The organism is Streptomyces sp. NPDC001728 (genome assembly GCF_040297565.1).
GTDB lineage: Bacteria > Actinomycetota > Actinomycetes > Streptomycetales > Streptomycetaceae > Streptomyces.
The window spans coordinates 55,173-110,019 of record NZ_JBEOZK010000009.1; the positions used below are offsets into that span (position 1 = coordinate 55,173).

The 54,847-nt window shown below is 72.7% G+C and carries 59 protein-coding genes (2 of these 59 only partly in view); 33 read left to right on the forward strand and 26 right to left on the reverse strand.

What is annotated here, in order from left to right:
• The 4 genes in view from ABT154_RS15770 to ABT154_RS15785 are tightly spaced (at most 56 nt apart) and all read left to right on the forward strand, a layout consistent with a single transcriptional unit that may run on beyond the window.
• Positions 1–27: the 3' end of an ABC transporter ATP-binding protein gene (locus ABT154_RS15770; RefSeq protein ID WP_351857402.1), read on the forward strand. It extends 900 nt beyond the left edge of the window; 27 of the gene's 927 nt are visible here — the last part of the coding sequence; the start codon falls outside the window, past its left edge; it ends in the stop codon at positions 25–27.
• A 56-nt stretch (positions 28–83) separates the two neighbouring features.
• The gene (locus tag ABT154_RS15775) at positions 84–803 is read left to right on the forward strand and encodes an ABC transporter permease (RefSeq protein ID WP_502969521.1); all 720 of its coding nucleotides are present in this window, start codon (positions 84–86) and stop codon (positions 801–803) included.
• A 9-nt stretch (positions 804–812) separates the two neighbouring features.
• Entirely contained in the window at positions 813–1,973 is a 1,161-nt protein-coding gene (locus ABT154_RS15780; RefSeq protein ID WP_351857403.1) for a sensor histidine kinase, read from the forward strand.
• Positions 1,970–2,575, forward strand: a complete 606-nt coding sequence (locus ABT154_RS15785; RefSeq protein ID WP_351857404.1) for a response regulator — start codon at positions 1,970–1,972, stop codon at positions 2,573–2,575. Before ABT154_RS15780 ends, ABT154_RS15785 begins: the two co-directional genes overlap by 4 nt.
• A gap of 51 nt (positions 2,576–2,626) precedes the next feature.
• Here ABT154_RS15785 and ABT154_RS15790 read toward each other — a convergent pair whose 3' ends face one another.
• The 4 genes from ABT154_RS15790 to ABT154_RS15805 are packed head-to-tail and all read right to left on the reverse strand — an operon-like array spanning position 2,627 to position 8,220.
• Positions 2,627–4,087 carry an MFS transporter gene (locus tag ABT154_RS15790; protein WP_502969511.1) on the reverse strand — a complete coding sequence of 487 codons (1,461 nt, stop codon included), beginning with the start codon at positions 4,085–4,087 and terminating at the stop codon, positions 2,627–2,629.
• A gap of 40 nt (positions 4,088–4,127) precedes the next feature.
• Entirely contained in the window at positions 4,128–5,327 is a 1,200-nt protein-coding gene (locus ABT154_RS15795; protein ID WP_351857406.1) for a lipid-transfer protein, read from the reverse strand.
• A gap of 13 nt (positions 5,328–5,340) precedes the next feature.
• Positions 5,341–7,623 carry an acyl-CoA dehydrogenase family protein gene (locus ABT154_RS15800; RefSeq protein WP_351857407.1) on the reverse strand — a complete coding sequence of 761 codons (2,283 nt, stop codon included), beginning with the start codon at positions 7,621–7,623 and terminating at the stop codon, positions 5,341–5,343.
• A gap of 54 nt (positions 7,624–7,677) precedes the next feature.
• Complete coding sequence (locus ABT154_RS15805; protein ID WP_351857408.1) at positions 7,678–8,220, reverse strand: hypothetical protein; 543 nt, start codon at positions 8,218–8,220, stop codon at positions 7,678–7,680.
• 107 nt (positions 8,221–8,327) lie between these two features.
• Here ABT154_RS15805 and ABT154_RS15810 point away from each other — a divergent pair, with 107 nt between their 5' ends.
• Positions 8,328–8,732 (forward strand): DUF4259 domain-containing protein, encoded by a 405-nt coding sequence (locus tag ABT154_RS15810; protein WP_351857409.1) that lies wholly within the window; start codon positions 8,328–8,330, stop codon positions 8,730–8,732.
• Between the two features lie 79 nt (positions 8,733–8,811).
• Here ABT154_RS15810 and ABT154_RS15815 read toward each other — a convergent pair whose 3' ends face one another.
• Genes ABT154_RS15815 through ABT154_RS15825 form a run of 3 tightly spaced genes read right to left on the reverse strand, consistent with a single transcriptional unit; the run spans position 8,812 to position 10,326 of the window.
• Positions 8,812–9,243 (reverse strand): hypothetical protein, encoded by a 432-nt coding sequence (locus tag ABT154_RS15815; protein WP_351857410.1) that lies wholly within the window; start codon positions 9,241–9,243, stop codon positions 8,812–8,814.
• 2 nt (positions 9,244–9,245) lie between these two features.
• Positions 9,246–9,518, reverse strand: a complete 273-nt coding sequence (locus tag ABT154_RS15820) for a DUF397 domain-containing protein (protein WP_351857411.1) — start codon at positions 9,516–9,518, stop codon at positions 9,246–9,248.
• Positions 9,487–10,326, reverse strand: a complete 840-nt coding sequence (locus ABT154_RS15825) for a helix-turn-helix domain-containing protein (RefSeq protein ID WP_351857412.1) — start codon at positions 10,324–10,326, stop codon at positions 9,487–9,489. Before ABT154_RS15825 ends, ABT154_RS15820 begins: the two co-directional genes overlap by 32 nt.
• An 85-nt stretch (positions 10,327–10,411) precedes the next feature.
• Here ABT154_RS15825 and ABT154_RS15830 point away from each other — a divergent pair, with 85 nt between their 5' ends.
• Entirely contained in the window at positions 10,412–10,819 is a 408-nt protein-coding gene (locus ABT154_RS15830; protein WP_351857413.1) for an ATP-binding protein, read from the forward strand.
• Between the two features lie 46 nt (positions 10,820–10,865).
• Positions 10,866–11,495, forward strand: coding sequence for a class I SAM-dependent methyltransferase (locus ABT154_RS15835; protein WP_351857414.1), 630 nt, complete (start codon positions 10,866–10,868; stop codon positions 11,493–11,495).
• 30 nt (positions 11,496–11,525) lie between these two features.
• Here ABT154_RS15835 and ABT154_RS15840 read toward each other — a convergent pair whose 3' ends face one another.
• The gene (locus ABT154_RS15840; RefSeq protein WP_351857415.1) at positions 11,526–12,992 is read right to left on the reverse strand and encodes a hypothetical protein; all 1,467 of its coding nucleotides are present in this window, start codon (positions 12,990–12,992) and stop codon (positions 11,526–11,528) included.
• A 668-nt stretch (positions 12,993–13,660) separates the two neighbouring features.
• Between ABT154_RS15840 and ABT154_RS15845 the strand changes: the two genes are divergently transcribed.
• From ABT154_RS15845 to ABT154_RS15855, 3 genes are all read left to right on the forward strand, one after another.
• Positions 13,661–14,620 carry an N-acetylmuramoyl-L-alanine amidase gene (locus ABT154_RS15845; protein WP_351857416.1) on the forward strand — a complete coding sequence of 320 codons (960 nt, stop codon included), beginning with the start codon at positions 13,661–13,663 and terminating at the stop codon, positions 14,618–14,620.
• Positions 14,621–14,743: 123 nt separating this feature from the next.
• Positions 14,744–15,610: a DUF5336 domain-containing protein gene (locus ABT154_RS15850; RefSeq protein WP_351857417.1), complete on the forward strand. Its 867-nt coding sequence runs from the start codon at positions 14,744–14,746 to the stop codon at positions 15,608–15,610.
• A 132-nt stretch (positions 15,611–15,742) separates the two neighbouring features.
• Positions 15,743–16,753: an LLM class F420-dependent oxidoreductase gene (locus ABT154_RS15855; protein ID WP_351857418.1), complete on the forward strand. Its 1,011-nt coding sequence runs from the start codon at positions 15,743–15,745 to the stop codon at positions 16,751–16,753.
• A gap of 18 nt (positions 16,754–16,771) precedes the next feature.
• On the opposite strand, the gene ABT154_RS15860 is transcribed toward ABT154_RS15855, so the two are convergent.
• The 4 genes from ABT154_RS15860 to ABT154_RS15875 form a co-directional block, all read right to left on the reverse strand.
• A complete protein-coding gene (locus ABT154_RS15860; RefSeq protein WP_502969512.1) occupies positions 16,772–17,317 on the reverse strand; it encodes a hypothetical protein in 546 nt (181 codons plus the stop codon).
• Positions 17,318–17,437: 120 nt separating this feature from the next.
• On the reverse strand, positions 17,438–18,529 hold the full coding sequence (locus tag ABT154_RS15865; RefSeq protein WP_351857419.1) for a prenyltransferase: 1,092 nt from the start codon (positions 18,527–18,529) through the stop codon (positions 17,438–17,440).
• On the reverse strand, positions 18,526–19,272 hold the full coding sequence (locus tag ABT154_RS15870; protein ID WP_317875246.1) for a class I SAM-dependent methyltransferase: 747 nt from the start codon (positions 19,270–19,272) through the stop codon (positions 18,526–18,528). Before ABT154_RS15870 ends, ABT154_RS15865 begins: the two co-directional genes overlap by 4 nt.
• Positions 19,273–19,405: 133 nt before the next feature.
• Positions 19,406–20,740: a glycosyltransferase family 4 protein gene (locus ABT154_RS15875; RefSeq protein WP_351857420.1), complete on the reverse strand. Its 1,335-nt coding sequence runs from the start codon at positions 20,738–20,740 to the stop codon at positions 19,406–19,408.
• A gap of 238 nt (positions 20,741–20,978) precedes the next feature.
• Here ABT154_RS15875 and ABT154_RS15880 point away from each other — a divergent pair, with 238 nt between their 5' ends.
• On the forward strand, positions 20,979–21,641 hold the full coding sequence (locus ABT154_RS15880; RefSeq protein WP_351857421.1) for a TetR family transcriptional regulator: 663 nt from the start codon (positions 20,979–20,981) through the stop codon (positions 21,639–21,641).
• A gap of 65 nt (positions 21,642–21,706) precedes the next feature.
• Here the strand turns inward: ABT154_RS15880 and ABT154_RS15885 are convergent, their stop codons facing one another.
• From ABT154_RS15885 to ABT154_RS15900, 4 genes are all read right to left on the reverse strand, one after another.
• Positions 21,707–22,249, reverse strand: coding sequence for a hypothetical protein (locus ABT154_RS15885; protein ID WP_351857422.1), 543 nt, complete (start codon positions 22,247–22,249; stop codon positions 21,707–21,709).
• Positions 22,250–22,348: 99 nt separating this feature from the next.
• Entirely contained in the window at positions 22,349–22,879 is a 531-nt protein-coding gene (locus ABT154_RS15890; RefSeq protein WP_351857423.1) for a hypothetical protein, read from the reverse strand.
• 200 nt (positions 22,880–23,079) lie between these two features.
• Positions 23,080–23,313 (reverse strand): ferredoxin, encoded by a 234-nt coding sequence (locus ABT154_RS15895; RefSeq protein WP_317875241.1) that lies wholly within the window; start codon positions 23,311–23,313, stop codon positions 23,080–23,082.
• A complete protein-coding gene (locus ABT154_RS15900; protein ID WP_351857424.1) occupies positions 23,313–24,773 on the reverse strand; it encodes an aldehyde dehydrogenase in 1,461 nt (486 codons plus the stop codon). Before ABT154_RS15900 ends, ABT154_RS15895 begins: the two co-directional genes overlap by 1 nt.
• A gap of 119 nt (positions 24,774–24,892) precedes the next feature.
• Here ABT154_RS15900 and ABT154_RS15905 point away from each other — a divergent pair, with 119 nt between their 5' ends.
• From ABT154_RS15905 to ABT154_RS15935, 7 genes are all read left to right on the forward strand, one after another.
• Positions 24,893–25,930: a Strvi_7410 family MBL fold metallo-hydrolase gene (locus ABT154_RS15905; protein ID WP_351857425.1), complete on the forward strand. Its 1,038-nt coding sequence runs from the start codon at positions 24,893–24,895 to the stop codon at positions 25,928–25,930.
• A 305-nt stretch (positions 25,931–26,235) separates the two neighbouring features.
• On the forward strand, positions 26,236–27,486 hold the full coding sequence (locus ABT154_RS15910; protein WP_351857426.1) for an SCO2321 family membrane protein: 1,251 nt from the start codon (positions 26,236–26,238) through the stop codon (positions 27,484–27,486).
• A complete protein-coding gene (locus tag ABT154_RS15915; RefSeq protein WP_351857427.1) occupies positions 27,483–28,166 on the forward strand; it encodes an SCO2322 family protein in 684 nt (227 codons plus the stop codon). The genes ABT154_RS15910 and ABT154_RS15915 overlap by 4 nt, the downstream gene beginning before the upstream one ends.
• A 200-nt stretch (positions 28,167–28,366) precedes the next feature.
• A complete protein-coding gene (locus ABT154_RS15920) occupies positions 28,367–29,530 on the forward strand; it encodes an energy-coupling factor transporter transmembrane component T (protein ID WP_502969513.1) in 1,164 nt (387 codons plus the stop codon).
• Positions 29,527–31,287, forward strand: a complete 1,761-nt coding sequence (locus ABT154_RS15925; RefSeq protein ID WP_351857429.1) for an ABC transporter ATP-binding protein — start codon at positions 29,527–29,529, stop codon at positions 31,285–31,287. The genes ABT154_RS15920 and ABT154_RS15925 overlap by 4 nt, the downstream gene beginning before the upstream one ends.
• 11 nt (positions 31,288–31,298) lie before the next feature.
• Positions 31,299–32,198, forward strand: a complete 900-nt coding sequence (locus ABT154_RS15930) for an ECF transporter S component (RefSeq protein ID WP_351857589.1) — start codon at positions 31,299–31,301, stop codon at positions 32,196–32,198.
• A gap of 286 nt (positions 32,199–32,484) precedes the next feature.
• Positions 32,485–32,886: an aggregation-promoting factor C-terminal-like domain-containing protein gene (locus tag ABT154_RS15935; RefSeq protein WP_351857430.1), complete on the forward strand. Its 402-nt coding sequence runs from the start codon at positions 32,485–32,487 to the stop codon at positions 32,884–32,886.
• A 136-nt stretch (positions 32,887–33,022) separates the two neighbouring features.
• Here ABT154_RS15935 and ABT154_RS15940 read toward each other — a convergent pair whose 3' ends face one another.
• Entirely contained in the window at positions 33,023–34,201 is a 1,179-nt protein-coding gene (locus ABT154_RS15940; RefSeq protein WP_351857431.1) for a steroid 3-ketoacyl-CoA thiolase, read from the reverse strand.
• 228 nt (positions 34,202–34,429) lie between these two features.
• Between ABT154_RS15940 and ABT154_RS15945 the strand changes: the two genes are divergently transcribed.
• The 3 genes from ABT154_RS15945 to ABT154_RS15955 all read left to right on the forward strand — a co-directional run bounded on the left by ABT154_RS15945 (position 34,430) and on the right by ABT154_RS15955 (position 37,601).
• Positions 34,430–35,677 carry a cytochrome P450 gene (locus tag ABT154_RS15945; RefSeq protein WP_351857432.1) on the forward strand — a complete coding sequence of 416 codons (1,248 nt, stop codon included), beginning with the start codon at positions 34,430–34,432 and terminating at the stop codon, positions 35,675–35,677.
• 92 nt (positions 35,678–35,769) lie between these two features.
• A complete protein-coding gene (locus ABT154_RS15950; protein WP_351857590.1) occupies positions 35,770–36,924 on the forward strand; it encodes a DUF2330 domain-containing protein in 1,155 nt (384 codons plus the stop codon).
• Positions 36,921–37,601: an O-methyltransferase gene (locus tag ABT154_RS15955; protein ID WP_351857433.1), complete on the forward strand. Its 681-nt coding sequence runs from the start codon at positions 36,921–36,923 to the stop codon at positions 37,599–37,601. The genes ABT154_RS15950 and ABT154_RS15955 overlap by 4 nt, the downstream gene beginning before the upstream one ends.
• A gap of 124 nt (positions 37,602–37,725) precedes the next feature.
• Here ABT154_RS15955 and ABT154_RS15960 read toward each other — a convergent pair whose 3' ends face one another.
• A complete protein-coding gene (locus ABT154_RS15960) occupies positions 37,726–38,859 on the reverse strand; it encodes a serpin family protein (protein WP_351857434.1) in 1,134 nt (377 codons plus the stop codon).
• A 199-nt stretch (positions 38,860–39,058) separates the two neighbouring features.
• Here ABT154_RS15960 and ABT154_RS15965 point away from each other — a divergent pair, with 199 nt between their 5' ends.
• Positions 39,059–39,388, forward strand: a complete 330-nt coding sequence (locus tag ABT154_RS15965; RefSeq protein WP_351857435.1) for an antibiotic biosynthesis monooxygenase family protein — start codon at positions 39,059–39,061, stop codon at positions 39,386–39,388.
• 209 nt (positions 39,389–39,597) lie between these two features.
• Complete coding sequence (locus ABT154_RS15970; RefSeq protein WP_351857436.1) at positions 39,598–40,083, forward strand: GNAT family N-acetyltransferase; 486 nt, start codon at positions 39,598–39,600, stop codon at positions 40,081–40,083.
• Between the two features lie 43 nt (positions 40,084–40,126).
• On the opposite strand, the gene ABT154_RS15975 is transcribed toward ABT154_RS15970, so the two are convergent.
• Entirely contained in the window at positions 40,127–42,202 is a 2,076-nt protein-coding gene (locus ABT154_RS15975) for an MDR family MFS transporter (RefSeq protein WP_351857437.1), read from the reverse strand.
• A gap of 270 nt (positions 42,203–42,472) precedes the next feature.
• Here ABT154_RS15975 and ABT154_RS15980 point away from each other — a divergent pair, with 270 nt between their 5' ends.
• Positions 42,473–43,657 (forward strand): peptidoglycan-binding domain-containing protein, encoded by a 1,185-nt coding sequence (locus tag ABT154_RS15980; protein WP_351857438.1) that lies wholly within the window; start codon positions 42,473–42,475, stop codon positions 43,655–43,657.
• 184 nt (positions 43,658–43,841) lie between these two features.
• Positions 43,842–44,516: an HAD-IA family hydrolase gene (locus tag ABT154_RS15985; RefSeq protein WP_351857439.1), complete on the forward strand. Its 675-nt coding sequence runs from the start codon at positions 43,842–43,844 to the stop codon at positions 44,514–44,516.
• An 18-nt stretch (positions 44,517–44,534) separates the two neighbouring features.
• Here the strand turns inward: ABT154_RS15985 and ABT154_RS15990 are convergent, their stop codons facing one another.
• Genes ABT154_RS15990 through ABT154_RS16000 form a run of 3 tightly spaced genes read right to left on the reverse strand, consistent with a single transcriptional unit; the run spans position 44,535 to position 47,241 of the window.
• Positions 44,535–45,728, reverse strand: coding sequence for a sensor histidine kinase (locus ABT154_RS15990; protein WP_351857440.1), 1,194 nt, complete (start codon positions 45,726–45,728; stop codon positions 44,535–44,537).
• Positions 45,721–46,419, reverse strand: coding sequence for a response regulator transcription factor (locus tag ABT154_RS15995; RefSeq protein WP_351857441.1), 699 nt, complete (start codon positions 46,417–46,419; stop codon positions 45,721–45,723). Before ABT154_RS15995 ends, ABT154_RS15990 begins: the two co-directional genes overlap by 8 nt.
• Before the next feature lie 9 nt (positions 46,420–46,428).
• Positions 46,429–47,241, reverse strand: coding sequence for a VanZ family protein (locus ABT154_RS16000; RefSeq protein ID WP_351857442.1), 813 nt, complete (start codon positions 47,239–47,241; stop codon positions 46,429–46,431).
• A 449-nt stretch (positions 47,242–47,690) separates the two neighbouring features.
• On the opposite strand from ABT154_RS16000, the gene ABT154_RS16005 reads away from it, so the two are divergent.
• The 3 genes from ABT154_RS16005 to ABT154_RS16015 all read left to right on the forward strand — a co-directional run bounded on the left by ABT154_RS16005 (position 47,691) and on the right by ABT154_RS16015 (position 50,109).
• Positions 47,691–48,341 (forward strand): HNH endonuclease family protein, encoded by a 651-nt coding sequence (locus ABT154_RS16005; protein ID WP_351857443.1) that lies wholly within the window; start codon positions 47,691–47,693, stop codon positions 48,339–48,341.
• A 293-nt stretch (positions 48,342–48,634) separates the two neighbouring features.
• Positions 48,635–49,135 carry a DoxX family protein gene (locus ABT154_RS16010; protein ID WP_351857591.1) on the forward strand — a complete coding sequence of 167 codons (501 nt, stop codon included), beginning with the start codon at positions 48,635–48,637 and terminating at the stop codon, positions 49,133–49,135.
• Between the two features lie 344 nt (positions 49,136–49,479).
• Positions 49,480–50,109, forward strand: coding sequence for a DedA family protein (locus tag ABT154_RS16015; protein WP_502969514.1), 630 nt, complete (start codon positions 49,480–49,482; stop codon positions 50,107–50,109).
• Here the strand turns inward: ABT154_RS16015 and ABT154_RS16020 are convergent.
• On the reverse strand, positions 50,069–50,329 hold the full coding sequence (locus ABT154_RS16020; RefSeq protein WP_317876519.1) for a DUF2277 domain-containing protein: 261 nt from the start codon (positions 50,327–50,329) through the stop codon (positions 50,069–50,071). The two genes, ABT154_RS16015 and ABT154_RS16020, sit on opposite strands and share 41 nt — an antisense overlap.
• A gap of 248 nt (positions 50,330–50,577) precedes the next feature.
• Positions 50,578–50,808: a hypothetical protein gene (locus tag ABT154_RS16025; RefSeq protein WP_351857444.1), complete on the reverse strand. Its 231-nt coding sequence runs from the start codon at positions 50,806–50,808 to the stop codon at positions 50,578–50,580.
• Between the two features lie 266 nt (positions 50,809–51,074).
• Between ABT154_RS16025 and ABT154_RS16030 the strand changes: the two genes are divergently transcribed.
• Together ABT154_RS16030 and ABT154_RS16035 are read left to right on the forward strand one after the other, a co-directional pair.
• Positions 51,075–51,836 carry a GntR family transcriptional regulator gene (locus tag ABT154_RS16030; RefSeq protein ID WP_351857445.1) on the forward strand — a complete coding sequence of 254 codons (762 nt, stop codon included), beginning with the start codon at positions 51,075–51,077 and terminating at the stop codon, positions 51,834–51,836.
• A gap of 147 nt (positions 51,837–51,983) precedes the next feature.
• Entirely contained in the window at positions 51,984–52,433 is a 450-nt protein-coding gene (locus ABT154_RS16035; protein ID WP_351857446.1) for a lamin tail domain-containing protein, read from the forward strand.
• Positions 52,434–52,472: 39 nt separating this feature from the next.
• On the opposite strand, the gene ABT154_RS16040 is transcribed toward ABT154_RS16035, so the two are convergent.
• On the reverse strand, positions 52,473–53,177 hold the full coding sequence (locus ABT154_RS16040; RefSeq protein WP_351857447.1) for a DUF4231 domain-containing protein: 705 nt from the start codon (positions 53,175–53,177) through the stop codon (positions 52,473–52,475).
• A 115-nt stretch (positions 53,178–53,292) separates the two neighbouring features.
• Here ABT154_RS16040 and ABT154_RS16045 point away from each other — a divergent pair, with 115 nt between their 5' ends.
• A complete protein-coding gene (locus tag ABT154_RS16045) occupies positions 53,293–53,493 on the forward strand; it encodes a hypothetical protein (protein WP_351857448.1) in 201 nt (66 codons plus the stop codon).
• Positions 53,494–53,611: 118 nt separating this feature from the next.
• Here the strand turns inward: ABT154_RS16045 and kilB are convergent, their stop codons facing one another.
• The gene (gene kilB, locus ABT154_RS16050; protein WP_351857449.1) at positions 53,612–54,076 is read right to left on the reverse strand and encodes a plasmid transfer protein KilB; all 465 of its coding nucleotides are present in this window, start codon (positions 54,074–54,076) and stop codon (positions 53,612–53,614) included.
• Here kilB and ABT154_RS16055 point away from each other — a divergent pair.
• Positions 54,063–54,524, forward strand: coding sequence for a UTRA domain-containing protein (locus tag ABT154_RS16055; protein ID WP_351857450.1), 462 nt, complete (start codon positions 54,063–54,065; stop codon positions 54,522–54,524). The genes kilB and ABT154_RS16055 overlap by 14 nt on opposite strands.
• A 207-nt stretch (positions 54,525–54,731) precedes the next feature.
• Positions 54,732–54,847, forward strand: the 5' portion of a protein-coding gene (locus ABT154_RS16060) for a hypothetical protein (protein WP_351857451.1). 43 nt of this gene lie beyond the right edge of the window; 116 of the gene's 159 nt are visible here — the first part of the coding sequence; its start codon is at positions 54,732–54,734; the stop codon falls past the right edge of the window.

Below are 54,847 nucleotides of genomic sequence, written 5' to 3' on the forward strand. Positions count from 1 at the left end.
CTCGGCACCCTGGAGACGGCCCGATGAACACCACGAGCACGATCACCCCGAGCCCCTCGTACGCGCGGAACACCGCGATCCCGATGATCACCGCGTACGTCGGCCTCGAAGTGCGCCGCACGCTGCGCGACATCGGTTTCGTGATCTCCACGATCGGTGTGCCGGTGATGATGTACCTCCTCTTCACCAACCTCGGCGCGGACGACAGCGGGTACAAGAAGGCCGCGATGGTCGGCATGGCCGCGTACGGAGCGCTCGGCGCCGCCCTGTCCCTCGGCACGGGAGTGGCGGAGGACAAGTCCACCGGCTGGCTGCGGCAGCTGCGGATCACACCCATGACGTCCCGGCAGGTGGTCACCGGCCGGGCCCTGACCGGGTCGATCGTCGTCCTGCCCGCCATCACGGGGGTCCTGCTCGCGGGCGGCCTCGCCAACGGCGTGCGGATGGAGCCCTGGCAGTGGGCCGCGGTCGCCGTCACGCTCTGGCTCGGCTCGCTGCCCTTCACCCTGCTCGGCATCGGCAACGGCTACCGGTTCACCGCCCAGACCACCGGCGTCGTCAACGTCGCCTGCAATCTCGGGCTCGCCGTCGTCGGCGGCCTCTGGTTCCCGGTCGTCCTCTTCCCCGACTGGCTGCGGACGATCTCCCGGCTCACCCCGACGAACCGCTTCGCGGAGCTGGGCGTGGCGATGGCGGAGGGCAGGGCCCCGGGCACGGCGACCCTCGCGGTACTGGGCGGCTGGGCGGCCCTGTTCGGCGCGTACGCGGCGGTCTCGTACCGCCGTTCCGGGCGGACGGTGTAGGACATGAGCATGGCGGACACCAGGTGGGGCCGGACGGTGGCGGTGCTGAGGCGGCGGCAGGAGGACCGGGGACCGAGCGGGCTGAGCCTGCTCCCCTGGCTCCTGATGGGCCTCGGCGCGCTCTCCCATCTGATCAGCGGCGACGCCGCGAACCCGTGGATCGGCGGCCTCGGCCTGCTCGCGTTCAACTCCCTCTACATCGCGATCGTCATGCGCGCCTTCCACGAACGCACCCGGGAGGCCCCGCTCACCTGGGGACTCCTCGCCGCGCTCGCCGCGCTCACCTTCGGGCTCGCCGCCGGCTACGGCAGGGAATGGCTGCTGCTCTTCCCGCTCCTCGGCCTGGCAGTCGGGGCGGTGGTGCGGCGCGGACGGCTCCTGCGGCGGATCAGCCTCCCGCTGGTCGTCGCGGTCGCCGCGGTGACGTTCTGGCGGGACGGCTGGAACTCCTTCGGCATCGTCTACGGCACCTTCATCTCGGTGATGGTGACGGCGACGATCCTCGCCCTGGACGAGACGGTCCGGCAGCTGCGGGCCACCCGGGAGGAGCTGGCCAGGACGGCCGTCGAGAAGGAACGGCTGCGGTTCTCCCGCGACCTGCACGACCTGCTCGGCCACACCCTGTCGGTGATCGTGGTGAAGTCGGAGGTCGTACGGCGGCTGGCGCCGCACGACCTGGACGCGGCCCTGGCGCAGGTCGCGGACATCGAGTCGGTGGGCCGTCAGGCGCTGACCGAGATCAGGGAGGCGGTGACCGGCTACCGCGAGGGCAGCCTCACCACCGAGCTGGACCGGGCACGCGACGCGCTCTCCACCGCGGGCATCGAGCCGGTCGTACGCCGCTCGGGCCCACTGCTCCAACCGCAGACCGAGGCCCTGCTGAGCTGGGTCGTACGGGAGTCCACGACGAACGCGGTACGGCACAGCGGCGCCTCCCGCTGTGTCATCGACCTCACCGGCGGCGCCGACCGCGTCCGCCTCACCGTCACCGACGACGGGCGCGGCCCGGCCGACGGCGTCCCCGGCAGCGGACTGCGGGGCCTGCGCGAGCGGGTCGCGGCGGCAGGCGGCACCCTTGAGTCGGGACCGGCACCGCAGGGCGGGTTCCGGGTCGCGGCGGAGCTCCCCACCGAGACCCCCGACCCGCACGAGGGGGAAGCGCCGGAATGATCAGAGTCCTGCTGGCGGAGGACCAGGGCATGATGCGCGGGGCGCTGGCCCTGCTGCTCGGCATGGAGCACGACATGGAGGTCGTCGCCCAGGTGGGGCGGGGGGACGAGATCGTGGACGCGGCGCTGGTCGCGCGCCCCGACGTGGCCCTCCTCGACATCGAACTGCCGGGCCGCTCGGGCCTGGACGCGGCGGCGGACCTGCGTACGGAGGCCCCGGACTGCCGGGTCCTGATCCTCACCACCTTCGGCCGCCCCGGCTACCTCCGGCGGGCGATGGAGGCGGGCGCGGCGGGCTTCCTGGTGAAGGACGGTCCGGTGGAGGAGCTGGCCGAGGCGATCCGCAAGGCCCTCAGGGGCGAGACGGTGATCGACCCGGCCCTCGCGGCGGCGGCCCTCGGCGCGGGCCCGAACCCGCTGACCGCCCGCGAACGCGACGCGCTGGCGGCTGCGGTGGACGGCGCGACGGTCGCGGACATCGCGACGGCCCTGCACCTGTCGGAGTCCACGGTCCGCAACTACCTGTCGTCGGCGATCGGGAAGACGGGCACGCGGAACAGGATGGAGGCGGTACGCGCGGCGCGGCGGCAGGGGTGGTTGTAGGCCCCTCGGGGAGCCGCCTGAACGCGCGCTAGGCCTTGGGGAGCCGGGGCTCTAGGCCTTGGGGGTCCGCTTCGGGAGCCAGAAGTACATCAGCGCCGCCGCTCCGATCAGTACCGCCGTCGAGACCCGGAAGGCCGTCGCGTAGCCCGGGACCAGGTAGGAGCCGTCCGGGGTGCCGAGGACGGCGAAGTCGGCGACCGCCGGGGTGGCCGCCGCCGCGACCGTCGAGAGGATCGCGAGGCCGAGGGCGCCGCCCATCGTGCGGGAGGTGTTGACGAGGCCCGAGACGAGACCCGCGTCGGACCGGGAGGCGCTGGACGTGGCGAGGGCGGCCAGCGGGGTGGTGGCCAGGCCGATGCCTCCCATCATCAGGATGCCGGGGCCCAGGATCGTGCCGAGGAAGGTGCCGTCGGCCGTCAGGGTCGACTGCCAGGCGAAGCCGGCCGCGGCGATGAGGGCGCCGAGGACGGCGAGGTTCCGGGAGCCGACCGCCGGCATCAGCCGGGGGGCGAGCTTGGAGCCCAGGACGACGCTGAGGGAGCTGGGGACCAGGGCCAGGCCCGCCTGGAGCGGGGTGAAGCCGAGCACGCTCTGCGCGTAGTTCGTCATGAAGAACCACATGCCGAAGGAGCTCGAACCGCACAGCAGGATCGCCACGTTGGCCGCCGTCACCGCCCGGTTGCGGAAGATCTTCAGCGGCATGAGCGGGGCCGCCGTGCGCGCCTCGACGGCGACGAACCCGCCGAGCAGCGCGAGACCGCCGAGCAGCGGGAGGAGGGTGGCCGGGGCGGTCCAGCCCGCCTGTTCGGTCTGGACGATGCCGTACGCGAGGACGGCGAGCCCGGCGGTGACGAGGACGGCGCCCGGCAGGTCGAGGCGCCGGTGGGTGCCGGGGCGGGACTCGCGGAGCCAGAGCAGGGCGGCGACGAGGACGAGGGCGCCGACGGGGATGTTGATGAGGAGGACCCAGCGCCAGGACAGCAGGTCGACGAGGAGGCCGCCGACGAAGCCGCCCGCCGCGCCGCCGGCCGCGCCGACCGCCGTCCAGGTGCCGATGGCCCGGGTGCGGGCGGCCCCGGCCGGGACGGCTGCGGTGACCAGGGTCAGGGTGGCGGGCGCGAGGACGGCGGCGCCGAGGCCCTGCACGGCGCGGGCGCCGATCAGGTACGCGCCCTCCGGGGCCAGGCCGCCGACCGCCGAGGCGGCGGTGAAGAGGCCGAGACCGAGGAGGAACATCGCCTTCCGCCCGTAGAGGTCGGAGGCCCGCCCGCCGAACAGCATGAAGCCGGCGAAGGCGATGGCGTAGGCGTTGAGGACCCATTGGAGCCCGACCTCCGAGAGCCCGAGGTCGGTCCGCATCGACGGCAGCGCCACATTGACGACGGAGACGTCGAGGACGACGAGGAACTGGCCCGCGCAGGCGGTCGCGACGACCGCCCACGAACGGACCGACGGTGGGGAAGAGGTCGGGGAGGTGCTCGTGGCGGAGTCGGTCTGCGGCATGAATGTCATGGTCGCAGACCGACTCCGCCCCGTACATGGGGATTCGGTCCTACGACTTGCGCAGCAGGGTCACCACCGCCGCACCGCCCAGCCCGATGTTGTGCGCGAGCCCGACGCGCGCCCCCGAGACCTGTCGCGCGCCCGCCTCGCCCCGTAGCTGCCAGACGAGTTCGGCGGCCTGCGCGAGGCCTGTCGCGCCCAGCGGGTGACCCTTGGAGATGAGGCCGCCGGAGGGGTTCACCACCCAGCGCCCGCCGTACGTGGTGGCGCCGGACTCGACGAGTTTGCCGGAGGCGCCCTCCTCGCACATGCCGAGCGCCTCGTAGGTGAGGAGTTCGTTGATGGAGAAGCAGTCGTGGAGCTCGATCACGTCGACGTCCTCGATGCCGAGCCCGGAGCGCTCGTAGACCTGCCGGGCGGCGGCCCGCGACATCGGGCGGCCGACGGCGTCGATGCAGGAGCCGGAGGCGAAGGACTCCTCGGTGTCGGTGGTCATCGCCTGCGCGGCGATCTCCACCGCCCGGTCCCGCAGACCGTGCTCGTCGACGAAACGCTCGGAGACGACGAGGGCCGCCGCCGCGCCGTCGGAGGTGGGCGAGCACTGGAGCTTGGTGAGCGGCCGGTGGACGGTCTTCGCGGCGAGGATCTCGTCGACCGTGTAGACGTCCTGGAACTGGGCGTTGGGGTTGTTCGCGGAGTGCTGGTGGTTCTTGGCGCCGACGGCCGCGAGCTGCACCTCGGTCGTCCCGTACCGCTCCATGTGCTCGCGGGCGGCGTTGCCGAAGATCTGCGCGGTGGGCGGGGACATCTCGAAGCCGTGGGTCGCGGCCATGATCCCGTAGTGCCGGGCGACCGGCGAGGTCGCGAAGTCCCCCGCGCCCGCCGAGCCGCCGCCGCCGAGCGAGCCCCGCGCCATCTTCTCGAAGCCGACGGCGAGGACGCAGTCCGCGATGCCGCCCTCGACGAACTGGCGGGCGGTCATGAGGGCGGTGGAGCCGGTGGCGCAGTTGTTGTTGAGGTTGTAGACGGGGATGCCGGTCAGCCCGAGTTCGTACACGGCGCGCTGTCCCGCGGTGGAGGCCTGGAAGCAGTAGCCGACGGCGGCCTGCTCCACACGCGCGTAGGGCACGCCCGCGTCGGCGAGGGCCGCGGTGCCGGCCTCCCGGACCATGTCCCAGTACTGCCAGTCCCGGGTCTCCGGCTTCTCGAACTTGGTCATCCCGACGCCGACCACGTACGCCTTGCTCATCTTCTGTTCCCCCTCAGTCTCGCGGCAGGCCGAGCAGCCGCTCGGCGACGACATTGAGCTGTACCTGTGTGGTGCCGCCCGCGATGGTGAGGCAGCGCGACATCAGCATTCCGTGGACGGCGCGCTCGCCGGGGCCCTCGCGCACGGCGCCCTCGGGGCCGAGGAGTTCGAGGCTGAGTTCGGCAAGGCGCTGCTGGTGGAGGGTCTGGACGAGCTTGCGGACGCTGGCACCCGCGCCCGGTTCGAGCCCGGACACCTGGAGCAGGGTGGTGCGCAGGCCGATGCACGCGAGCGCGTGCGCCTCCGCGAGCAGGGCGCCGATCCGTACGCGTACGGAACTGTCCTGCGGGGCGGCCCGTTCGATGAGCGCTTCGAGGCCGGTGTCGAAGGCGACCTGGTCGGCCATGTGGACGCGTTCGTTGCCGAGGGTGTTGCGGGCGACCCGCCAGCCGTCGTTCACCTCGCCCACGACGGCGTCGGCGGGGAGGAGCGCGTCGTCGAACCAGACCTCGTTGAAGAGGGAGTCCCCGGTGATCTCCTTGAGCGGCCGGATGTCGATGCCCGGGGTGTTCCGCATGTCGACGAGGAAGTAGGTGAGGCCCTGGTGCTTGGGGGCGGTGGGGTCGGTGCGGGCCAGCAGGATGCCGTGATGGGCCCACTGGGCGGCGCTCGTCCAGACCTTCTGGCCGTTGATCCGCCAGCGCCCGTCCTCGGTGCGTTCGGCGCGGGTGCGGAGGGAGGCCAGGTCGGAGCCGGCGCCGGGTTCGGAGAAGAGCTGGCACCAGAGGCGTTCGCCGCGCAGGGTCGGGGCGAGGTGCTCCTCCTGCTGGGCGGGGGTGCCGTGGGCGAGCAGCGAGGGTACGACCCAGGTGGCGATGCCGAGCCCGGAGACCTTGATCCCGGCCTCGTCCAGTTCCCGCTGGACGGCCAGCTGCTGGAGCGGCCCGGCGCCGAGTCCGTACGGCTCCGGGAGGTGCGGGGCGGCGTAGCCGGTGGGGACGAGGGCGCGGCGCGCGGCGGCCGGGTCGAGTCCGGCGGCGGGGGCGACGGCCTCGCGGGCCGCCCTCCGGTACGCGTCGGCCTCGGGCGGCAGGTCGAGACGGAGACCGCGCCGGACCCCCGCGACGGCGTGCCGGAGCCCGGCGAGCCGGTGGTGGTCGCCGGTGCCGAGGAGCTGCCGGGCCACGAGGGCGCGCCGGAGCAGCAGGTGGGCGTCGTGCTCCCAGGTGAAGCCGGTGCCGCCGAGGATCTGGATGCAGTCCTTGGCGCAGCTGTAGGAGGTGTCGAGGGCGGTGGCGGCGGCGAGGGCGGCGGTGAGGGAGCGGGGTCCTTCGTGGTCGGCGCCGCTGCCGGGGCCGATGTCGCCGCCCTGGCTGCCGGGCCCGTCGTGGTCGTCTTCCTCGCCGGGGTTCGCGGCGCGGGCGGCGTCCCAGGTGAGGGCGCGGGCCTGTTCGAGCCGGACGAGCATGTCGGCGCAGAGGTGCTTGACGCCCTGGAACTGCCCGATGGGCCGTCCGAACTGTTCGCGGGTACGGGCGTGTTCGGCGGCGGTGTCGACGGCGCGGGCGGCGGTGCCGCAGGCGTCGGCGGCGAAGAGGACGGCGGCGAGGTCCTGGACGAGCGCGGTGACGGCGGCGGTGTCGGTGACGTGGCCGGGGGCGCTTTCGGCGCCCCCGAGGGTGAGTTCACGGGCGGCGGGGACGTGCGCGGCGCGGGCGGTGACCTCGGCGGTGGGCCGGGTCGGGTCGGCGCTCTCGTGGGGCCGGACGGTGAGGCCGTCGGTGTCGACGGCGAGCCAGACGCTGCCGTCGGCGGTGGCGGCCCGCAGGATCACGAGGTCGGCCTGTGCGCCGCCGAGGACGGGGGGCGCGGCACCTTCGAGGAGGTGGCCACTCGCGGTACGGACGGCGGTGAGGGTGCCGGTGCCGCCGAAGGCGACGGCGCCGACGCGTTCCCCGCTCGCGAGGGCGGCGGCCAGTTCCCCCTGTCCGGCACGGTGCAGCAGCGCGGCGGCGAGCGTGGAGGAGAGGAAGGGCCCGGGGAGCAGGGCCCGCGCGGCCTCCTCGACGACGACGGCGAGGTCGACGAGATCGCCGCCCCCTCCCCCGCACTCCTCGGGCAGATGGATCCCGAGGAGCCCCTGCCCGGCGGCGGCGTCCCAGTACGCCGGCCGCCCGAGCCCGGCGTCGGGAACGTCCAGGTGCTTGCGCACCTCCTCGGGAGGTACGGCCCGAGCGAGCCAGCCCCGAACGGCTCGGGCGAGCTCCCGCTGTTCATGCGTGATGGCGATGCCCATGCGCGGCAGACTAGAACACGTTCCATTCTGACGGAAGGTCAGATACGGGGTGGGTTACGGGAGGAGGCCGGCGTTCACGACGGCGAGGGCGGCTTCGCCTTCGTCGAAGAGGGTGGTCAGGTCCCGTGGGGTGGCGTGCGGGGCTGCGGCGTGTTCGAGGAGCAGGACCGGCTGGTGTTCGCCGTCCTGCTCGGCCGGGTGGAAGTCCGTGGTCAGCTCCCGGGTCAGCAGGACGAGGCGGTCGGCGTCGAGCGGGTCGGACGGCAGCGCGTCCAGGGAGGCCCGTACGTCGTCCGGGGACGAGTGGAGGTCGTGGGCCAGCACGTCCCGGCGGGCGAGCAGCGTCACGGAGAGCCGGTCGGCGGTCCGTCTGTAGCGGGCGACCAGGTCCTCCCGCAGCAGATAGAAGACGCCCTCCTCGCCTTCGTGCCCCCGGTTCAGGAGGAGACGGACCAGGCGCTCGCCGGGCTCGGTGGAGTTCTGGTCGAGACCGAGGATCACCTCCCGCCCCTCGGGATCGAGGGAGGGGACCGCACCGATCCACATGTGCGTCAAGTCGGCCTGGGCGGCCGGGTCCTGCGTGTCGTCCGTCGTCATGGCCAGGATCCAAGCACACGGCTCCGGCACCGGAGCGGCGTTGTCAGTGGTGCATGCCACGCTGTGGGTGCAGCTGATCGACCGAACACGGAGAGAGTGAGCACGCCATGGGTACCTGGGACATCGGCCCCTTCGACAACGACACCGCCGCCGACTTCTCCTACCGGGTGGACGAGGCCCCGGCGGAGAAGAAGGCGGAGGTGCTGGGCGCGTGCTTCCGCGAGGTGAGGGCGAGCGGCGACGAGGACGTGGACGCGGACGTCGCCGTGGAGGCGATCGCCTCGGCCGCCCTGGTCGCGGCCCAGTGCCCGGGCGGCGACCCGGTCACCACCGCGTACGGCCCGAAGGAACCCCTGCCGCCCCTCCCGGCCGAACTCCGCCCGGAGGCCGTCGCGGCCCTGGACCGGATCCTCACCGAACCCTCCGAACTCCTCGAACTCTGGGAGGAGTCGGACGGGGAGGAGTGGAAGGCGGGCATACGGAAGCTGCGGGCGGTGCTGACGGGGGCGTGACCCTTCAGTACACGGGCCGGGGCTGATGGTCGCCGATGTGGTCCGGGTGCGGGCCGGAACGGGTTCCGGCCTGCACCCATCAACGGGTACCGGCCGGACGCCGCAGGGCCAGGAGCACGCTCGTGGCGGTCGCGACGACGGCCGTGGTCCCCAGGATCAGGAGGCCCGGGTTGACCCACCACGGGACGACCTCGATGCCGTGGCACACCAGGCTCACCGGCAGTGCGCTGCTGGAGTCCGGGGAGGCCTTGATCCCCACGCCGAACCAGCACGCGTCCTCCGGGAACAGGAACGGCATGTACGACAGGCCGTACAGGTGCACCGCCCCGCCCGCGACGTACGCCATCGCCGCGACGTAGGCGGCCTTCCTCGCGCGCGAGCGCGGGGGGCGGGGCGGGGCGGGCCGCGGAAGCCCGTCGCCCCTTCGCGCCCTGACCAGCCCCACGTACGTGATCCCCGCCCAGGCCGGCAGCCCGATGGCGAGGATCAACGTCCCTATCAGGGTCGCCACGGTCAGCCGCCGATACGGCCCTCGGCTGCGGCGCTCACGAACTCCGCGAAGACGGCCGGGGCGGCGAGGAAGGCGGGGCCTTCGGGGTTCTTGGAGTCCCGGACGGCGACGTGAGCGGCGAGGTCGGCGATTTCGATGCACTCGCCGCCGTTGGGACCGCTGAAGGAGGACTTGCGCCAGGCGGCGGTGCCGAGCGGGGCGCACTCGATGCAGTCACCGCCGTTGGGGCCGCTGTAGGACGACTTACGCCACCGCAGGTCCTGGCTGGTGCCCATACCGCTCCTTCATCACACGTTCGATCAGCGCAGCCGAGTCCTCCCGGGAGAGGGCCGAGGCCTGCAGTCGAGCGTAGCTGACGGACACCTCCCGGATCACTTGGGAATTGGCGGTCATATGGCCCGAGTCGTAGCTCTCGGTGTAGAAGATGTCAGGGTCGTCCTCGAAGCGCAGGAGGTTGAACGAACCCAGCAACCCCGGGTGCTGGCCCACCTCGAAGGGAAGCACCTGCACCTGCACCCACGGGTGGTGACGGAAGCTCAACAGGTGGGCCAGTTGGTTCCGCATGACCTCCGCCCCGCCGATCTCCCGGCACAGCACCGCCTCATCGAGCACGACGCACAGCACCGGCGGATGTTCCCGCTCCAGGATGCGCTGGCGTTCCATCCGCGCCGCCACCATCTCGTCCAGCCGTCCCGGGTTCTCGACGCTCAGCACCGCCCCGGCGTACTCCGCCGTCTGGAGCAGGCCGTAGACCAGCTGCGACTGGTACGTCGAGATGTACGTCGCCTTCGCCTCCATCTCCGCGTACGGCTGGAACCACGTCGGCAACTGACTCTTCAGCACCAGGCCCACCAGCCGCGAGAACAGCCCGCCCGTCATCAGCGCCGCGTCGAGTTGTTCCGAGAACCGTCTCGTCGGGACCTTCTTCGCCGTCTCGATCTGGCCGATCAGCGAGCCCGTGCAGTAGACGATCTTGCCGAGCTGCGGCTGGTTGAGTCCGGCCTCCTCTCTCAGACGGCGGAGTTCCGATCCGAAGTAGTCCAGCGGCGACGCGCTCGGATCCAGGCTGCGGATGTTGACCAAGGTGTGGTCACCCCTCAAGCTCACGCGGTGAGGCGTTGTGTTCAGGCCGTAGCCGAGCGTAACGAAGACCGACCACTCTGGTGGCATGAATCAGGCAACAGACCTCTACCCTGCGGCCCTTGCCACGAGCTACCGCATGGCCTTCACCGTCGGTGACCACTCTGCCGGTCACATGCGCCGCATCCTGCACATGTTCCTCACGCGTTGGGAACTCGGCCACCTGTCCGACCCCGCAACCCTCGCCCTCACCGAACTCGTCGCCAACGTCGTCCGGCACGTGCCCGGCCGCCGCTGCTCCGTGCTCATCCTGCGCGAGCCGTACGGGCTCCGGGTCGAGGTCTCGGACGAGGTACCCGGGGCCGTGTACGCGAAGGTTCCCGCGCCGCTGGACGAGGGCGGGCGGGGGCTCGTCCTCGTGGAGGCCGTGACGGACCGGTGGGGGGTCGACGAACGGGCCGACGGGAAGAGGGTGTGGTTCGAGTGCGACGCGTAGGGCACGATGGGCGCCCGTACCCCCGTACCCGCCAGTAGGAGTCACCATGTCCGTGCCCGCGCCCGAGATCCTTGCCGCCTTCGAGGCCGCGAAGGGCTTCATGCCCGCCGGGGAGGGGATCGCCCTGTACGAGGCGGCCTCCGAGGCCGCGAAGCTCGGGCTGCCGCTCCTTGAGGTCGGGACGTACTGCGGACGCTCCACGATCCTGCTCGCCGACGTGGCCCGGCAGGCCGGGACCGTCGCGGTGACCGTGGACCACCACCGGGGCAGCGAGGAGCAGCAGCCGGGCTGGGAGTACCACGACGAGACCGTGGTCGACCCCGAGGTGGGTCTCATGGACACCCTGCCGACCTTCCGCCGGACGCTGCGCAAGGCGGGTCTGGAGGAGTGCGTGATCGCCGTGGTCGGGCGGTCCCCGCAGGTCGCGAAGGTGTGGGGCGGGCAGCTCGGCCTCGTCTTCGTCGACGGCGGTCACACCGACGAGCACGCCACCAACGACTACGAGGGCTGGGCCCCCAAGGTCGCCCCCGGGGGCCTGCTCGTCATCCACGACGTGTTCCCCGACCCGGCGGACGGCGGCCAGGCGCCGTACCGGATCTACCTCCGCGCCCTGGAGTCCGGTGACTTCGAGGAGATCTCCGTCACCGACTCCCTGCGGGTGCTGCGCCGCCGCTGACCGCCACGGGGGCGGGGCGGCGGCGCGGGCTCAGAACAGCGAGGTCACGTACAGGCAGTTCGTGTAGCTGTAGCCCGATTCGATCTTCGCCTTGCTCGACTTGGTGTCCCCGGCCGTGGACGTGCCCGTCGCCGCCCGCTTCTGGAGGAAGTGGTAGTCACCGGCGGGCAGCAGCAGGGTCGCCTTCGGGTACTTCGAGGACGGCCCCGTGCAGGCCTTCACCTTGCCGCCGCGCGGGATCAGGCTGGAGTACTTGGTGCAGGTCCCGCACGCCTTGAGGGTGACCTTGCCGGTCATCGGGCCGGTGTAGAGCAGCTCGACCGAGCCGGGCCCGTCGTTGCTCACCACCATCACCATCCGGCCCCCGCCGGGCACCTCGGCCGGCGGGAGCTTCTTGCCCGCCTCCGGCTCCTCCTCCGCGATCTCGGCGGCGATGGCGATGGAACGGGCGTGCGCGGCCTGCGGGCTGTTCGGGTAGTCCTTGGCGTACTGGGTCATGGTCTTGCCCGCGTCACCGAAGTCCTTGCTCCTGAACTGGAAGGTCCCGCAGGAGAAGTCGCCCTTCTGGACCGCCGACGCGGCCTCCTTCGTGGCGCCTTCGACGGCGGGGTCCGTCATGTTGTCCAGGGAGGAGCGGAGCGCGCGCAGCTCGTTGGTGGTGTCGCAGGGGGCGGCCCCGCCGGTGAGCGCGGTCGTCCTGGTCTTGATCGCCGCCCGCACCGCGGGCTCGACGCGGGTCGCGTGGACCGACTTCGGGAAGGTGTCGTACAGCGCGTTCAGGCTCTCGGAGGCGGGCGGGTTCGCCGTCTGCACGCCGAGCGCGGCCGTCCCGCACTCGTAGAGCGAGTGCGCCAGCGGCTCGTCGGTCTTCGCCGGCCGGGCGCCGAGCAGGTCCTTGTCGAAGGTGCCGGGCAGCTCGCGCAGGTGCTTGAGCGGTGCGATGGCCGCGCAGTACTCCTTCTTCTCGTACGGCCCTGAGACTGTCGTGTAGTACGCGTCGAGCCGGGCCGGAACCAGCTTCCCGGCCCGCGAACCCGCGTGCCCGATGCCGAGGTCCTGGTAGTCGGCCAGCGCCCTGCGGTAGATCGGCTCCGCCTTGTCGAAGGCCAGGCCGTCGGCGGACTTCACCAGCTCGTCGGCTGCGGCCAGGCGTTCGAGCAGGGCCTGCTCCTTCGCCTCGTCGCGGGCCGCCCCGTACGCGAGCGAACCGCCCGCGGGCACGGCGAGCAGCACGAGGGCCAGCGGCAGCGCGAGCCGACGGAAGGAGTCACCGATCCGGAGGGTCGCGCGCAGTCCGCGCCGGGCGCCGTCGGCGGCGGCGAGGAGCAGGAAGACGCCGTAGCCGGCGAGGAGGCCGAGGGGCACGCCGTCGACATCGGCCGGGAGGGCCATGACGAGCAGGACGGCGGTGGCGATCCAGCAGACGGCGGCGCCGATCCAGTTGCGCAGGAGGACGTAGCCGAGGCCCAGGCAGGAGAGGTTGAGCAGGCCGACCATGGCGGCCTGGGCGGGGTTCGCGTCCCCGCGCGGCGGCGTGGGCGGCTGCCCGCCGTACCCGGGAGGCGGGCCGTATCCGGGCGGGCCGTAGCCCGGCGGCGGCCCGTAGCCGGGCGGGGCCCCGGGGGGCGGCGGCGCGGCACCGGCTCCCGCTCCCGCTCCTGCTTCCGCTCCGGACCAGCCGGGAGCGGGAGCGGCGGAAGCGGAGGCAGCCGCAGGAGCGGCACCCGCAGCGGGCGGCGCCTCCCACGGCGCGGCGGGCGGCTGTCCCGGCGCCCCGGCGGGCGGCTGCCCTAAGGCTCCGGCGGGCGGCTGCCCCGGGCCCCCGTACCCTCCCTGTCCCGGCACCCCGCCGGTCGTCTGCCCGGGCGCCCCGGCAAGCGTCTCCCCCGGGCCCCCGCCCTGCCGCGGGTCGTACCCGCTCGATCGTGGGTCGTTCCCGCCGCTTCCGACAGGTCGGTCGGACGGTTCGGGACGTGCGTCGTTCGGTTCTTCCCCCACCACGGTTCCCCCTCGTGGGTCCATGCGCGGTGGCACCCCACCGTCGCCTCTGGACACCTACCCTTCACGGTCCCGGCACACGCGTCCACCGTTATCCGGAGCCGGTGACCAACCTGGGATCTGGCCGCTACGGGATTTCGCCGCGCGCAGGGCCTAGAGTCGCCCGGGTGCCGTACGACCACCGGAAGACCTCCCGCCGCACCCCCACCCCCACACCCCGCCCCACGCGCAGCTCCGTGCTCACCCGTGCGCTCGCCCTCGCGGGCTGCTGCGCCGCGCTCGTCGGCTGCGGGGCCTCGCAGGCCGCGCCGCCCAGCGGGAAGGCCCAGGAGACCCGGCAGGAGAGCGCGACGCAGTCCCTGCCGCCGGTCGCCTCCGGCGGACAGCCGAGCCGCTCCCCCCAGGCGGCCCCGCAGTCCAGCCGCTCCCCGCAGCCCGTCTCGCAGGGCAACCGTCCGCTCGCCGGGCGGACCGTCGTCATCGACCCCGGTCACAACTCCGGCAATTTCCGCCATTCCCGGGAGATCAACCAGAAGGTGAACATCGGGACGACCCGTAAGGAATGCGACACCACGGGCACCTCGACCGACGCCGGGTACACCGAGGCCTCGTTCACCCTCGACGTCTCCCACCGCCTGCGGGACCTCCTCACCGCGCGTGGCGCGAAGGTGGTCCTCACCCACGACGCCGACCGCCCCTGGGGCCCCTGCATCGACGAGCGGGCCCGGATCGGCAACGCGGCCCGCGCCGACGCCGTCGTCTCCGTCCACGCGGACGGTTCCGCCGTCGGCCACCGCGGATTCCATGTGATCCTGCCCGCACGCGTGCGCGGCGGCTCCGCCGACACCGCGAGGATCGTCGGCCCCTCGCGCGACCTGGGCGAGGACATCGTCGACCGCTTCGCCCGCGCCACCGGAACCTCGCCCGCCAACTACCTGGGTTCCGGCACGGGGTTGGACGTACGGGACGATCTCGGCGGACTCAATCTCTCAACCGTGCCCAAGGTCTTCGTCGAATGCGGCAATATGCGTGATCCGAAGGACGCCCAGCTGCTCACGTCGGCGGCGTGGCGGCAGAAGGCGGCCCAGGGCCTCGCGGACGGCATCGCCACCTACCTCAAGGGGTAGGACCGGCGGGCGATAGATTCGCTCCGTACGATGGGGCGCCGCCCCCGTGCCATGAGGCCCTGCCCATGAGGCCCCGAGTACCACCCCCGACGCGACGACCGACGAACGACGAAGGACTCTTACGTGAATATCCGCTCCCTCACCCGAGGCGATGGCGTGCTGATCGGTGCAGCGGTGGTGCTGTTCATCGCCTCGTTCCTCGGCTACGCCAGCTGCAACGGCCCCGCGACCGTCTGCGACCAGGTCGACCTCCCGAACTCGTGGGAGGCGTCGCCCCTCGGCTGGGGCTCCTTCTTCCTCGGCATCGCCGGAGCCGCCCTCGTCGTCGTCTCCCACGGCCTGCCGCAGCAGCGCAAGATCGCCGGCCTGGAGCTCGGCCAGGTCGGTGCGGCCTTCACCATCGCCTCCGCCTGGACCCTGCTCATGTGGGTCTTCGAGTCGACCAGCGCCGGTGCCGGCCTGATCCTCGGCCTGATCGCCTCCCTGGTCCTGGCCGCCGCCGCCGTCGCCGGTCCGCTGGTCCCCGCCCTCAAGGCCCCGCTGATGAGCGCGCCCGGCCCGCAGGCCCCGCAGCCGTACGGCATGCAGCCGGGTCAGCCCGGCCAGCAGGGCGTCCCCGGTGCCGGCTACGGCTACCCGGGCGCGCAGCACCCGCAGTACGGCGGGCCGCAGGACCCCTCGCAGGGTGCGGGCCAGCCGTTCGGCGCGCAGGCGCCCGCCCCGCAGCCGCAGGCCGCGCACCAGCCCGAGCCGCAGGCCCAGGCCCCGGCCGCGCAGGCGCAGCCGGCCTCGGACTTCACCCCGTTCTGGTTCGCCGTCCCGGTCGCCCGTCCGCTGTACGCGGAGGACGGCTCGCAGGCGCCGATCGCCGAACTGGCCCCGGGTACCTGGTACCTGGCGGTCGAGCAGCGCGGTCCGGGCCTGGTGGCCCAGACGCAGGACGGCCGTCGCGGCGTCCTCCAGGACACCACGGGCATCCAGCGCGGCTAGGAAGCCCCCGAGCCCTGACCGTACGGCCCTCACTCCACGGCCCCTCGTCCGGAATCCCTTCCGGGCGGGGGGCCGTTGGCGTACAGTCCCCGCATCGCACGAACTGACGGATCGTCAGAAAGGATGCGGGGCATGCGACTCGGACTCGCCCTCGGCTACTGGGGCCGCGGCCCCTCCCCCGCCCACCTCGACCTCGCCCGCGAGGCCGAGCGGCTCGGCTACGACTCCGTGTGGACGGCGGAGGCCTGGGGCTCCGACGCGTTCACCGCGCTGACCTGGATCGCCGCCCACACCAGCCGTATCAAGCTGGGGACGGCCGTCGCGCAGATGGCCGCCCGCGCCCCCACCACCACCGCCATGCACGCGCTCACCCTCGACCACCTCTCCGGCGGGCGGGTCCTGCTCGGGCTCGGCCTGTCCGGGCCGCAGGTCGTCGAGGGCTGGTACGGGCGCCCCTTCCCCCGCTCCCCGCTGACCGCGACCCGCGAGTACGTGGACGTGGTCCGTCAGGTGCTGCGCCGCGAGGCCCCGGTCCGGCTCGAAGGACGGCACCACTCCCACCCGTACACCGGCCCCGACGGAACCGGCCTCGGCAAGGCGCTCAAGCCGATCACCCACCCGCTGCGGGCCGGGCTGCCGATCCTGCTGGGCGCCGAGGGGCCGAAGAACATCGCGCAGACGCTGACGATCGCCGACGGCTGGCTGCCGCTGTACTGGACCCCCGAACGCTGGTCCGAGGTGTACGCGCTCCCCGAGCGCCTCCCCGAGGGCTTCCTCGTCGCCCCCATGGTCCGCGCCCAGGTCTGCCCGGACGTGGCGGCCGGACTCCTCCCGGTCAAGGCGATGCTCGGCTTCTACATCGGCGGCATGGGCCACGCGGCCCGCAACTTCCACGCCGACCTGATGGGACGCATGGGGTACGAGAAGGAGGCCCGGCGCGTCCAGGAGCTGTTCGCGGCCGGCCGGCGCGAGGAGGCGGTGCTCGCCGTGCCGGACGACTTCGCGGACGAGATCTCCCTCGTGGGACCCCGGGCACGGATCGCCGAACGGCTGGAGACATGGCGCCGGGGCCCGGTGACGGACCTCCTCGTCACCTCACCGGACCCCGAGACCCTACGCCTGCTCGCCGAGCTCAACTCCTAGTGCGCGGCGGGGAGTCGGTCACCCGCCGCTGAGCTGGGACGCGCTGGGCACCTTGTCGACGACCTCGGCGCCGGCGCTCTTGCCCGCGTCCTTGACGCTGTTGATGACGCTCTCGAAGGAGCTGACGTCCGCGGCGCCCGCCTCGCCCTTGCGGAGCTTCGTACCGAGGTCCTTGAGCGAGTCGATGCCCGCCGAGAGCGGTGCGACCGCCTTGGAGAGCAACGGGTCGCCCTTGGCGTTGTTCACGGCGGCCTTGAGCCGGTTGTACGCGAACGCGCCCGCGAGGCCCGCCTTCACCAGGGCGAAGGTCCGGCCGTCCGCGCCCTTGGTGAACTTGCCCGCGCGGTACGGCTTCACGATCCACTGGTACGCGGCGCCCGCCGCCAGCCCCGCGTTGGCCACGAACCGGGTCTTCGCCAGCTTCTGCTGCTCGAAGCTGCTGGAGGCCGACGGGGTCACGGCGGCGCTCGTGCCCTGCGTGTCGCCGCCGCAGGCGGCGGTGGTCATGAGCAGGGTGCTCGCAAGCAGCAGCGCCACGACTCCGCGCGAAGGACTTCTGGGCACGACGGGACCTCCCTGGGGACTGTGGCGCCAGCCTCACCCGGGGCCGGGGCGTCCGCTACCCGGGCGACTCCGTCCGGGTAGCGTCCGGGCCCGGGAGGTCCTGCCCGGCGCCCCGCCCCTCTACGCCCGGCAGCAGTCCGGTTCGAGGCCGCCGGGAAGGCGCTCGCCGCCGAAGACGGCCACCGTGGCCTCCTCGCCGCCGAGGGCCGCCACCGCGAGCAGCAGGGAGCCGGCGGTCCAGGCGGTCTGCTCCTCGGGCCACATGGCCTTGTCGACCTCCGCCTCACCCTCGAAGACGTACCCGGTCCAGTACATGCCGTTCCCGGCGCGCAGGTGCTGGATGTCCTGGAGGATGGTGAGCGCCCGGTCCGACTCGCCCATCGCCCAGAGGGCGAGGGCGAGTTCGCAGCTCTCACCGCCGGTGACCCAGGGGTTGGGGACCACACAGCGCACCCCGAGGCCGGGCACGACGAACGTGTCCCAGTCGGCCTCGACCCGCGTCTTCGCGTCGGCTCCCGTCACCGCGCCGCCGAGCACCGGGTAGTACCAGTCCATCGAATAGCGGGACTTGTCGAGGAAGCGCTCGGGGTGGCGGCGTATCGCGTGTCCCAGCGCCCCGGTCGCCAACTCCCAGTCGGGCTGCGGCTCTTCGCGGACCTCGGCGATGGCGAGGGCACAGCGGAGCGCCTGGTGGATCGAGGAACTGCCGGTGAGCAGCGCGTCGTTCACCGGGGCGCCGTCGGGCTCGCGCTTCCAGCCGATCTGGCCGCCCGGCTGCTGGAGCCCGAGGACGAACTCGACGGCCGCGTAGACGACGGGCCACATCCGGTCGAGGAAGGCGTCGTCGCCGGTCGAGAGGTAGTGGTGCCAGACGCCGACCGCGATGTACGCGACGAAGTTGGACTCGCGGCCGCGGTCGGTGACCTGCTCCGGGTCGCCGTCCTGGTAGGCGGCGTACCAGGAGCCGTCGGTGTTCTGGTGGCGGGCGAGCCACGCGTAGGCCCTGGCGGCGGCGGCGTGCTCGCCGGCCGCGTCCAGGGCCATGGCGGCCTCGGTGTGGTCCCAGGGGTCGAGGTGGTGGCCCCGGAACCACGGGATCGCCCCGTCCTCGCGCTGGACGGCGAGTATGCCGGTGACGGTCTCGGCTGCCTGCTCGGCGGTGAGCACCCCGGGCAGGACGAGGTGCTCGGCGATCCGCTCGGGACTCGTCACTTGTCGGCGTCCACGGCGTCGGCCTTCGGAAGGTGCGGCTTGGTCGCGTACGCCACGAAGCTCTTGCCGACGACCGGGTTGAGCAGCTGCTCGGTGACCCGGGTCAGGGCGGGCTTCTTCATGATGTCCCAGACCAGGAGCTTGTGGTACGCGCGGACCGGCAGCGCCTTGTCGTTGTCGACGCCGAAGGCGCACTTCAGCCACCAGTACGGCGAGTGCAGGGCGTGCGCGTGGTGGGTGCCGTACGGCTTGAGACCGGCCTGCCGGATCTTGCCGAGGAGTTCGTCGGCCTTGTAGATGCGGATGTGGCCGCCCTCGACCTCGTGGTACGCGTCGGAGAGCGTCCAGCAGACCTTCTCCGGGCCGTAGCGGGGCACGGTGATCGCGATCCGGCCGCCCGGCTTGAGGACGCGGACCATCTCCGCGAGCACGCCCTTGTCGTCGGGGATGTGCTCCATGACCTCGGAGATGATGACGACGTCGAAGGACGCGTCGGGGAAGGGCAGGTTGAGGGCGTCGCCCTCCATCGCGGTGGCGGTCGCCCCCGCGGGCGCCTCCCCGGCCTCCTTCATCGCCGCGAACCACTTGGCGACCTCGCGGATCTCCTCGCCGTTCTGGTCGAGGGCCACGACCTGGGCGCCGCGCCGGTAGCACTCGAAGGCATGCCTGCCCGCACCACAGCCCAGATCGAGCACACGATCGCCGGGGGCGAGCGGGAAGCGAGTGAAGTCGACGGTCAGCACGGGATCCTGCTTTCGCGAGTGGAAGGTGGTTGTGGGCAGGCGCCCACGCCGACTTGTGGGCAGGCGTTCCGGAGGGCGGAACAGGTGGGCGCAAGCCGACCACCGGGCCGCACCCGGCCATGACGACGAAGCATCACCGGCGCACCCCGGCGCCCTGCGCGGCGACCGCCTCCCGATACAGCTCGGCCGTCCCCTGCGCGGCCCGCGCCCAGGTGAACTTGGCAAGCACCCGCTCCCGCCCCGCCGCGCCGAGCCGAGCCCGCAGCTCCGCGTCCCCGAGCACCCGTCCAAGCCCAGCGGCCAGCGCCCCCGCATCACCGGGCGGCACCGCGAGACACGTCTCCCCGTCCGCTCCCGCGACCTCGGGGATCGCCCCACCGGTGGTCGCGACGAGCGCCGTCCCCGTGGCCATCGCCTCGGCGGCGGGCAGCGAGAACCCCTCGTACAGCGAGGGCACGCAGGACACCTGCGCCGACCGCACCAGGTCGACCAGCTCCGCGTCGCTGATGCCCTTGACGAACCGGACGGCGCCGTCCAGCCCGTACCGCTCGATCGCGGCGGCGACGGGGCCGTCCTCGGCGCGCTTGCCGACCACGACGAGGTGGGCGTCGGGGTTCTCCGTACGGAGCTTGGCGAGCGCCTCGATCAGGTGGATCAGGCCCTTGAGGGGGACGTCGGCGCTGGAGGTGGTGACGATCCGGCCGGGGACCTCGGCGACGGCCGGGTCGGGCGACCAGAGGGCGGTGTCGGCGCCGATGTGGACGACCCGGATGCGGTCCTCGCGTACGCCGAGGTGCTCGACGATCTCCTGCCGGGAGGTCCCGGAGACGGTGAGGACGGACGGTATCCGGCGGGCGACGCGCTTCTGCATATGGGTGAAGGCGTACCAGCGGCGGACCGAGGCGCGGCGCTTCCAGTCGGCGGCGGCGTCGAGTTCGAGCTGCCGGTCGACGGTGATGGGGTGGTGGATCGTGGTGACGAGCGGCGCGCCGATCGCGCGCGGGCCGCCGAGGAGCCCGTACCCGAGGGTCTGGTTGTCGTGGACGACGTCGAAGTCGCCGCGGCGGGCGGCGAGCATGCGCCGGGCCCGCAGCGAGAAGGTGAGCGGTTCGGGGAAGCCGCCGGTCCACATGGTCGCGACTTCCAGGCCGTCGATCCAGTCCCGGCACTCCTCGCGCTTCGGCGTACGGAAGGGGTCCGGCGAGCGGTAGAGGTCGAGGCTTGCGATCTCGGTGAGCGTGAGCCCCCCGAGGTCCTCGCCCTCGTCGAGGACGGGGTACGGCTGGGAGCCGATGACCTCGACGGAGTGCCCCAGGCGGGCCAGCTCGCGGGAGAGGTGTCGGACGTAGACGCCCTGTCCGCCGCAGAAGGGATTGCCCTTGTACGTGAGGAGGGCGATGCGCAGGGATTCACCCCCGGCCGCCGTGACGCCCTGTCGGGGGCTTGCCTCTATGGCCTCAGCGCTCATGCGCGACCCCCTTCGAGCGTGCGTTTCGCCGGAGCGTATCCGCTCGCGCTAATCTAGAACAAGTTACAGACTTGATCGCCGGCCCGATCTCCGGCCCGATCGTTCTCGAACGCTTGATCCTTCGAGGAGGACAGAATCTACCGGCAGGTAGCTCCGCGGTGAGATCCGGAACAGGTGATTCGCGCCACGGCCTCCGCACCGCCATACTGTCGCTCCCCACCGCACGGAACGGGACCTCATGACCGCAGACAACAGAGCGGACCGCAGCCCCGCGTCGCCACCCCTCACGGAGCGGCAGGAGGCGCGCCGCCGCCGCATCCTGAACGCCAGCGCGCAGCTCGCGGCGCGGGGCGGCTTCGACGCCGTGCAGATGCGGGAGGTCGCCGAGGCGGCCGGAGTGGCCCTGGGGACGCTGTACCGCTACTTCCCCTCCAAGATCCACCTGCTGGTCGCGACGATGCAGGACCAGCTCCAGCACATGCACACCACCCTGCGGAAGCGGCCCCCGGCGGGCGCCGACGCGGCGCAGCGGGTCGCGGAGACGCTGATGCGGGCCTTCCGCGCCCTCCAGCGCGAACCGCAGCTCGCGGACGCGATGGTGCGGGCGCTGACCTTCGCGGACCGCGGGGTGAGCCCCGAGGTCGACACGGTCTCGCGGCTGACGACCGCGATCATCCTGGACGCGATGGGGGCGGAGCACCCGACGCCGGAGCAGCTCTCGGCGGTCCGGGTCATCGAGCACACCTGGCACTCGGCGCTGATCACCTGGCTGTCGGGCCGGGCCTCGATCGCACAGGTGAAGATCGACATCGAGACGGTCTGCCGGCTGATCGACCTGACGGCACCGGCCCCCGCACCGGCCCAGGCCCAGGCATCGGCCCCGGAGTCCGTGGCCGGCTGAGCGGCACGGGCCGCACCGCCCGCGCCCCCGGTGGTTCGTGCTCCGGGGGTGCGGGCGGCACCGGGTCAGGACTTCTTGGCCTTCGCGTTCTCCTCGGCGATGGCCGCCGCGCACTCCGGACCGCCGTCCACGGCGACGAACATGACCAGCTTGAGCGGGCCGGCGGAGTGGTTGCTCGCCTGGAGCTGCCAGCTGCTCTTCTTCAGGGACTTGATCACCGAGCCGCCCTGGCCGGAGCTGCGCTCCTCGCTCCAGCCGCCCTTGGTCAGGGTCGCGACCGTGGCGTTGTACGACTTCGCCGGGTCGGCGGCCTTCTCGGCGTCGGCCGTCCAGCTGACCATGCAGTTCTTGAGCGTGGCCGGAACCTGCTCGCCCGAGGCGTCCTGCGTGAAGCCGGCCCCGGTCGCCGCGCCGGACAGCTCCTCGGTGACCGCGGCACCGTCGAGCCGCTTGCCATCCGAACCGCCCGAGCCGCCCGTCGAGGACGAACCGGCCGAGGACGAACCGCCGGACGCCGAGCCGCCCTTGTCCGCACCGCCGTCGCTCCCGCAGCCCGCGACGAGCAACACCACACCGGCGGCCAGGGCCGCCCCCATCACCTTGCGCACAGCACTCCCAAGGACGCACACACGAAGGCCTCTCGCCTCCGCCGACAGGGGCACAGTTTTGCACGTGGGAACGGTCGTTGCCCGCAACGGCGCCCTTCGTCAAGGCCGTTCGACGTCGTCCCCGAGCAGGGACTCCCGCTCCTTCTCGGTGAGCTTCGCCATGCACGAGTCCTCCGACGCCTGGAAGGAGATGATGTCCATGCTCAGCCCCTGGCGGGCGCTGTGGTGGCGGGCGTTCATCGTCCAGCCCTGCTTCTTGAGCGTGACCGTGACGCTGGTTCCGCCCTTCTCGTCCAGCTTCTCCACCTGGCGCTGCGTCTGGTTCCACCGCTTCCCCGCGAGGGCGGAGACCGCCTTGTCGAAGCCGGCGCGGGACCCTTCGGCGACGGGGCCGACGTACTGCCAGCCGGTGGAGCAGGCGGCGCCGCGCTCGGCCGCCCGCTCCCGCACCGTGGACGGCGTGGGCCGGGGGGTGGCGCCCTTCGGGGTCGGCCCGCCGATCTCCGGAAGGTCGGACTCGGGCAGCCCCGAGCCGCCGACGGCGGCGAGGACCTCGTCGTGCGCCGCCGTACGGCCGAAGGCCGGCGCTCCCGCCGCACCGGGCCCGCATCCGGCCCCGAGGAGCGCCACCAGGGTCACTCCGGCTACCGCCGCCCACCCCGTACCCCGAGCCGTACCCCGACCCCGACCCTGACCGCGCATGACGTCTCCGCTCCCTGTGTCCCTGCTGTGCCGAGCGAGTGTCACACACATGAGGGCAGGTCAGGGGCGGTGCCGACGGGCGCGGTTCCCCGGCGGGCCCGGGCCCGGTCACTCCTCCAGGGGCCCGGTCACTCCTCCGGTGGGAACACCGGCTCCCCACCGTCCGCGAGCGTGATCAGGATGGCCTCCACCGGGCAGCCCTCGGCCGCCGCGAGCAGGCGTTCGCCCGCGTCGGCCTCCGTCGCGCGCGGGTGCGACTGGCGGGCGGTGTCGAGACGGAAGCCGTCGGGAGCGTGGTTGACGCACATGCCGGAGCCGATGCAGACGCTCCGGTCGACCTCCACGTGCCAGCGGTCGCCCATCACGCGTCCCCGTATCCGGCCGGCAGGTGGATCATCTTGTGCTCCAGGTACTCGCCGAAGCCCTCGGGGCCGAACTCCCGTCCCAGGCCGGAGTTCTTGTAGCCGCCGAACGGGCCGAGCATGTCCAGGCTGAAGGTGTTCACGTTGAACGTGCCGGTGCGCACGCCCCGCGCGAAGTCGATGCCGTGCTCCACGTCGCCGGTCCAGACGCTGCCGCTGAGCCCGAAGTCGGAGTCGTTCGCGATCCGGAGGGCCTCGGCCTCGTCCCCGTACGGCAGGAGGCAGATCACCGGGCCGAAGATCTCCTCGCGGGCGATCCGCATGGAGTTGTCGACGCCGCCGAAGAGGGTCGGCTCGACGTACCAGCCGCGCTCCAGGCCGGCCGGACGGCCGCCGCCCGCGAGGATCTTGGCGCCCTCCTGCTGACCGATGCCGATGTAGTCGAGGGAGCGCTGCCGCTGGCGGCGGGCGACGAGCGGGCCGACCTGGGTGGCCGGGTCGAGCGGGTCGCCGACGACGAGCGCGCCGGCCGCCGCGGCGAGGGCCTCGGCGATCTCCTCGTACCGGGAGCGGGGGGCGAGGATACGGGTCTGGGCGACGCACGCCTGGCCGTTGTTCATCCAGGCGGCGGGGACGATCCCGGCGACGGCGGTCTCCACGTCGGCGTCCGGCAGGATCACGGCGGCCGACTTGCCGCCCAGTTCGAGGGTGACCCGGGTGAGGTTGCGGGAGGCGACCTCCATGACCCGCTTGCCGGCGGCGACCGAACCGGTGAAGGAGACCTTGTCGACGCCGGGGTGGCCGACCAGGTACTCGCTGACCTCGCGGTCGGCGGGCAGGATGCTGAGCACGCCCTCGGGCAGCCCGGCCTCGGCGGCGATCTCACCCAGGATGTACGAGTCGAGCGGCGACTCCGGGGAGGGCTTGAGGACCACCGTGCAGCCGGCAAGGAGCGCGGGCCCCAGCTTGGCGGCGGCGGTGAACTGCGGGACGTTCCACGGGACGACGGCCGCGACCACGCCCACCGGCTCGCGCCGGACGAGCAGCGGCCCGAGGACGCCGCCGCGCCGCTCCTCCCACGCGAAGTCACGGGCGACGGTGATCGCCGCGTCCCAGACCATCATCGCGCCGAGCGCCTGGGCGAGGACGGACCAGGAGTACGGGGAGCCGTTCTGCGCGCTGATGACGCGGCCGATCTCCTCGTACCGCACGGCGATGGCGTCCTTGATACGGGTGACGACCGCGATCCGCTCCTCGACCGACATCCGGGGCCAGGGCCCCTCGTCGAAGGCCCGCCGCGCGGCGGCCACGGCCCGGTCGACATCGGCGGCGGAGGCGTGCGGGACCCGTCCGATGACCTCCTCGGTGTGCGGGGAGATCACCTCGATGACCTCCTCGCCGAGCGGATCGGCCAACTCCCCGCCGATGAACAGCTTTCCGTGCTCCACAAGCTCGGTCATGACCGCCGCCTTCCGGGGAGGGGAAAATCTCTCTCAGTTCCTGACGATGCTTCAGAACTGATACCAGTTCTAGTTATGGTGGGCAATGGCCGTACCGGTACACAGAGACGAGGACGCTCATGAACCAGGTGACCGAGCACGGCGGAGGCGTCTGGTCGCTGCGGGTGCCCATCCCCGACAATCCGCTCGGCCACACCCTGGTCCACGTCCTCGACACCGACCGGGGTCCCGTCCTCGTCGACACCGGCTGGGACGACCCCGCCTCCTGGTCCGAACTCGTCGGCGGGCTCGACGCGCTGGGGATCGCCATGACCGACGTCCACGGGGTCGTCATCACCCACCACCACCCCGACCACCACGGCCTCTCCGGGCGGGTCCGCGAGGAGTCCGGGGCCTGGATCGCCATGCACGCCGCCGACACCGCCGTCGTACGCCGCACCCGCGAGGCCCGGCCCGGCACCTGGCTCGACTACCTCGCCCGCAAGCTCGCCGCCGTCGGCGCCCCCGAGGACCACCTCGTCCCGCTGCGCGCCGCACGCGACTCCGGCCGGATGGACACCCTCCCCGGGCTGCGCTCCGCCCTCCCCGACCGCGAGATCGTCCCCGGCGAACTCCTCGACCTCGCCGGGCGGCGCCTGCGCGCGATCTGGACGCCCGGCCACACCCCCGGCCACGTCTGCCTCCACCTGGAGGAGGAGCACCCCTCCCGGCTGCCCGGCCACGGCCGCCTCTTCTCCGGCGACCACCTGCTGCCCGGCATCTCCCCGCACATCGGGCTCTACGAGGACCCCGACGAGGTCACCGAGACCGACCCCCTCGGCGACTACCTCGACTCCCTGGAGCGCATCGGCCGCCTCGGGGTCGCCGAGGTCCTCCCCGCCCACCAGTACGCCTTCCCCGACGCCGCCGGCCGGGTCCGCGCACTCCTCGACCACCACGAGGAGCGGCTCACCGGCCTCCTCGGCCTCCTCGCCACACCGCTCACCCCCTGGCGGCTCGCCGAGCAGATGGAGTGGAACCGCCCCTGGGAGCAGATCCCCTACGGCTCCCGCAACATCGCCGTCAGCGAGGCCGAGGCCCATGTCCGCCGGCTGGTGAAACTGGGCCGCGCGGAGGCCGTCCCGGGGACGGACCCCGTGGAGTACGTGGCGGTGTGAAGGCCTGACCCGGCCGGGCGGCCCGCGTCGGGCGCCCGACGCGGTCCCCGCCCCGGTGTGAGGCGCCTCGCACCCTCGGGGCGGCGGGCGTACGGGCCGGTAGAGTGGGCGCGTCGTCATCATGCCCGTACGGGGGGAAGCCGGTGCGACTCCGGCACTGACCCGCAACCGTATGCCGCGCCCCCCGGGGAGCGGCGAGTCGGAATGCCCCGTGCGGGACGTGACCGCCGGCACCGTCGAGGAATACGGAGCCGGAGCCTGGTGCCCCTGAGGCGTGCCGGTGCCCGGCCGCAGGAGAGGGCTCCATGAACACCGTCCGCCGAGGCGCCGCCGCGCTCGCAGCCGCCGCCGTCCTGCTCGGCACCGGAGCCGTCGGCGCGGCCTCCGCCGCGCCCTCCCCCACCCCCTCCGCGGGGACGCTCCCGCCCGGCCTGTACGGCACGAAGGACCCGACGTACGACGGTGTGTGGCGCCAGTCGCTCGCCTTCCTCGCCCAGCGCGCCACCGGCTACCAGCCCGCCGACCAGGCCGTGGACTGGCTGCTCGGCCAGCAGTGCGAGGACGGCTCGTTCGCGGCGTACCGCGCGGACGTCAGCAAGCCCTGCGACCCGAAGACCATGCGGGACACCAACGCCACCGCCGCCGCCGTGCACGCGCTGGGCGCCGTCCGCCGCCAGGCCGCCGACCCGGAGAAGCTCGACGAGGCCGTCACGTCGGGCGCCGGCTGGCTGCGCACCGTGCAGAACAAGGACGGCGGCTGGGGCTACACCCCCGGGGGCCCCAGCGACGCCAACTCCACCTCGCTCGTCATCGGCACGCTCGCCGCGATCAGCGTCAAGCCCGGCTCGTACACCTCCGCCGAGGGCCGTACGCCCTACGACGCGCTCCTCACCTTCGCCGTGCCCTGCTCGGACGAGGAGAACGCCGGGGCGTTCGCGTACCAGCCCGACAAGAGCGGCAAGCTGCTCGCGAACGCCGACGCCACCGCCGCGGCCACCCTCGCCGGGCTCGGCAAGAGCATCGTCGCCACCAAGGCCTCCCCGCAGCAGCAGCCGACCTGCCAGGACCTCACGAAGCCGACCGTCGAGCGGGCCGCCCTCAACGGCGCCTCCTACCTGTCGAAGGCGCTCCTCAAGACCGCCCACCTGACCACCCCGCCGATGCCCGGCGCCACCGACACCAGCGAGCAGCCCGACTTCGGCAACACCGCCGACGCCGTCGTGGCGCTGGCCGGCGCCGGCGCCGCCCGGCAGGCCGAGCCCGCCCTCCAGTGGCTGGAGACGCACTCCGCCGCCTGGGCGAAGGAGAACGGCCCCGCCGCGTACGCGCAGCTGATCCTGGCCTCCCGCTCGATGGAGACCGACCCGCGCGAGTTCGGCACTGCGGACCTGGTCGAGCAGCTCAACGCGACCGGCCCCGCGCCCAAGACCCCGGACACCTCCGCGTCCTCGACCAGCGACGACGAGGGCTCCGGCTTCGACGTCTGGTGGATCATCGGCATCGGCATGGTCGTCGGCGTCGGCATCGGCTTCCTCGTGAGCGGCCGCAAGAAGTGACGGCGGCCCGCAGGACCGGCGCGCGGATCGCGGGCGCCGCGGCCGGCGCGCTGCTGACCCTCGCCGGGGTCGCCGCCGCCCCGGCGCAGGCCGCCGGCTACCGCTACTGGTCGTTCTGGGAGAGCGACGGCGGCAAGCCCTGGGCGTACGCCACCCAGGGCCCGGCGACCGCCCGGCCCGCCGACGGCGATGTGATCGGCTTCCGCTTCGCGATCAGCAACGGCACGGACGACACCTCCCTGCCCTCCGTCGCCCCCGACTTCCCGGGGATCTGCGGCAGCACGGACGCGAAGGACGGCAGCAAGCGCGTGGCGGTCGTCGTCGACTTCGGCGGGCCGCTGGACGCCCCGCCGGGCGAGACCCCGCCGGAGAAGCTGATCGAGGTCGGCTGTGCGCGGGTCCGCGAGGACGCGACGGGCGCGGAGGCGCTGGCCGAGGTGGCGAAGCCGCTGCGGTACGACAGCGCGGCCATGCTGTGCGGGATCGCGGGCTACCCGGTGCGGGGCTGCGGCGAACAGGTCGCGGAGAAGGCGCCGGGGGCGTCGGCACCGGCCGAGGCCGCACCGGCCGCGACGGGGGACACCGACGGCGGCGGCCCGTCCTTCGGCGTACTCGCCGGCGGGGCGGCGGTCCTGGCCCTCGGCGGCGCGGCGATATGGAAGGCCCGCCGACGCGGATGAGTACGGCCCGTCGCGTGTTCACGACCTGGGGCGCTCTCGCGGGCCGGGGCGGTCGCACGGCCCGGGGCGCTGAGCCGGCCCGGGGCTTGTCCACCGCGCGCGGCGCCGGCACGGCTCAGGGAGCTGATGCGGTCCGGGGCGCTCAGACAGCCCAGGGCACTCACACGGCCCGGGACGGTCACACGGCTCAGGGCGATGCCATGGCCCGGGGACTGTCCACGGCCCGGGACGCTCTCCCAGCCCGTGGCGCCTTCACAGCACGTGGCGTGTTCACTGCCCCCGAGGCGAGCCGGGCCAATGCCCTGCACGCCGGTGCCTGGTGGCTGTGGGCTCTCGGTCTGGCCGTCGCCGCCTCCCGGACGACCAACCCGCTGCTGCTCGGTCTGCTCGTCGGGGTCGCCGGCTATGTCGTCGCGGCCCGGCGTACGGACGCTCCGTGGGCCCGCTCGTACGGCGCGTTCGTGAAGCTCGGCCTGTTCGTCGTCGGCCTGCGGGTCGTCTTCTCGCTGCTCCTCGGCTCCCCCATCCCGGGGACGCACGTGCTGTTCACCCTGCCCGAGCTGCCGCTGCCCGACTGGGCGGAGGGCATCCGCATCGGGGGGCGGGTGACGGCCGAGCAGCTGGTGTTCGCGCTGTACGACGGCGCCAAACTGGCGACCCTGCTGATCTGCGTGGGCGCGGCGAACGCGCTCGCCAACCCCGCGCGGCTGCTGAAATCGCTGCCGGGCGCGCTGTACGAGGCCGGGGTCGCCGTCGTCGTCGCGATGACCTTCGCACCGAACATGGTCGCGGACGTGGTCCGGCTCCGTACCGCCCGGCGCCTTCGCGGGCGCCCCACGGGCGGGGTGCGGGCGGTGCTCCAGATCGGCCTGCCGGTCCTGGAGGGCGCGCTCGAACGGTCGATCGCCGTCGCCGCCTCGATGGACGCACGCGGGTACGGGCGGACGGCGCAGGTGCCGGCCTCCGTGCGCCGCACCACGAACGTACTGACGCTGGGCGGTCTGCTCGGCGTCTGCGCCGGTTCGTACGGGCTGCTCGCGGCGGAGGGCGCCGGTTACGGGCTGCCGCTGCTCGCCGCCGGGCTGCTCGCGGCCATGGCCGGGCTGCGGCTCGGCGGGCGCCGGACGGTCCGCACCCGCTACCGGCCGGACCACTGGGGCCTCCGGGCCTGGCTGGTCGCGGGCTCCGGGGTGGCGGTCGCGGTCCTGATGATCTGGGCGAACCGGTACGCGCCCGAGGCCCTGCACCCCGGGGTCGTCCCCCTGGAGGCGCCGGAGCTGCCGCTGTGGCCTGCGGTGTCGGTCCTGGTGGGCCTGGTGCCGGCGTTCGTGGCCCCCGTACCGCCCGGCAAGGAGAACGCGTGATCCGCTTCGAGAACGTCTCGGTGACCTACGACGGGGCCGCCGGGCCCACCCTGCGGGACGTCGACCTCACCGTCCCCGAAGGGGAGCTGGTGCTGCTCGTCGGCCCCTCGGGCGTCGGCAAGTCGACCCTCCTCGGCACGGTCTCCGGGCTCGTCCCCCACTTCACGGGCGGCACCCTGACCGGCCGCGTCACGGTCGACGGCCGCGACACCCGCACGCATCCGCCGCGCGAGCTGGCGGACCTGGTCGGCACGGTCGGGCAGGACCCGTCCGCGCACTTCGTCACCGACACCGTCGAGGACGAGCTGGCGTACGGCATGGAGTCACTGGGCCTCGCGCCCGGCGTCATGCGGCGCCGCGTCGAGGAGACCCTCGACCTCCTCGGCCTCGCCGAACTCCGCGACCGCCCGATCGCCACGCTCTCCGGCGGGCAGCGGCAGCGGGTCGCGATCGGCTCCGTCCTCACCCCGCACCCGAAGATCCTGGTCCTCGACGAACCGACCTCCGCGCTGGACCCGTCGGCGGCGGAGGACGTCCTCGCGGTCCTCCAGCGCCTGGTCCACGACCTCGGCACGACGGTCCTCCTCGCGGAACACCGCCTGGAACGGGTGGTCCAGTACGCGGACCAGATCATCCTGCTGCCGGACGCGGTGATGGGCCCGCCGGCCGAGATCATGGCGGTCTCACCGGTGCATCCGCCGGTGGTGGGTCTGGGCCGGATGGCGGGCTGGGACCCGCTGCCACTGACGGTGCGGGATGCGCGGCGGCGGGCGGGGGGACTGAAGGAGCGGCTGGAGGGGGTGGAGGCGCTGGAAATTCCAGCCCCGCCGGCGTTCGAGGCGCGGGGGTCCGGGGGCGGAGCCCCCGGTTACGGGAAGTGGGGGTCCCCCCACGCCGCCAGGCGTAGGGGGAGGGGTGGGGGATTCATCCTCTTCAAGCGGCGCCGCACCGCCGCCCCCGCACCCGCACCCACCACCCCCCTCGTTCTCACCGACCGCCTCGCCGTCCGCCGCGCCCGCGTAGAAGCTCTCCGTCACATCGACCTCACCGTCGCCCCCGGCGAAACCCTCGCCCTCATGGGCCGTAACGGCGCCGGAAAGTCCACCCTCCTCTCCACCCTCGTCGGCATGATCGAACCGACGGCCGGCACCGTCCGCGTCGCCGGCCGCACCCCGCACGCCACCGACCCGCGCGAGCTGATCCGTCAGGTCGGCCTGGTCCCGCAGGAGCCGCGCGACCTGCTGTACGCGGACACGGTCGCCGCCGAGTGCGCGGCGGCCGACACGGACGCGGGCGCGGCGCCCGGTACGTGCCGGGCGCTGGTGTCCGAGCTGCTTCCGGGCGTCGCGGACGACACCCACCCCCGGGACCTGTCCGAGGGGCAGCGCCTCGCCCTGGCGCTGGCCGTGGTCCTGACGGGCCGCCCCCCGCTGCTGCTGCTCGACGAGCCGACCCGCGGCCTGGACTACGCGGCGAAGGCCCGTCTCGTCACCCTGCTCCGTACGCTCGCCGCCGAGGGCCACGCGATCGTGCTCGCGACGCACGACGTGGAGCTGGCGGCGGAGCTGGCGCACCGGGTGGTGATCATCGCGGACGGCGAGGTGGTGGCGGACGGGCCGACGGCGGAGGTGGTGGTGTCCTCGCCGGCGTTCTCGCCGCAGGTGGCGAAGATCCTCGCCCCGCAGCCGTGGCTCACGGTGGAACAGGTGGAGCGCGCACTGCGAGGGCCCACAGGACAAGGGGAGGGCGCGCTGTGACCACCGGCCCCATGACCACCCGCCCCACCACCACCCGCCCCGTCCGCCTCGGCCCCCGCTCCGTGACCGCCCTGCTCCTGGTCTCCGTCGTCGGGCTCATCGCCATCTGCTGGCCCCTCTTCGCGGACGCCGGTTCCGCCGTGACCACGCACGCCGCCGACGCCCCCTGGCTCTTCGCCGTGCTGCTGCCGCTGCTGATCGCGGTCGTCGTCGCGACGATCGCGGACTGCGGGATGGACGCGAAGGCGGTGGCGATGCTGGGGGTGCTCGCCGCCGTCGGCGCGGCGCTGCGGCCACTGGGGGCGGGGACGGCCGGCCTGGAGCCGATGTTCTTCCTGATGGTGCTGAGCGGCCGGGTCCTGGGGCCGGGCTTCGGTTTCGTCCTGGGCTCGGTGACGATGTTCGCGTCCGCGCTGCTCACGGGCGGGGTGGGGCCGTGGATGCCGACGCAGATGCTGGCGATGGGCTGGTTCACGATGGGCGCCGGTCTGCTGCCGGGGCCGGACCGGTTCCGGGGCCGGGGCGAGCTGCTGATGCTGTCCGCGTACGGCTTCGTGGCGGCGTTCGCGTACGGCACGGTCACCAATCTGTACGGCTGGGTGACGATCGGCGGCGGGGAGGCGGCGGCCGGGGGCGACGGTGGCGGGATCTTCTTCCTGCCGGGCGCTCCGGCCCACGAGAACCTGGCCCGTTTCCTCGCTTTCCTCGTCGCCACCTCCCTCGGCTGGGATCTCGGCCGTGCCGTGCTGACCGTGGTCCTGACCGTGACGGTCGGCGGGACACTCCTGAAGGCGTTGCGGCGGGCGACGCGGCGGGCGAACTTCGAGGCCCAGGTCACATTCGAGGCCCCCGAGAGGGCCCCCGCGAGTGAGGCGGCCCATAGGACCTACGTCACGTACGACGTGGAATAGTAGCCGGGAGGTACCCGCCCAAACCACCCACAACGGGTGATGACCTGCGGAAACCCCTGAACCGGACCCAGGGTGTCCCACCCCCCGGGTCCGAACCTTCCTCGTACAGGGGGTCGTTGCGTCGGCGTTCCCGCCCTGCTTGTCTGGTGGACGTCGCCAGGCAGCCGGTGCTCACCGCAGCACCTCGGACGGCCGGTTCCCTCCAGTTCCCGGGTCTCCCGGGCTCTGGTTCCGGCTTGCCGAAATCGCCTGGCGCACCCATTGCCCCCGAAGTTAGGTTGAAACCTTGATCCGCTCGATCACCACTCGTGTCGCTGCCCGCAAGAAGTCCATCGCCGCCTCCGCAGCCGTGCTGCTGGGCGCGTCGGGTGCGGTGCTCGGCACGACGGGCGCGGCCTCGGCCGCCAGCCCGCAGGACATCGCCCGGCAGATCGTTCCCGCTTCGCAGTACCAGTCCTTCAGCAAGATCGTGGCCCACGAGTCCGGCTGGAACCACCACGCCACCAACTCCTCCAGCGGCGCCTACGGCCTCGTCCAGGCCCTTCCGGCCTCGAAGATGGCCTCGGCCGGTTCCGACTGGAAGACGAACCCCGCCACGCAGATCAAGTGGGGTCTCAACTACATGAACGAGCGCTACGGCTCCCCGAACGCCGCCTGGGCGTTCTGGCAGGCCAACGGCTGGTACTAAGAGTCACCCGCCGCTCCGCGCACCCGCAAGGCCCCGCCTCCCGTCAGGGAGGGCGGGGCCTGCGGCGTCTTCCGCCCGGGGTCCGCGATCCGGCGGGGCCGCCGGAGAGCCACAACCGCTACAGCCGCCGCAGCCGCTACAACCGCTGGATGATCGTCCCCGTGGCCACCGCCCCGCCCGCGCACATCGTGATCAGCGCGAACTCCTTGTCCGTCCGTTCCAGCTCGTGCAGGGCCGTGGTGATCAGCCGCGCACCGGTCGCCCCGACGGGGTGCCCGAGGGCGATGGCGCCGCCGTTGACGTTCACCTTCACAAGACCGTCCAAGTCGCGGTCGAATGCCTGCGCCCAGCTGAGCACCACCGAGGCGAAGGCCTCGTTGATCTCGACGAGGTCGATGTCCCTGAGCGACATCCCGGCCTTGCCGAGGACCGCGCGCGTCGCGTCGATCGGCCCGTCGAGGTGGTAGTGCGGGTCGGCGCCGACCAGGGCCTGGGCGACGATCCGGGCGCGCGGGCGCAGCTTGAGCGCGCGGGCCATGCGCTTGGAGGCCCACATGATCGCGGAGGCGCCGTCGGAGATCTGCGAGGAGTTCCCGGCGGTGTGGACGGCGGTCGGCATGACGGGCTTGAGCCGGCCGAGGCCCTCCATGGTGGTGTCGCGCAGACCCTCGTCGCGGTCGACGAGCCGCCACATGCCGTGGCCAGCCGCCTGCTCGTCCTCGGTGGTGGGGACCTGCACGGCGAAGGTCTCGCGCTTGAAGCGTTCCTCGGCCCAGGCGTTCGCGGCCCGTTCCTGGGAGAGCAGTCCGAGGGAGTCGACGCGTTCGCGGGTGAGGCCCCTGTTGCGGGCGATGCGTTCGGCGGCCTCGAACTGGTTGGGGAGGTCGACGTTCCACTCGTCGGGGAAGGGCTTGCCGGGTCCGTGCTTGGAACCGGAGCCGAGCGGTACGCGCGACATGGCCTCGACGCCGCAGCTGATCCCGATGTCGATGACGCCGGCCGCGACCATGTTGGCGACCATGTGGCTGGCCTGCTGCGAGGAGCCGCACTGGCAGTCGACGGTGGTGGCGGCGGTCTCGTAGGGGAGGCCCATGGTGAGCCAGGCGGTGCGCGCCGGGTTCATGGACTGTTCTCCGGCGTGGGTGACCGTACCGCCGACGATCTGTTCGACGCAGTCGGCGTGGATGCCGGTGCGTCCGAGGAGTTCGCGGTAGGTCTCGCCCAGGAGGTAGGCGGGGTGGAGGTTGGCGAGCGCGCCTCCGCGCTTGCCGATGGGGGTGCGTACGGCTTCGACGATGACGGGTTCCGCGGCCATGAGCTCGTCCTCTCCTCGACCGGACGGGGCGTCCCGGCAGCCCGTCGGTCGGCGTCACGGGGGAACTAGTACGCGTTCTAGTTCTGAGTGCAGTCTTATGACTGCTACCGCGGGTACGCAAGGGTCCGGGAGGCAACAGTTCCCGTTCGGCCCCTTGCTACTTCTAGAACTCGTTACTAACTTTCCCGACAACTCCTGACGACCCATCAGATGTGGAGTGTGTTGCCGATGCCCTGCCCCCATCTCCCCGAAGGGTTCGACGCCACCGATCCCGATCTGCTCCGCGACCGCATTCCCTTCCCGGAGTTCGCCGAGCTGCGGCAGACGGCGCCCGTGTGGTGGTGCCCGCAGCAGGCCGGCATCACGGGCTTCGAGGACGAGGGGTACTGGGCCGTCACGCGCCACGCGGACGTCAAGTACGTGTCCACGCACCCCGAGCTGTTCTCGTCGAACCTCAACACCGCCGTGATCCGCTTCAACGAGAACATCCAGCGCGAGCAGATCGACGTCCAGAAGATGATCATGCTCAACATGGACCCGCCCGAGCACACCCGGGTCCGCCAGATCGTCCAGCGCGGCTTCACCCCCCGGGCGATCCGCAGCCTGGAGACGGCGCTCGGCGACCGCGCCCGCGCCATCGCCGAGGAGGCCCGGCTGAGCGCCGACTCCGACGGCACCTTCGACTTCGTCACCCGGGTCGCCGTCGAGCTCCCCCTCCAGGCGATCGCCGAACTCATCGGCGTCCCCCAGGAGGACCGCTCCCGGATCTTCGACTGGTCGAACAAGATGATCGCGTACGACGACCCCGAGTACGCCATCACCGAGGAGGTCGGCGTCGAGGCCGCCATGGAACTCATCGGATACGCGATGAACATGGCCGCCGACCGCAAGGCCTGCCCCGCCGCCGACATCGTCAGCCAGCTCGTCGCGGCCGAGGGACAGGGGAACCTCTCCTCCGACGAGTTCGGGTTCTTCGTCCTGCTGCTCGCCGTCGCGGGCAACGAGACCACCCGCAACGCCATCAGCCACGGCATGCACGCCTTCCTCACCCACCCCGACCAGTGGGAACTCTTCAAGCGGGAACGCCCCGCGACCACCGCCGAGGAGATCGTGCGCTGGGCGACCCCCGTGGTCTCCTTCCAGCGGACCGCGACCCAGGACACCGAACTCGGCGGCCAGCAGATCCGCAAGGGCGACCGCGTCGGCCTGTTCTACTCCTCCGCCAACAACGACCCCGAGGTCTTCACCGACCCCGAACGCTTCGACATCACCCGGGATCCCAACCCCCACCTCGGCTTCGGCGGCGGCGGACCCCACTTCTGCCTGGGCAAGTCCCTCGCGATCAAGGAGATCGACCTGATCTTCAACGCCCTCGCGGACGCCCTGCCCGACCTCACCCTGGCGGGCGAACCCCGCCGGCTGCGGGCGGCCTGGCTCAACGGCGTCAAGGAACTCCGGGTCCGCGCCTCGGCGTGAGCGGGGCGCTCCGTGCGGCCGGGTGACCCGGCCGCCCGGAGCGCCACCGGGTGGGACGGAACCGGATCATGACCGGTCACGTCCCACCCCGCATGCGGGGGACACACCGAACCACACGAACACCAGGGGCACGGACGCGCCGCGTCCTCGCCGTCGTCGTCGCACTGCTCGCGCTCCAGCTCGGCTCGCTCGTCGCACCGGCGTACGCCTGCGGCTGCGGCGCCATGATCCCGTCGAAGGACCAGCGCATCGGCGTCGACCGGGAGGAGTCCGCCGTCCGCTGGGACGGGCGCACCGAGACGGTCGTCATGCGCTTCAACGTGCACGGCGACGCCGAACACGCCGCCTGGATCATGCCCGTACCGAGCCGCGCCGGCGTCACCCTCGGCGACCCCGCGCTCTTCGACGCGCTCGACCGGCTCACCGAGCCCGAGCAGCGCGACCGCTTCCACTTCTGGCCGCGCGAGGGCGAGTGGCCGTTCACCGAGGACCACGGGGACGGGGTGGGGGCCCCGGCGCCCGGCGCGGCCCCCGGCGTCGGGGTCGTCGGCCGCGAGCGGCTCGGCCCCTTCGACGTGGCCCGGCTGACCGCCACCGACCCCGGAGCCCTCGGCGGCTGGCTGCGCGCCAACGGCTTCGAGCTGCCCGAACGGCTGACCGGCGCGCTCCAGCCGTACGTGGACCGGAAGTGGGAGTACGTCGCGGTGCGGCTCGCGCCCCAGGAGGAGGGCGCGGTCCTGGACGGCGAACTCACCCCGCTCCGCATCACCTTCGCCTCCCCCGAACTCGTCTACCCCATGCGGCTCTCCCGGCTCGCCGGCACTCCGCAGACCCTCGGCCTGTACGTCCTGGCCGAGCACCGGATGGAGCCCCGCTCCCCCATCGGCGGCGACCGCCCCGAGGTCACCTTCGCCGGACGGATCGAGCGCCCCGAAGGCGCCGTCGCCGCGCTCGCCGGGGACCGGCCGGTCCGACTGACCGTCCTGGAGCAGCGGTTCCCGCACCCGGAGCGGATCGACGACGACCACCATCTGCGGACCGTCGCGGACACCCCGTACCGCCGGGTCGAGTACACCGACCGTCTGCTGACGGTGGCCGGAGGCATCCCCGTCTGGCTGCTCACCGTCGGCGGCGGGGCGCTCCTCGCGGCGGTGACGGCGCTCCTCGCGGTACGGGTGGTACGGGCGGGACGGCGGCGCGCGGGGACCCCGGCGGGTCCCGACGCCGGTGTACGTTCGGCCGCATGACGAACTCTCAGCCTGATCCCCGATGGACCGAGGTCGACGACTACTTCACCGAGACGATCGCCCCCGGCGACGAGGTGCTCACCGCCGCACTCGCCGACTCGGCGGCGGCGGGCCTGCCCGAGATCGCCGTCGCACCCAACCAGGGCAAGCTGCTCCACCTGCTCGCGCTGACGCAGGGCGCCGGGAACATCCTGGAGATCGGCACCCTCGGCGGCTACAGCACGATCTGGCTGGCCCGCGCGCTGCCCGCCGACGGCCGGCTCATCACCCTCGAGTACGACCCGGCCCACGCGGCCGTCGCCCGCGCCAACATCGCGCGCGCCGGCCTGGACAAGCTCGTCGAGGTCCGTACGGGCGCGGCGCTCGACAGCCTGCCCGAGCTGGAGGCGGAGGGCGCGGGCCCCTTCGACCTGGTCTTCATCGACGCCGACAAGGTCAACAACCCGCGCTATGTGGAGTGGGCGCTGAAACTGTCCCGCCCCGGCACGGTGATCGTCGTCGACAACGTCGTACGCGGGGGAAGGATCACCACCCCCCACCCGGAGGACCCGGCGATCAACGGCACCCGCGAACTCTTCGACCTCGTGGCCCGGGAACCCCGGCTGGAGGCGACGGCCGTCCAGACGGTCGGCACGAAGGGCTACGACGGACTGCTGCTGGCCCGCGTGACGGGCTGACGCGGGTCGGCACCGCTGACGCCGACGCCGACCGCACCGCTGACGCCGACTCCGCCGAGCCCGCCGTACGACCACCGCCGACGACCGTCCGGCGTCGCCGACGACCGTCGCCGGACGGTCGGCCTCAGCGGTGGTCGTCGGGTCGGCCCCGTACGGCCCTCCCCGCGACCGGCGCGCTCCGCTGCCACCCGGTGAAGAGCGGCAGCTCTTCCGTGGCGTCGAGGACGACGAAGCCGAAGGGGCGGTCGAAGGCGATCCGTTCCACCACGGGCCGCGGGGGCCGGGCCGCGCTCCGGGTCATCGTGACCTGTGTGACGGCGGCGGCCTCCACCCCCTCCTCCGCGACCTCGATCAAGACCTCCTGCACCACCTCGGAGACGAACAGCTCGGCCTCGGACAGCACCGGGAACTCGGCTCCGGGACGCAGCGCGCGGGTGACGCCGAGCGCCTTCAGATGCGCGTCCACCCCGGTCCGCGTACGCGACTCGAAGCGCGGCAGCGCCAGATCGGCCGAGTCTGCGGCGAGCCGCTCCCGCGCCGACGCCGCCGCCCAGGCGGCGGGCAGCACCTCGGCCGGCCGGGCACCCTCCGGCCCGAGCACGAACCGCACCAGGGCCCCCGCCGCCCCGGCGCAGGGCAGCTCGACGACCGTGACCCCGTCCACGTACCAGACCTGGGCGGCCGGAATCCGCTGCCGCATGGTCGGCACGGTCCGGGTGGTGCCGTCTCCCTCGGTGAAGGGCTCGTCGCGGGTGAGGTCCGCGCGGAACGCGGAGCGCCACGAGGCCTTGAGCGCGAGGGCGTTGAGCAGGACCAGGTCCTCGGATCCGTCGAGCCGGAGCGGGAGCCCGTCGATCCGGCCGCCGGTGGACTCCCGTACCCACGCGTCGAGTTCCTCCTGACCGTCCCCGGGCAGCACCCCGAAACCCACCCCGGGCAGCCCCCGCCGGAACCCCTCGCGCACCGGCACCCTGCTCCACACCCCGGTCGCCACCACGACCCCGCCGGCAGCCGCGATCCGCCGCCCGACGGCGGTCACGGCCTCGCCGGCCGCCTCGCCCTCGACCCCGAGCAGCGCGCCCAGCTCCTCGCCGGTCCGCCCCCGCGCCCCGGAGGCGACGGCTCCGAGCGCCAGCCACAGCCCGGCGGGCGAGACGACGAAGTCCCCGTCCCCGAGACAGGGCAGCCAGCGCGCGGCCAGGGCGCGTATCGCGTCCGCCCCGGGGACGGAGGGAGAGACGGGAGGAGTGTGCGTCATGTCCTGCCCTTCATGAGCCCGCGAGGGCGTCCGAAACCGGGGACGCCCAGCATAGGAGCCGCCTCCGACACCCGGCCCGCGCCGCCTTCTCGCCGCCCTGTCTTCACGCCGTCCCGACGGGGCGGTGTAGGAGACTGCGGGTACGTACGTGATCAAGGCCGGGCACAGCGCCCGGCCCGTGCTTGTGACGAGGTGTCCTGTGCCCAGTGTCGTGAAGATCAACGTCCTGACCGTGCCGGCCAAGCAGCGTGAGGTGCTGGAGCAGCGCTTCGCCGCCCGGGCCGGGTCCGTGGAGGGCTCCGACGGATTCGAGTGGTTCGAGCTGCTGCGGCCCCTGGAGGGCACCGACCAGTACCTGGTCTACACCCGCTGGCGCAGCGAGGAGGACTTCCAGAACTGGATGAACGGTTCCATGAAGGCCGCCCACCAGGGCGGCGGCGAGGGCGGCGGCGAGCGACCGAAGCCCGCCGCGACCGGCTCCACGCTGTGGTCCTTCGAGGTCGTCCAGACGACGTCCCCCAAGAACTGAGCCACGAGGGGCGGGACGGGCGCGGCCGGGGTCGGAGGCCCGGTCTGAGCGCGGCCGGCGTCGGAGGCCCGGTCTGAGCGCGGTCGCGGACCGGAGGCCCGGGCCGTGATCGGGTCGGGGCTCGGTCGCGGACCGGAGCCCGGGGCCTGCGGCCGGGCCCGGGGGCCGAGGCGAAACCCGGCTGCGCGCCGGGGCGCGCGCGCCGCAGAATGGCGCGCATGACCTGGATCTTCTCCCCCGAGCCCGTCGACACCCCGGACGCCGCCGCCCTCCGCCGCGACTACTACGACGACGTCGCCAGCCGCTACTGGCGGCGGCCCGCGACCGAGGCCGAGATCGACGAGGGGCTCGCCGGCGACGGGGTCGAGCTGCTGACCCCGCCGACCGGGCAGTTCCTGGTCGGCCGGTACGACGGCAAGGCGGCCGGCTGCGGCGGGGTCCTGCTCCTCGACTCGGAGCGCGCCGAACTGACCCGGGTGTTCCTGCGCCACGCCTTCCGGGGCCTGGGCGGGGCGGGCACGCTGCTCGCCGCCCTCGAGGACGAGGCCCGCGCGCTCGGCGCGCGCCGGATGGTCCTCAACACGCGCCTGGACCTGGTCGAGGCCCGCGCCCTGTACACACGGCACGGATACGCGGAGATCCCGGCGTACTGCACGGGCCCGTACATGGACATCTGGTACGGCAAGGACCTCTGAACGCACCACCCCGGGCGGCGGGCGGCGGCGTACCGAGCGGTGCTCAGGCCTGGTGGTCGCGGGGCGGTTCCGGGCTGTGGGGGCGTTCCGCGTCCGAGCCGTTCAGCTCGGACGTCAGCAGCTCCACCAGCCGCACCAGATCGGTCGGCCGGTCCGGCCCCCACCAGTCGCCGAGCAGTTCGGCGAGCGACTCCTCACGGGCCGCCTCAAGCCGGGTCGCCACTCCGACGCCCTCCTCGGTGAGGATCAGCTGAAGCCCTTCCCTGGTGACCAGACGCCGTTCCTCCACCTGCCGGGAGGCCTCCGTGATGGCCCGCAGCGGTACGGGCACGGTCTCGGCGAGCAGGGCGGGTTCGACGGTGCCGTGGTGGCGGATGCGGAGCAGCAGCCAGCTCGCGGCGGGCAGCAGGTCGAGCCCGGCGCGGGCGGTGATCTTCTCGTAGACCGCCTTGCGTCCCTCGCGGGAGCCGAGGACGGACAGGGCGCGAGCGCATTCGTCGTACGAGGAGCGCTCGACCGGGTTCGAGACGAGGGTCTCGCTGGCGTCGGGCGCGGTGACGGACACACGCAGCTTGTCCTCCTTGAGGAAGCAGGCGATGACGAAGGCGACGAGCACCACGGGCGCCGCGTACAGGAAGACGTCCGTGATGGACGTGGCGTACGCGTGCAGGACGGTGGTCCGCAGCTCGGCCGGGAGGGTGGCGACGGCGCGCGGATCGGCGGCGACCTGCTCGGGGCCGACGCCGGGCGGGATGGTCTGCCCGGCGGCGGTGGCGTCGGCGAAGACGTCGTCGAGCTTGCCGTTGAGCCGGCTGGTGAAGACCGTGCCGAAGACGGCGACGCCGAAGGACGCCCCGATGGAGCGGAAGAAGGTGGCGCCCGAGGTGGCGACGCCGAGGTCCTCGTAGGAGACGGCGTTCTGCACGACCAGGACGAGGACCTGCATGACGAGGCCGAGTCCGGCGCCGAAGACGAAGAAGCAGACGCTCATCGACCAGGTCGAGCTGGTCTCCGTGAGCTTGTGCAGGAGCAGCAGCCCCAGGGCGGTGAGGGCGGTGCCGGCGATCGGGAAGACCTTCCAGCGGCCGGTGCGGGAGACGATCTGACCGGAGGCCGTCGAGGTGATCAGCAGGCCGGCGACCATCGGCAGCATGTGGACGCCGGACATGGTCGGGGTGACGCCCTGGACGACCTGGAGGAAGGTCGGCAGATAGGTCATGGCGCCGAACATCGCGAAGCCGACGACGAAGCTGATGACGGAGACCAGGCTGAAGGTCCGGATCCTGAACAGCTTGAGCGGCAGGACGGGTTCGGCGGCCCGCCGCTCCACGTACACGAACCAGACGAGGAGTACGGCTCCGAGGAGGGCGAGGCCGATGATCTGCGCCGACCCCCACGCCCAGGTGCTGCCGCCGAGCGAGGCGACGAGGACCAGGCAGGTGGCGACCGAGGCGATGAGGAAGGTGCCGAGGTAGTCGATGGTGTGCCGGGTGGAACGCGCCGGGATGTGCAGCACGGCGGCGATCACGAAGAGGGCGACGACACCGATCGGCAGGTTGATGTAGAAGACCCAGCGCCAGGACAGGTGCTCGGTGAAGAAGCCGCCGAGCAGCGGGCCGAGGACGCTGGTGGCGCCGAACACGGCGCCGAAGAGCCCCTGGTACTTGCCGCGTTCGCGGGGTGACACGAGGTCGCCGACGATCGCCATCGACAGGACCATCAGACCGCCGCCGCCGAGGCCCTGGACGGCGCGGAAGGCGATGAGCTGCGGCATGTTCTGGGCGATGCCGCAGAGGGCGGAGCCGATGAGGAAGAGGACGATCGCCCCCTGGAACAGCTTCTTGCGGCCGTACTGGTCGCCGAGCTTGCCCCAGAGGGGGGTGGCGGCCGTGGACGCCAGCATGTAGGCGGTGACCACCCAGGACAGGTGCTCCAGGCCGCCGAGTTCGCTGACGATGGTCGGCAGGGCGGTGGACACGATCGTCTGGTCGAGGGCGGCGAGCAGCATGCCGAGCAGCAGCGCGCCGATGGCGACGAGGACCGTGCGGTGGCTCTGGCCCTCGCCCGGCACGGGCGCGCCGCCGCTGTCGGGCGGGGACGGGCGTACTTCCTGGGCCATGGGCATCTCCTCCGGCGTCTCCTGGTACCGACCTCGTACGGCCCCTTCATCCTGGTCTGAATGTCCGGTTATGGCCTGCGGAAGGGCACGGCTGTTCGCCCACTCGAAAGGGGCGGGCTGCATAATCGCTCGCAGTGGTATCGGGGAGGGGAACCCATCATGACCGGACACGTCTGTCCTGAATGCGGTGTACACAGACCTGGCTGCGCCTGCGCCCAGGCGGAGATAGCGGCGGCCGAGGACTTCGACCCGCTCAGAATCAGGCCGTACGTGACGCTGGACTCACCGGAGGAGAAGGCCGCGTACGGGGCGGGGGGCGCGAACCCGTACGGGAGTGAGTACGGCGGGGAGTACGGCGGCGCGCACGGCGGCACGTCCGATGGCGCGCACGGCGGCACGTCCGATGGCGCGTACGGCGGCGCGTCCGGTGGCGCGTCCGGCGGCGCGTCCGGCGGCACGTCCGGCGGCGCGTCCGGCGGCACGTCCGATGGCGCGTCCGGCGGCACGTACGGTGGCGCGTCCGGTGGCGCGTACGGGAACGGCTCCGGAGGTGCCTCCGGAGGTGCCTCCGGAGGCGTCTCCACGGGTGAGGACCCGCCGACGACCCAACTGGCGGCGATCCGACCGTATCCGGGTGAGGCGGCGGCGGAGACGTATCCGATGGAGGCGGCCCCGGGCGGCTTGCACCCGGGCGGCGCGGGCGGCCCGAGCAGCGCGGGCGGCATAGGCGGCCCGAGTGGCATGGGCGACCCGTCCGAGACCATGCCGCTTCTGCTGCGCGGCGTCGGTGACGTACCGCCGGGCCCGGCCGTGGAGCGGCGGGGGCGCAAGCGGGGCGTGCTCGTCGCGGCGGTGGCCGCCGTCGCCGTGGCGGGCACCGCCGCCCTCGCGGCGGCCGTGCTCGGCGGCGGCGAGGAGCCCGACGACCGGGCGGCCGTGCCCGAGGTGACCACGAGCGCGTCCCTGAACCTCGCCGTCTCGGAGGCTCCGTCCGCCACCTCGGAGACCCCGGAGCCGACCTCGTCCTCCCCCACGCCGCACCCGACCACCGAGTCCCCCTCACCCACCCCCTCCGCGACCCGCACCACCGCGTCGCCGAGCCCCTCGCCGACCACGACCGGGGCGGGGGCGCCCCCGGCGTCCACCCCGCCGGAGACACCGGTCGTGCCGCCGACGACGACACCGGCCACGACGCCGTCCCCCACGGCGACGAAGGGGGAACCCGAGGAGGTCCTGACGCTGAGCATCGGCTCGTCGGGGCCGGAGGTACGGGACCTCCAGCGGCGGCTGACCGACGTCGGGGTGTACGACGGCCACACCGACGGCAAGTACGACAGGGACGTGCGGGACGCGGTGTGGCTCTACCAGTCGTACATGTACATCCAGGGCGACCCGGGCGGCGTGTACGGCCCGAACACCCGCGAGGTCCTGGAGCGGTACACACCCCACATCTGACGACCGGCGGGCGAGCGCCGGTGTACGGACCGGCATGCGGACCCGCCGACGGACCGGCATGCGGACCGGTTGGCCAAGACCGCCCCCGGTTTTGTATCGTGAAAGAACAAAGTGGCCCCGCCCGCGAAACCCTGACCGGTGGGCGGGACCGCTTCGTTCTCCGCGCGACCCCTCTGGAGACCCGATGCCCGCCGTCACCCCGGCAACGCTCACCGCCCGCGCCCTCCTCCTCGACATGGACGGCACCCTCGTCAACTCGGACGCCGTCGTCGAACGCTGCTGGCGCCGCTGGGCGGACCGGCAGGGCCTCGACGGGGACGCCGTGCTCAAGGTGGTCCACGGCCGCCAGGGGTACGCCACGATGGCCGTCCTCCTCCCGGACCGCCCGATGGCCGAGAACCACGCCGACAACCGGGTGATGCTCGCCGAGGAGACCGCCGACCTCGACGGGGTCGTACCGGTTCCCGGCGCCCCCGCCTTCATGGCCGCGCTCGCGGAGCTGCCGCACGCCCTGGTGACCTCGGCGGACGAGGCCCTCGCGCAGGCCCGGATGGGCGCGGCGGCGCTGCCGATGCCGGAGACCCGCGTCACCGCCGAGCGCGTCGGCGCGAGCAAGCCGGACCCGGAGGGCTTCCTCAAGGGCGCGGCCGAGCTGGGCTTCGACCCGGCGGACTGCATCGTCTTCGAGGACTCCGAGGCCGGCATCGAGGCGGGCCGGGCGGCCGGCATGCGGATCGTGGGCGTGGGCCCGCGCGCGGCGGCCTTCGCACCGGACGTGCACATCGACGACCTCACCCGGCTGCGGGTGGAGCGCACGGCCGACGGCTCGATCGCGCTGACCGTCCTGCCGGCGCCCTAAGAACGACCCGGCTCCGGCCTACTGGCTCCCGCTCGGTTCCAGTGGACCGGCTTCCGTCCAGTCGGTCCCGCCCCCGGACGATGCCCGTGATGGCGAACCGGGAAGCCGGACCGTGACGAGGAGTCCACCGTCGGGGCGGGGGAAAAGGTCGAGGGTCCCGTCGTGGGCACGGACGATGCTCCGCACGATGGCCAGGCCGAGACCGACCCCGGCGTGCTCGTCGGTGCGTATGCGCTCCGTTCCGCGCCGAAAGGGCTCGGTGAGGGTCGGCACCAGCTCCGGCGGCACCGGCCGGCCCGTGTTCTCGACCCACAGCACTCCCGTGTCACCACGCGTCTCGGTATGGACCGTCACGGTGCCTCCGGCGGGTCCGGCGGGTCCGGCGGGTCCGGCGGGTCCGGCGGGTCCGGCGGGGAGGTTGTGGACGACGGCGTTCTGGACGAGGTTCGTAACCATCCGCAGGAGGAGCTGCGCGGAGCCGCTCGTCCGGGTCGCTCCGCCGGTGACGGCGAGCGTGAGCCCGCGCTGTTCGGCGAGCGGGAGCAGGCTTTCGGCGGCCTCCTCGGCGACGAGGGAGAGGTCGACGCTCTCCCGGGTGACGTTCCCCCGGTCGCTGCGGCTGAGCAGCAGAAGGGCCTCGGTGAGGTCGATCGCGCGGGTGTTGACGACCTGTAGGCGTTCCAGGAGTTCGGCCCGGTCCCGTGTGGGGTCGCTGCGGGCGACGTCGAGCAGCGCCTGTGAGATGGCCAGCGGGGTGCGCAGCTCGTGGGAGGCGTTGGCGGCGAACCGCTGCTGTTCCCCGACGTGGGACTCGAGTTGTTCGAGCATGGCGTCGAACGCGTCGGCCAGCTCGCGGAATTCGTCCCGACGGCCCTCCATGGCGACCCGGTGGGACAGCGATCCGCCCTCCGTCGACCGCACGGCGGCCGTGATCCGGGTGAGCGGTGCGAGCATCCGGCCGGCGAGGATCCATCCCCCGACGAGGCCGAACACGAGCAGGAAGGCCATCGCGACGGCCGCTGCGGGGGCGAAGGTCCGCACGAGGAGGTAGCGGTTGGGCGAGATCCCGAGCAGGCCCTGCGAGCTGTCGGGGACGTAGCGCAGCAGGAACCCCCACACGACGGCGAGCAGGAGACCACCGGCGACGGCGAGGAACCCGGCATAGCTGAGGGTGAGCTTGAGGCGGACGCTGAGTCCGTGGCGCCTAGGCATGCGGGACGTTGGGGGCCGGTGCCGGGGCCGGCCCGTTGTCGATGCGGTAGCCGACGCCCGGCACCGTCGCGATGATCCATGGTTCGCCGAGCCGTTTGCGGAGCGCGGAGACGGTGATGCGGACGGCGTTGGTGAGCGGGTCGGCGTTCTCGTCCCAGGCGCGCTCCAGTAGCTCTTCGCTGCTGACGACCCCGCCCTCGGCGGCGACGAGCACTTCGAGCACGGCGAACTGCTTGCGAGTGAGAGCCACATAGCGTCCGTCGCGGAAGACCTCCCGTCGGAAGGGGTCGACCCGCAGGCCCGCGATCTCGCGGACCGGCGGCCGGGCGTACGCGCGTCTGCGGTCGAGCGCCCTCAGCCGCATGACCAGCTCTCGCAGCTCGAACGGTTTGGTGAGGTAGTCGTCGGCGCCGAGTTCGAATCCGGATGCCTTGTCGTCGATGCGGTCGGCGGCGGTGAGCATGAGGATCGGGATGCCGCTGCCGGAGGCGACGATGCGCCGGGCCACCTCGTCGCCGGAGGGGCCGGGGATGTCGCGGTCGAGGACGGCGAGGTCGTAGGAGTTGACGCCGAGCAGTTCCAGGGCGGTGTCGCCGTCCCCGGCGATGTCGGTGGCGATCGCCTCCAGCCGGAGACCGTCACGGACGGCCTCGGCGAGATAGGGCTCGTCCTCCACGATCAGTACGCGCATGTCTGAACCCTAAGCACCTCGGGTCACCGCCGTGGAGTGTGTGCCGACGTCCTCCGCCGGGCCGTGAGTGACGTCGTACGGTGCCGGCGCCGATGCCGGCCCCGGAGCGTTCCGAGGGTCTGGCCGGCCGCCCCGGAGCGGTGCCGTGGTGTCGGCCTCTGCCGCCGTGCGCCACCAGCGCCGTGACGCCAGCGCCGCCAGTACGCAGCCGGCCGTGTTGACCAGTACGTCGTCCACGGAGGACACCCGGTCGAGGCGCAGGACGTACTGCGCCGTCTCGACCAGGGCCGAACAGCCCGCCCCGAGCGTCAGGACGCGCGGTATGGACGCCAGTGCGGCGAAGCGCGTCGGGGCGAAGAACCCCAGGGAGGCGAAGACGAGGAGATTGCCGACGATCCCGAGCGGCCCCATCGTGGCCAGGTCTCTCAGCGGCACCAGGCTGAACCGGCCGGGCACGACGCCGGCCCCGGCGCCCGGCATCATCGTCAACCACAGGAACGGCACCGTCCCGTGGACCATGCCCACCTCGGCCAGCGAGAGCCGCCACGCCGCCGCGACTCCCCTCGCTCGCCGGCGGCGCGCCAGAACCCACGCCACCAGCACCGCCAACGGCACGGTGACCAGGGTCATGAACACCACACCGTTGAACGTGTCGAAGCAGCCGTGCCACCGCCCGGCCATGCACCGCGGGGCGGACATCATGAGCATCCTGCGCAGGGGGAACAAGGCGCCTCCCAGGCCGAGGACGGCGAGAGCGACGGGCACGATCCCGCGTGCACGGCGGGGCGACGGTGATGCCGACACGGATGCGTTGTGGTTCATGCCTCCATCAAAGACGGAGGACGGTTGCGACGGCGTATGCGATTTTCCATACGCCCGCGATACGCGCCTCCCGGCTGGGGCGGGTCCGCAGCTCACGACGGACGCCGACTCGCACGTCCCGGCGGGGCACCCGCGCGTCCCGGCGTTGACCGGCCCTCACCTCCCGGCGGGGGCGGCCCCACACGTTCCGGTGATCACCGGCCCGCGCCTCCCGGCGATGACCGGCCCGCGCCTCCCGACGGGCGCCCGCCCACTCCCGTGACACCGGGCGGAATCTGGCGCTCCGTCAGGACGCGTCATACCCCTTGATGTGACGTGTTCATGTCGCCACCCTGTTACCTGGCGCACCCCCCACCGAAACCTGGCGCCGCCACGATGACCGGGCCGTCGCCCGGCACCCCACGCGGGGACGGCATCCGCCAAGGTCCCCCCATCTCAAGGGAGTTCACATGCCCGTCGGCATGATCTACGCGCGTCGACTCACCGTCCTCGCCGCCTCCGCCACCCTCTCCCTCACCGGCGTCCTCGCGACCGCCCCGACCGCCCAGGCCGCCATGCCCACCCCGGTGAGCGCCGCGACGGCCCGCACCTACCTGGCCGCCCTCACCGTGAAGGCGGAAGGTTCCACCTCGGGATACAGCAGGGACCTCTTCCCCCACTGGATCACCCAGTCCGGCACCTGCAACACGCGCGAGACCGTCCTCAAGCGCGACGGCGTGAACGTCGTCACGGACTCCAGCTGCGCCTCCGTCAGCGGAAGCTGGTACTCGGAGTACGACGGGGCCACCTGGACCGCCGCGTCCGACCTCGACATCGACCACATGGTCCCGCTCGCCGAGGCCTGGCGCTCGGGCGCCTCCTCGTGGACCACCGCGCAGCGCCAGTCGTTCGCGAACGACCTGACGCGACCGCAGCTCATCGCCGTCACGGACAACGTCAACCAGGCGAAGGGGGATCTCGACCCGGCGAAGTGGCTGCCCTCGCGGACCGCCTACCGCTGCACGTACGTCCGCGCGTGGGTACAGGTGAAGCACTACTGGAACCTCAGCGTCGACTCCGCCGAGAAGAGCGCCCTGCAGTCGATCCTCAACGGCTGCTGACCACCCCGCCCCTGACAGCGCGTCGGCATCGGCCGTCGGAAAGTGAACGTCACCACACACTTCCCGACGGCTGAATGTTGAACTTGCAAGTACTACTGAGGGGTGCCTAACCTTACGGCCTCATCGGTTTCCGTCCCCACCCCCCGTCCACCCCACGGACGGGGTCAGGCCGAAGGAGTCCCCCCATGAACAACCCGAACGACCCGAACGACCCGAACGACCAGAGCGACCAGAGCGACCAGAGCGACCCGAACGACGCGAACGGCCGGAGCAGTCGAAGCAGCCGGAAGGACCTGAGCGCCCCGGTCACCCCGAGCGGTCTCGCGGGCCGTCTGGACCGGGTCCAGCCGTACGCGCTCGGCCTCTTCCGCATAGTCGTCGGTCTGCTCTTCGCGTGCCACGGCGCCGCCTCCCTCTTCGGGGTCCTCGGCGGCTCGGCGGGCAGCGGCGGCACGGTCCCGGCCGGCACCTGGCCTGGCTGGTACGCGGCCGTGATCCAGCTCGCCGCCGGTGGTCTGGTCCTGGCCGGTCTCGGCACCCGGAGCGCCGCGTTCCTCGCCTCGGGCTCGATGGCGTACGCGTACTTCGACGTCCACCAGCCGGCCGCCCTCTTCCCGCTGCAGAACGGCGGCGAAACCGCGGCCCTGTTCTGCTGGGCCTTCCTCCTGCTGGTGTTCACCGGCCCCGGCGCGCTGGCCCTGGACCGGCTCTTCGGCTCCCGGGTCGGCTCGGCGGCGACGGCGGGCGGGGCACAAGGGGAACGCGAGGAGCGGGGCACGCCGGTCGCGGCCTAGGCGCTCTACAGGAAGGGGCCGGAATCCGCAGCACGTCTTCCGGCCCTTTCCGGGCCGCGCGTCGGTTGGAACCGGCCCCTGGCGCTGGACACTTTCCCGCAAGGTCACACAACTTCGCGCGGTCACGGACACCGGCGACTCGCACGACGCCCCGAGGCGCCGCCGCCCGACGCCACACGCCCCGACCACCGACCACCGACCACCGACCACCAGCAACCTGCAACCAGCAACCAGCAACCAGCAACCAGCAACCAGCAACCCTCCATCGACCACCGAGCGCCGACACCCGCCCTCCCGCACCCACCCGGCGTGCGTTCCCGCGCCCCCGCGTAGGCTCTGGCCCTGTGAATCTGCTCGACAGCCTGGGCTCGCTGCGGTCGCTCACCACCGGTCCGTGGATCTACCCGGTGGTGGCGGCGTCGATCCTGCTCGATGTCTTCCTGCCCGTGCTGCCGAGCGGCTTCCTGGTCATCACCGCCGCCACGGCGGCGGCGACGGCCACGGCGGCCACCCCCGACGTGCCCTCGATCCTCCCCCTGCTGCTCTGCGCGGCCTCCGCGTCGGTGCTGGGCGACTTCCTGGCGTACCGACTGGCTCTCAGGGGCGGCGCGAGGATAGACCGGGCGATCGCCCGCTCCAGGCGCCTGTCCGTGGCGCAGGAACGTCTCGGCACCGCGCTGGCGCGGGGCGGCGGACTGCTGGTCGTCCTCGCTCGCTTCGCCCCGGCGGGCCGCTCCGCGGTGTCCCTGGGCGCGGGCGCGGCGAAGCGCCGGGTCGAGGAGTTCCTGCCGTGGTCCGCCCTCGCGGGCGTGACCTGGGCCTCGTACAGCGTGGGGCTCGGCTGGCTGGGCGGGCAGTGGCTGGGCGCGACCTGGTTCAGCGCGGGGGTGTCGACCCTCGCGCTCTTCCTCGCGGGCGGGCTCGCCGCCTATCTCATACGGCGTCCGGCTGCGGCTCCCGCGACGGCGTCCTGACGGCTGGGTGCGCCCCGCGCACCTCCAGGCCGTCGAGGAGTCTCGCGGTGGCCTCCGCGATCTCGTCCACGGCCCGCTCGAAGACCTCGCGGTTGTGGGCGGCGGGGGCGCGGAAGCCGGAGACCTTGCGGACGTACTGCAGGGCGGCGGCGCGGATGTCGTCCTCGGTCGCCTCCTCGGGCAGCGCGGGCGGTCGGAGCGTCTTGATGCTGCGGCACATGCCTCCAGTGTCGCGCGCGCGACTGACAACGGCCCGGAACACCCACGGTCGCGCCGGATACCCCTTGCCCACGCCGGCCACCCCGGCCCCGCCACCCCGACCCGGCACCCGTGACCCGACCCACCCCAACCGGCCCGGCCCGGCCCGGCCCCAGTCTCAGCCGACGGCCGACTCCGGCCTCACCCGGCAACCGGCTCAGACCTCACCCGACGGCCGACTCAGACCTCACGCGACGACCGGCTCCGGCTTCACCCCAACCCCCCGAGCCCCCGTCTACTACGCGCGTTGATCTCGGCGGCGCGGGCGCGCAGCTCACGCAGGGGTGTGGCGGGCTGTACGTCGGCGGGCTCGGCGTCCCACTCGGCGCCGCCGTGGACGGCGCGGATCAGCACGCGCCCGGAGACGCTCCCCACGTAGAAACCGACCCGCCCGGTGGCGGTGTCGCGGACGAGGTCACCGACCTCGGGCAGTGGCTGCACGCATCCCTCCGTCCCGATCTCCTGACGTTCTCCCGGAGCCACTCCCCCGCGCACTCCGGACGTACTCCGGACACGCTCGCGAGGCGCTCCGGACGCGCTCCCGAGGTACGGGGACACCTAGAGAAGCCGTACGGCACCCCGCTGTCAACGTATCTCTAGAGATGTCCCCCGATGGATGGATCGACGGGCGGGACCGCGCAGGCGCGTGCGCCCCGCGCCGGGGGCGCGCCGTAGGGTGTCACGAAGACGAAGGGAGTAGTCCACCCGTGACTGACCAGGACAGCGCTCGTCGGCCCAAGTACCAGCGCATCGCAGATGAGTTGAGAACCGCGATCCGGTCGGGCGTCTTCGCGCCGGGCGCCCGGCTGCCCGGTGAGAACGACCTCATGGCGACGTACGAGGTGGCACGGATGACGGCCCGGCAGGCGCTCTCGGTGCTGCGCAACGAGGGTCTCGCGGACTCCCGCAAGGGGGCCGGCGTCTTCGTCCGCGTGTTCCGCCCGCTGCGCCGCCGAGGCATCCCGCGCCTGTCCGGGGACCGCTGGGGCAACGGGCGTTCGGTCTGGTCGGCGGACGTGCAGGACGACCGGGACCTGGTCGTGGACCAGATCGAGGTGGGCGAGACGCGGGCCGGGGAGCGGATCGCGGGGGCACTGAACCTGGCGCCGGGCGCGCCCGTGTGCGTCCGGCGCCGCAGGTTCGTGCTGGACGCCAAGCCGGTGCTGCTCTCCGTCTCGTACCTCTCGGCGGAGCTGGTGCGCGGGACGCCGGTCGCCGAGCCGGACACGGGGCCGGGAGGCACGTACGCGCGGCTGACGGAGCTGGGGCACCGGCCGGTGCGGTTCCGGGAGGAGATCCGCTGCCGGATGCCGACGGCGGAGGAGACGGACAGGCTGGCACTGGAGGCCGGCACGCCGGTGGTGCTCATCGGGCGAACGGCGTTCACGAGGCCGGGGGTGGCGGTGGAGCTGAACGAGATGACGCTGGACTCGTCGGCGTACGTACTGGAGTACGACTTCGACGCGTAAAGCGCGCGTACCAGCACTTCCCTCCCCGCCCCGCCGCAACCCTCATCCCCCTCTCTCCGAATTTGTGTGGGCGAGGTGAAGGACGTGCGTATTCTGTGGGCTCGCCGGCCCCATCGGCGGGCGTCCGACAGAAACTGAGGGACATTCATGCTTCGCGCACGCACGTTCGCGGCCGTGACCGCGGCCGCCGCTTCCGGCATCCTGCTGCTGCCCACGCAGGCACAGGCCGCCGGCTCGGTCCACCTGTACAAGATCTACTACGACAGCCCGGGCACGGACAACCGCTCGAACACCAGCCTCAACTCCGAGTACGTGCAGATACGGAACACGACGGGCGCGGCGGTCAACCTCCGGGGCTGGACGGTCACGGACGCGGCGAACCACAAGTACACGTTCGGCAGCTACGTGCTCGGCAAGGGCAAGATCGTGACGGTCCGCACGGGTCGCGGTACGAACACGGCCGCGAACGTCTACCAGAACCGTGCCGCGTACGTCTGGAACAACGACCGCGACACGGCGACGCTGCGCAAGTCGAACGGCACGCGGGTGGACGTCTGCTCGTACGACTCGACGCGGGTGGACTACAAGTGGTGCTGACCGGGCGCCGCGACTGACGTACTACGGGGCTCCGGAAGACTACCGGTGCCCCGGCTCGTCGACGGGGTTCACTGCGGGCGCGGCACTGACGGAGGTCGAGGCAGGCGCGGCGGTCGGGGAGCTGACGCCGGTCGCGGCGGGCGCGGAGTCCTCGGCGCCACCCCTCACCTGAGCCCGAGTCCGAACCCGCTCCCCGTCTCCCTCCCGCTCCCCCTCCTCGTCCCCGGCGGCGCGGGCGGCGGGGATGCCATGCTGCTGCACATCGGCGTTGACCTGCCCGCCGAGTGTCATGACGTTGAGGGTGGCGGAGTTCTCGTTGGCGATGGCCTTCTCGACCCGAGCGACGAGCGTCGAGAACGCCTCGCGGCGGGGGAGGTTGTGGTACGGCCCGACCTTGGTCTCGAAGTAAACCCGTTCGTGCCCGAGGAGTTGCTCGGTGGACCGGTAGTTCTTCCACTGCTCGCGGTAGCGGTAGACGCTCTCCAGGGAGACCGCGGCGACGACGACCACGCTCAGCACGGTGGCGGTGACGCGGGCGAAGACGAGGTCGAGATTGACGAAGACGGGGACGAGGGCGCCGCCGACGACGGAGACGGTCCGCATCCGCAGATGCATCGCCTTCATCCGGGTCGCCTTGGCGTCGTACCAGCCCTGGTACTGCGAGAGCCGGCCCTCGATGTACCGCTGCGGCGTCATCTCGCCGCTCTGCACGCCCGGTTCGGGCGAGTCCCCCACATCAGCCATGCGGGGAGTACACCGGCCGTGCGGGCCGGGCGTCAACTCTTCGCCCATTCCCCCGCAGCCCACCACAAGGTACGTTCATCCCACCTTCGACCAGAGGTACTTCAGGGAGGACCCCGTGGCGCAGGCCCACACCGCACGTATGACCACCACGGCCAAGGCCGGCATCGCCCTCGGCATCCTGGCGGCAGCGCTCGTCGCCGTGGCGGGCCACGCGACGACCGGAGCGACGACGGCGAGCGACCGCGAGACGGGCACGGTCAAGTGGGTGACCGTGGCGACGGCGGGCGACAAGAAGGTAGAAGTGATCAAGGCCTGACGGGCACACGCATGACGAAAGGCCCCTAGCCGCGCCCGGCGAGGGGCCTTTCGTCGAAGTGGAGCACGAACACCGACCACCGGGCACCGGGCACCGGGCACCGGGCACCGGGCACCGATCAGAGCCGCAACTTGGCCGCACGCACCAGCTCGCTGATGCCGTCCCGCGTCCGCACCCTGCACTCTTCCAGCGAGCCTCTGTCCGCCGCCCGCTGCAGCCTGGTGACGTCGTCGAGCAGGGCTTCGCCGGCGCGCCCCAACTCCTCGTCGGTCGTGAGCATCTGCAGCCGGAAGAGCGCCTCCTGAGCGACGGACCGCAGGTCGTAGGCCCGGATGCGCACCGTGTCGGGGCCCTCGGGAGGCGGCGACTCACGTTCGCAGAACCACAGATGAACGAGACAGCGCCGATAGTTCACGAGGGCGCCGGCGTAAGCGGTGTAGGCATCCAGCCGCTCCTGCCGCAACGTCTCACCCCGAGCGAACCGCTGCCCTCTCTCGACGGTACGCCGCTGAACGGCGAGGGTGATGGCCGACCCGAGCAGCGTACCCACAACAGCCAATGCACTGGCGATGATTGCCTCCACCCCACCAGCCGACCACACGCCACACCCCCGCACCCCCCGAACGCCCGAACGGCTCGGGATCGGTGAGGGCGAACTATGTGCCCGGACCGTGTACGAGTTCCTCGCCGACGGGCGGCCCGTGCAGTTGTCGACGAGCTGGGAGCCGTACGACCTCAGTGGTTGGACCGTTGTGGTTCTTCCCGAGGGTGGGCCTCACGCCGGGGCCGACGTCGTGAACCGGATGGCTCAGATCGGCGTCACGGTCAGCCACGCCGTTGAGCAGCCTGAGCCGCGTCAGGCGACCGCCGAGGAGGCCTCGCTTCTCGGGATCCAGAAGGCCGGTCTCGTCACGCACATCCGGCGGACCTACCAAAGCGATCGGGGGCGGCCCGTCGAGACCGCCGACATCGTCGTACCCGCCGCGCTGTGCGAGATCGTCTACGAGATCCTCATCAGCCGAGGAAGGTGAGGGGGTGGGGTCCGAGCTAAGGGTCCCGAAGCGTGAAAGCTCAGGGGACCCCTCCCTTGCCACCCCCCTTGGCCGCGGTGTTCCGCAGAGGAACACCGAACCGGCTCAACCTTGGCCTCGACGCTACAACCGACCACTGACAACGCCCGAGACAAGTTCCGCATCATGGCTGACTGGCCGCTCCCGTGCCCCGACTGCGACCGACCCATGGAATGGAAGGGATTTGTTCTCAGCAAGCGCGAAGAGGACGACCAACGGGTCTGCCGTTCCCTGTGGCGCTGCCAGGACCGGACCCTCTGGTGGCACTGGGCCGACCGCCAGGA

Excerpts from the sequence above, each read along its gene's own strand:
- ABT154_RS15855 (WP_351857418.1), top strand. The coding sequence starts at position 15,743 with ATGCGACTCGGACTCGCCCTCGGCTACTGGGGCCGCGGCCCCTCCCCC.
- ABT154_RS15785 (WP_351857404.1), top strand. The coding sequence starts at position 1,970 with ATGATCAGAGTCCTGCTGGCGGAGGACCAGGGCATGATGCGCGGGGCG.
- ABT154_RS15955 (WP_351857433.1), top strand. The coding sequence starts at position 36,921 with ATGACGAACTCTCAGCCTGATCCCCGATGGACCGAGGTCGACGACTAC.
- ABT154_RS15970 (WP_351857436.1), top strand. The coding sequence starts at position 39,598 with ATGGCGCGCATGACCTGGATCTTCTCCCCCGAGCCCGTCGACACCCCG.
- ABT154_RS15905 (WP_351857425.1), top strand. The coding sequence starts at position 24,893 with ATGAACCAGGTGACCGAGCACGGCGGAGGCGTCTGGTCGCTGCGGGTG.
- ABT154_RS16005 (WP_351857443.1), top strand. The coding sequence starts at position 47,691 with ATGCCCGTCGGCATGATCTACGCGCGTCGACTCACCGTCCTCGCCGCC.
- ABT154_RS15960 (WP_351857434.1), bottom strand. The coding sequence starts at position 38,859 with ATGACGCACACTCCTCCCGTCTCTCCCTCCGTCCCCGGGGCGGACGCG.
- ABT154_RS15895 (WP_317875241.1), bottom strand. The coding sequence starts at position 23,313 with ATGGGCGACCGCTGGCACGTGGAGGTCGACCGGAGCGTCTGCATCGGC.
- ABT154_RS16035 (WP_351857446.1), top strand. The coding sequence starts at position 51,984 with ATGCTTCGCGCACGCACGTTCGCGGCCGTGACCGCGGCCGCCGCTTCC.
- ABT154_RS15950 (WP_351857590.1), top strand. The coding sequence starts at position 35,770 with ATGCGGGGGACACACCGAACCACACGAACACCAGGGGCACGGACGCGC.
- ABT154_RS15830 (WP_351857413.1), top strand. The coding sequence starts at position 10,412 with ATGAATCAGGCAACAGACCTCTACCCTGCGGCCCTTGCCACGAGCTAC.
- ABT154_RS15820 (WP_351857411.1), bottom strand. The coding sequence starts at position 9,518 with ATGGGCACCAGCCAGGACCTGCGGTGGCGTAAGTCGTCCTACAGCGGC.
- ABT154_RS15805 (WP_351857408.1), bottom strand. The coding sequence starts at position 8,220 with ATGACGACGGACGACACGCAGGACCCGGCCGCCCAGGCCGACTTGACG.
- ABT154_RS16055 (WP_351857450.1), top strand. The coding sequence starts at position 54,063 with ATGATTGCCTCCACCCCACCAGCCGACCACACGCCACACCCCCGCACC.
- ABT154_RS15780 (WP_351857403.1), top strand. The coding sequence starts at position 813 with ATGGCGGACACCAGGTGGGGCCGGACGGTGGCGGTGCTGAGGCGGCGG.
- ABT154_RS15995 (WP_351857441.1), bottom strand. The coding sequence starts at position 46,419 with ATGCGCGTACTGATCGTGGAGGACGAGCCCTATCTCGCCGAGGCCGTC.
- ABT154_RS15800 (WP_351857407.1), bottom strand. The coding sequence starts at position 7,623 with ATGGGCATCGCCATCACGCATGAACAGCGGGAGCTCGCCCGAGCCGTT.
- ABT154_RS15990 (WP_351857440.1), bottom strand. The coding sequence starts at position 45,728 with ATGCCTAGGCGCCACGGACTCAGCGTCCGCCTCAAGCTCACCCTCAGC.
- ABT154_RS15985 (WP_351857439.1), top strand. The coding sequence starts at position 43,842 with ATGCCCGCCGTCACCCCGGCAACGCTCACCGCCCGCGCCCTCCTCCTC.
- ABT154_RS15835 (WP_351857414.1), top strand. The coding sequence starts at position 10,866 with ATGTCCGTGCCCGCGCCCGAGATCCTTGCCGCCTTCGAGGCCGCGAAG.
- ABT154_RS15900 (WP_351857424.1), bottom strand. The coding sequence starts at position 24,773 with ATGACCGAGCTTGTGGAGCACGGAAAGCTGTTCATCGGCGGGGAGTTG.
- ABT154_RS16040 (WP_351857447.1), bottom strand. The coding sequence starts at position 53,177 with ATGGCTGATGTGGGGGACTCGCCCGAACCGGGCGTGCAGAGCGGCGAG.
- ABT154_RS15880 (WP_351857421.1), top strand. The coding sequence starts at position 20,979 with ATGACCGCAGACAACAGAGCGGACCGCAGCCCCGCGTCGCCACCCCTC.
- ABT154_RS15940 (WP_351857431.1), bottom strand. The coding sequence starts at position 34,201 with ATGGCCGCGGAACCCGTCATCGTCGAAGCCGTACGCACCCCCATCGGC.
- ABT154_RS15795 (WP_351857406.1), bottom strand. The coding sequence starts at position 5,327 with ATGAGCAAGGCGTACGTGGTCGGCGTCGGGATGACCAAGTTCGAGAAG.
- ABT154_RS15930 (WP_351857589.1), top strand. The coding sequence starts at position 31,299 with ATGACCACCCGCCCCACCACCACCCGCCCCGTCCGCCTCGGCCCCCGC.
- ABT154_RS15775 (WP_502969521.1), top strand. The coding sequence starts at position 84 with ATGATCACCGCGTACGTCGGCCTCGAAGTGCGCCGCACGCTGCGCGAC.
- ABT154_RS16000 (WP_351857442.1), bottom strand. The coding sequence starts at position 47,241 with ATGAACCACAACGCATCCGTGTCGGCATCACCGTCGCCCCGCCGTGCA.
- ABT154_RS15810 (WP_351857409.1), top strand. The coding sequence starts at position 8,328 with ATGGGTACCTGGGACATCGGCCCCTTCGACAACGACACCGCCGCCGAC.
- ABT154_RS16020 (WP_317876519.1), bottom strand. The coding sequence starts at position 50,329 with ATGTGCCGCAGCATCAAGACGCTCCGACCGCCCGCGCTGCCCGAGGAG.
- ABT154_RS15840 (WP_351857415.1), bottom strand. The coding sequence starts at position 12,992 with ATGGTCGGCCTGCTCAACCTCTCCTGCCTGGGCCTCGGCTACGTCCTC.
- ABT154_RS15790 (WP_502969511.1), bottom strand. The coding sequence starts at position 4,087 with ATGACATTCATGCCGCAGACCGACTCCGCCACGAGCACCTCCCCGACC.
- ABT154_RS15975 (WP_351857437.1), bottom strand. The coding sequence starts at position 42,202 with ATGGCCCAGGAAGTACGCCCGTCCCCGCCCGACAGCGGCGGCGCGCCC.
- ABT154_RS15910 (WP_351857426.1), top strand. The coding sequence starts at position 26,236 with ATGAACACCGTCCGCCGAGGCGCCGCCGCGCTCGCAGCCGCCGCCGTC.
- ABT154_RS15920 (WP_502969513.1), top strand. The coding sequence starts at position 28,367 with ATGGCCCGGGGACTGTCCACGGCCCGGGACGCTCTCCCAGCCCGTGGC.
- ABT154_RS15945 (WP_351857432.1), top strand. The coding sequence starts at position 34,430 with ATGCCCTGCCCCCATCTCCCCGAAGGGTTCGACGCCACCGATCCCGAT.
- ABT154_RS15875 (WP_351857420.1), bottom strand. The coding sequence starts at position 20,740 with ATGAGCGCTGAGGCCATAGAGGCAAGCCCCCGACAGGGCGTCACGGCG.